This window comes from Stenotrophomonas sp. SKA14, from assembly GCF_000158575.1.
Taxonomy (GTDB): Bacteria; Pseudomonadota; Gammaproteobacteria; order Xanthomonadales; family Xanthomonadaceae; genus Stenotrophomonas; species Stenotrophomonas forensis.
In genome coordinates, this window is sequence record NZ_DS999412.1 from 4889167 (window position 1) to 4945672 (window position 56506).

Sequence of the window (56506 nt, forward strand, 5' to 3'; positions counted from 1 at the left end):
TGGCGGGGTGGGTCCGGTTGCGGGGGACGCTGCAAGTACGTCCATGTAAGCTCGGTCGCCGCATCCATGCGGCTCACGCCCCCACAACCGGACCCACCCCACCTTCGACAATTCCCCGCGGCGGACAGTAGATCCACGCCATGCGTGGATGAAACTTCCTGGAAACCGTGGATCAATCGATGGAACGCAGACGTTGGATTACTTCGCAGTCCTCCGACGCACCCAATACCCCACCCCCAGCAGCACGAACCACGCCGGGCTGGCGATCAGCGCCTGGCGGGTGTCGCCCTGCAGGCTCAGCAGCACCAGCACGCCGGCGAAGAACACCAGGCAGGCCCAGCACATGGCTACGCCGCCGGGCATCTTGAAGATCGAGGCGGCGTGGCGCTCCGGATAACGGCGGCGGTAGACCATGTAGGCCACCAGGATCAGCGACCAGACGAAGATGAACAGCACCGTCGCCAGCGTCGTCACCAGGGTGAAGGCGGTCACCAGGTTCGGAATCAGGTAGATCAGCAGGGTGCCGCCCAGCAGGCACAGGCACGAAAACAGCAGGCCGCGCGCCGGCACCGCTGCGCGCGACAGCTTCGACAGGCCGCGCGGTGCATGGCCCTCTTCGGCCAGGCCATACAGCATGCGGCTGGTGGAGAAGATGCCGCTGTTGGCAGAGGACGTGGCCGAGGTCAGCACCACGAAGTTGATCAGGCTGGCCGCGGCAGGAATGCCGGCCAGCACGAACAGCTGCACGAACGGGCTCTTGTCCGGCACCACCTGGCGCCACGGCGTGACCGCCATGATCGCGATCAGCGCCAGCACGTAGAAGATGATGATGCGCACCGGAATCGAGTTGATCGCCTTGGGCAGGTTGCGCTCCGGGTCGGCGGTTTCGGCGGCGGTGGTGCCGACCAGTTCGATGCCGACGAAGGCGAACACCGCAATCTGGAAACCGGCAAAGAAGCCGACCAGCCCCATCGGGAACATGCCGCCGTCATTCCACAGGTTCGACAGCGATGCCGTGTGTCCGCTGGGCGAGGTGAAGCCCCACGCCACCAGGCCGGCGCCGGTGATGATCAGCGCACAGATCGCCACGATCTTGATCAGCGCGAACCAGAATTCCATCTCGCCGAACAGCTTCACCGTCACCAGGTTCAGTGCCAGCAACAGCAGCACGCAGGCCAGTGCCGGTATCCATGCATCCAGCCCGGGGAACCAGAACTGCGCATAGGCGGCGATCGCGATCACATCGGCGATGGCGGTGACGATCCAGCAGAACCAGTACGTCCATCCGCAGAAGAAACCGGCCCAGGGACCGAGCAGGTCGGTGGAGAAATCGATGAAGGATTTGTACTGCAGGTTGGACAGCAACAGCTCGCCCATCGCGCGCATCACGAAGAACAGCATGGCGCCGATGATCAGGTAGACGAAGACGATGGACGGACCGGCCAGGCTGATGGTCTTGCCCGAGCCCATGAACAGGCCGGTGCCGATGGCACCGCCGATGGCGATCAGCTGCAGGTGGCGGTTGGACAGGCTGCGGCGCAGGTGCTCGGGGGGCGATGCGGGCTCGGTCATGGGCGCGGAAAGGGGCGGGCGAAGCGTTCGACGGTAGTCCTCTGCGGGCAGGAGCGCCAGCACCGGACGAGCTGATTCCGTCAATCTTGGCCGCTTTCATCACAATGTGACGAAATACCGGATTACGCCCATTCCGCCCGGCCCGGCGCCATGCTCAGATAGCCGCATCTGCCCAAGGACCGGCCCGCCCATGCCCCCTGCCCTGACCCTCCCGCTGGAGCTCCGGCCATGAGCCGGCTGCGCGTCATCATCGGCGGCACCGCGCTGGCACTGCTGGCCGCCGCCGTACCGATCGCGGTGATGGCCTACGCCACCTGGGACCGCGCGGTCACGGTCGAACAGCAGCGGCTGCACGACATCGCGCTGCGCACCCTGCGCCGCTCCGACCTGTCCTACCACGAGGCGCTGGCCGCGCTGAAGTCGGCCGAAGCCGGTACCGCCTCCGGCTGCAACGAAGAACACATCCGGCGCATGCAGACGCTGGTGATGACCACGCCGTCGGTAGACCAGATGGGCTACTTCGAAGGGGGCAAGCTGCGCTGCACCTCCTGGGGGCCGTTCCATTCGGACGTGAACCAGCCCAGGGCCGACCATGTCACCAGCGACGGCGCCGGCATCGCGGTGGACGTGCGCCCCGAAGCCAGCGGCCGTCGCCAGGTGCTGGCGATCCTGTACGGCTCCCACGACGTACTGGTCGATCCGCGCCGCTTCGTCGATGTCATCGTCGATCCGAATGTGCGCCTGGCCCTGGCCAGCCCGGACGGACGGCTGCTGGCCAAGCAGGACGGCATGGACCCGGCCCTGCTGCAGAACCTGCTGCGCAATCCCGGCGAGGGGCTGGACCAGGACACGCTGTATGCCACCGCGCGCAACGAGGAATGGCTGGCGATCGCCACCACGCCACGCACCGCGCTGGCCGCCACCTTCCGCCAGCAGGCCTGGCTGTTCGTGCCGCTGGGCCTGCTGCTGGCGGCCGCGGGTGCCGGCCTGGTGATCTGGCTTTCCCGGCGCCGGCTGTCGCTGCGCGGCGAGCTGGCCACCGCCATCCGCCGCCGCGAGCTGTACCTGCATTACCAGCCGATCATCGAGCTGGATACCGGCATCTGCGTCGGCGCCGAGGCGTTGATCCGCTGGCAGCGCCCGGACGGCACCCAGGTACGGCCGGACCTGTTCATTCCATTGGCCGAAGAGGCCGGCATGATCGCCGACGTCACCGACCTGGTGATCGAGAACGTGGTGCGCGACATGCGCGAGCTGCTGGTGGCCGACCGCAGCGCGCACATCGCGATCAACCTCGCCGCCGAGGACATCAGCAGCGGGCGTGCGTTGAAGATGATCACCCGGCACATGGCCGGTAGCGGCATCCTGCCGCAGCAGATCTGGATGGAGGCCACCGAACGTGGCTTCCTCGACCTGGACCGTGCCCGCACGATGCTGGCGCAGGCGCGCCGCGCCGGGCACAGCGTGGCCATCGATGATTTCGGCGTGGGCTTCTCCAGCCTGCAGTACCTGGAGCAGCTGCCACTGGATGCACTGAAGATCGACAAGTCATTCATCGATGCCATCGGCACCGAGAGCGCGACCAGCCCGGTCACGCCGCACATCATCGACATGGCCAAGGAGCTGGGCCTGTGGGTGGTGGCCGAGGGCGTGGAAACCGAGGCGCAGCTGGCCTACCTGCACAGCCGCCACGTCGAGTTCGGGCAGGGCTGGCTGTTCTCGCGGCCGCTGCCGCGCGACGAGTTCGTGGCGTTCCACAACAAGCGCCAGCAGCGCTACGGCGCGGCGCGCGAACACATGCAGAATCCGCGCAGTGTGCCGATCGAGCGCGAGGGGATCGAGTAGGTCGGCCAACGGCAAAGCCCCTCATGGTGGGTCGCATACAGCTATCCCGGAGTTGGCTGGGACGGTCGGGTTCGCGGGGGACGCCGTAAACCCATCCATGGGGGCTTGACCGCGGCATCCATGCCGCGGCCCCCCCCGCGAACCCGACCGCCCCGGCCTCTGACAGGTTCCGGCGGCGTCCCACCACGGAATCAACAGAGAATTCAAAGGCAAACGCGGGTCGCTGCGCTCGGTAGATCCACGCCATGCGTGGATGGCGTGGAGTAGGTAGTGCAGGCCGCTGGCCGGCACCGCGCCCTCACCGATCGCCGCCTATTCCCACGCCTTCGGCCGCGCCAGCAACCACGCTGCCGTCACCACCAGCAACAGCAACGGCAACCATCCCAGCTGGCTTGCGCCGCGCGCCTGCAGCAGCACACCGCCTGCCACGCCACCGGCGGCAATGGCCAGGTTCCAGCCGGTCACCAGCATCGACTGCGCCAGATCCGCAGCGGCACCCGCGCGGCGTGCCAGCGCGGTCTGGAACAGGGTCGCCACCGAACCGAAGGCCACGCCCCACAGGATCGTCGCCAGCAGCAGCGGGGTCGGCTGGCCTGGCCATAGCAGCAGCGCCAGCACCGGCAGGATGAAGCCGACCACTGCCGCCCAGACCAGCGCGCGCAGATGACGGTCCACGCCCCAGCCGGCAATACCGATGCCGGCAATCGCCGCGATGCCGAACGCCAGCAACAGGCGATCCAGCCACGCCCCTGCACCGGCCTCCACCGCCAACGGTTCGATATAGGTGTAGAGCACGTTGTGCGCCAGCACGTACAGCACCATCACCAGCAGCGCGCTGCGCACACCGGGCATGCGCCAGACCGTGCGCAGCGAGATGCGCTGGCCGGCCGCCGCCGCTGGCAATGCCGGCAGCGCCCAGCGCGCGTACGCCAGCAGTCCCACGCCCAGCAGGCTCATCAACGCGAACGCCCAGCGCCAGCCGATCTGCTGGCCCAGCAACGTGCCGGCGGGCACCCCCAGCGACAGCGCCAACGGTGAGCCGACCATCGCTACGGCAATCGCCCGCCCCTGCAGCGAAGGCACCACCATGCGCGCGGCGTAACCGGCCACCAGCGACCACAGCAGGCCGCCACTTACCCCGGCCAGGAAGCGTGCGGCCAGGATCAGCGTGTAGCTGCTGCTCAAGGCGGTCAGCGTATTGACCACCACGAACCCGGCAATCGCTGCCAGCAGCAACGGGCGTCGCGGCAGGCGCTGGGTCAGCGCGATCATCGGCAGCGCGGCCATCACCGAGCCCAGTGCATACACGCTCACCAGCTGGCCCACGGCCGCATCACTCACGGCCAGGCTGTCGCCCATCGGTCGCAGTACGCCGGCCGGCAGGGTCTCGGTCAACAGGGTGATGAAGCCGCCGCCAGCCAGCGCCAGCAGGCCCGCCCACGGCAGGCGTGTGGCTTCACCGGCCGGGCTGCTCGCATCGATGACATGGCCGCTCATCGGGCGCCCTCCAGATCGGCATAGACCGCATTGCGCAGCGCATCGACGAAGGCACCATCCATGCCCTCGTACAGGGTGTTGGTCAGCGCCGCCACGCTCAGCCCACGCGCCGGATCGACAAACCAGCTGTGGCCATAGGCGCCGCCCCAGCGCCAGGTGCCTTCGCACTGCGGCGTGCCGCTGGCGGCGGGATCGTGCAGCAGCGCAAAGCCCAGTCCGAAGCCCCAGCCGGCCGGTTCCGGCGGGCCCTGCTCGCCCACCTGTGGGGTGGCCATCTGCGCCGCCAGTGCAGGCGGCAACAGGCCCGACGCCCGTACATCGCGCAGCGCCTCCAGCACCGCCATCACCTCATCGGCGGTGCCAATCAGACCGGCGCCGGCAGAGGCGAATCGGCTGGCGTCGGTGGCACGCGCAAGGCTGTATTCGATGCCGATCGTACCTTCGAACGGCGCCACCACTTCGCCTTCGCGCAGGCGATGTGGCTGCGGCGCATCGCTCACATAGGGCGTGGCCAACCGCGCAGCATCGGCGGTGGCGAAGGCGGTATCGCGCAGGCCCAACGGTGCGGCCAGCAGGCGTGCGAACAGCGCCTGCAGGGTTTCACCGGTTGCGGCTTCGGCCACCGCACCGGCCACATCCACGCCCAGCGAGTACAACCACTGGCTGCCGGGTGCGAACAGCAGCGGCGCCTGCGCGATGCGGCGCACGTTCTCGGCGAGGGACACCGGACTGGCATCCATGCCATCGCTGATGCCCGCCCGCGCATACGGGCCGTCCGCATCGGCTTCCAGGAAACGGTAGCCCAGCCCGCTGCTGTGGCTGAGCAGCTGGCGCAGGCTGATCGGCGGCGTGCTGCCATCGGCCAGCGCCGGGCGGAAATTTGGCAGCCAACGCTGCACCGGGGCATCGAGGTCGAGCACGCCCTCGGCCACCAGGCGCAGGATCACCGTGGTCAGCAGCGGCTTGCTGACCGAGGCCAGCCGGAACAGCTGGTCGCGCTGCATCGGCGTGGCCGATTCGCGGTCTGCCAGGCCGCTGGCGCTGGCGTGGCGCAGCACCCCGTGCTGGCGCACCAGCACCACCGCGCCGACCAGGCGCAGCGGATGCACCTGCTGCAGCAACCGCTGCACCGACGGCAGCGTCGGTACGGGTTCAAGGGAAAGAGCGGCATTCATCGCAGTGATCCGTGGGGAGAGGCCCGCCACGTTAGGCAGCGCGCCGCCGCGCAAAAAGCCGGTTTCCGCTCCGGGCATCATGGACCGTGCAGTCCGCAATCGGCATCATGGCCGGAACTGCAAGGCCGGAACTGACCGCGACCCGCCCCGCACCACAGTGTTGCGAGGGCGGCGCCAACCGTCGCCAGCGCGCCCCTCTACCCTGCCGCTTTCATCGCCCGCACGCCCATGACCGTCCTGGACAACCTCGCCAACCTGCAGACCTTCGTGCACGCCGCCGACACCCGCAGCTTCGTCGAGACCGGGCGCCTGCAGGGCATCTCCGCCTCGGCCGCCGGCAAATGCGTTGCGCGGCTGGAACACGCCCTGGGCGTGCGGCTGTTCCATCGCAGTACGCGCAGCATCACCCTCACCGCCGAGGGCCAGCTGTTCCTGGCGCGCTGCCGGCGCATCCTCGACGAGCGCGATGCGGCGCGCACCGAGCTGGCGCAACCGCACGCCACACCGCGCGGCACGCTGCGCATCGGCCTGCCGCTGGTGGGTGACCTGACCCTGCCGCTGATGGCCGAATTCATGGCCGCCTATCCGGACATCCGCCTTGATCTCGACTTCAGCGACCGGCTGGTCGATGTCATCGAGGAAGGTTTCGATGCCGTGCTGCGGGTCGGCGAGCCCAGCGACTCGCGGATGAACGCGCGGCGCCTGGGCGTGTTTCCGCGCCGCATCGTCGCCTCGCCCGGCTACCTGCAGCAGCGTGGCATTCCACGCACGCCGGCCGAGCTGATGCAGCACACGCTGCTGCACTACCGCTTCCCCAGCACCGGCAAGCTGGAGCTGTGGCCGATCCACTGGCCCGAGGATGAAACCCCGCAGGAACTGCCGGTCCACATGGTGGCCAACACCATCGAAGCACGCGTGGCGCTGGCGCTGCGCCACGTGGGCGTGGCGTTCGTGCCGGTGCACTCGGTACGCGATGCGCTGGCCGACGGCCGGCTGGTCACCGTGCTGGACGAGCATGTGCATTCCTGCGGCATCTTCCACCTGCTGTGGCCTTCGGGCCGCCACGTGCTGCCGAAGCTGCGGGTGTTCATCGATTTTGTCAGCGCGCGCCTGGAAACCGTGCCGTAGCCGCGATCAATCCCGGCCATTCAGCCAGCCCCGCTATACTGGCGCCTCATTCCTCCCAGAGGCTCGCGACCAATGCGCCATTGATGCCGCCGTCTTCCCATCAGACGGCCTGACTCTTCCCGCCCCTGCGCGCAGGGGAGAACCCGGCATCCATGGAGGTCGCATGACCCCGCATTCCCTCACGCTCGATCGCGTGTCGTATCGATTGGCCGACGGCCGTCGGCTGTTTTCCGATCTGTCGTTTTCCTTTGAGCCGGTCGCCACCGGCCTGGTCGGTGCCAATGGCACCGGCAAGAGCGTGCTCGCCCGCCTGCTGGCCGGCCACCTGTCACCCGACAGCGGCCAGGTGCGCCGCAGCGGCCGCGTGTTCCTGCTGCCGACACCCGGCTATCCACCCGCCGGCACGGTTGGCGCGCTGGCCGGTGTCGGCGAAGCGCTGGACGCACTCGCGCGCATCGAAGCCGGCAGCGTGGACGAGACCGACTTCACCCACGTCGGTGACCGCTGGGACCTGCGCGAACGCCTGCAGCAGCAATGGCAGGCAGTGGGCCTGCCCGACGACCTCGACCCCGCCCAGCCCGCCGCGCGCCTCAGTGGAGGGCAGGCGATGCAGGTCGCGCTGTCCGGGGCGTGGGCCAGCGGTGCCGACTGGTTGATCCTCGACGAACCCAGCAACCACCTCGATGCGCGCCATCGCCATCAGCTGTACGAACAATTGCAGCAGTGGCGTGGCGGCCTGCTGGCGATCAGCCACGACCGCGAGCTGCTGGAACAGATGCAGCAGATCGTCGAACTCGATGCGCGTGGGCTGCATCGCTATGGCGGGCCGTGGCAGCACTACGCCGACGCGCGTGCGGCTGAACGCGAAGCCGCCGCCGCCCAGCTCGACCATGCGCGCGCGCAGCACCGGCAGCAGCAACGCAGCGCGCGTGAACAGCACGAACGCCAGCAACAGCGGCAGGCGCGTGGCAACCGCGATGCGAAGCAGGCCAACCAGGCACCGATCCTGCTCGGCCGGCAGAAGCAGCGCGCCGAAGCCAGCCACGGCCGCGCGCAGCAGGTGCAGGCCGATCGCCTGCAGGCCAGTGCCGATGAACTGCGCGCTGCGGCCTCTGCAGTTCACGCCGCGCCGGAACTGGCGCTGTTTGCCGGTGATGGTGAACGCGGCAGCGCGCGCCTGCTGCAGGCGCAATCGCTGGTATTGCCGCATGGCTGCAGTGCCCCGTTGCAGCTGGAGATCCGTCGCGGGCAGCGCATCGCCGTGGTCGGTGACAATGGCAGCGGCAAGTCCACGCTGCTGCGCGTGCTGGCCGGCCAGCTGCCTGCACGCCATGGCACCGTGCAACGTCACGCCCCCCTGGCGCTGCTCGACCAGCAGCTGCTGGGCTTGTCCGGCGAGCGCAGCATCCTCGATACCGTGCAGGCGGCCAATCCCGCGGCAGATCCGGGCGAACTGCGCACGCGCCTGGCTCTGCTCGGGCTGGATGCACAGCGCATCCTTCGCCCCTCCGGCAGCCTCAGTGATGGCGAACGGGTAAAGGGTGCGCTGGCCAGCGTGCTGTATGCCGAGCCTGCACCCCAGCTGTTGCTGCTGGACGAACCCGGCAACGCGCTGGACCTGGGTGCGTTGCAGGCGCTGGAAGACCTGCTGGTCGCGTGGCCCGGCGCCTTGGTGATGGTCAGCCATGACCGGCACCTGCTGCAGGCCTTACGGCCCACGCAGGTACTGCAGGTCAGCGCCGACGGCTGGCAGTGGCGCGACCGCCTGTAGATCCACGCACGGCGTATCGATATGGGTAGTGCCGGCCGCTGGCCGGCACATCACCAACCGTCAATGCGCGCTCACCGCTTCCACACCGGGAACGCCTGCGGCAGCTGTTGCCACAGCAGCGGACCGGCGCGCAGCTCCTGATCGTTCAGCAGGCACGCGTCCAGTTCCGCACGCACGGCGCGCTCATCCATGTGCACACCGATCACCACCAGCTCCTGGCGGCGGTCGCCCCACAGCGGGTGCCACAGGCGCTGCATCGCCGAATGCGCGGCCATGTCCGGGAACTCGTCGGGGCCCGGCAATGGCGCGCTCCAGCACTCCGCCTGCTGCCGCGCCCAGCCGAGGTCACTGTAGGGCAGCGGTGTCGGCGGCAGCAGCGGCGTGGTGTCCTCCTGCCCCGCACGCACGCGCTCGCGCGCGGCGTACCAGAAGCCCGCCGCCTGCGTGCGCGTCGCCGCACCCACGGTGTTCAACTCGCCCACCCAGTCCATGCGGTTGGCCAGCCAGAACCAGCCCTTGCTGCGGATCACGCCCGGCATGCCCGACTGCAGCGCGCGTGCGAAGCGCGCGGGGTGGAACGGACGCCGCGAGCGGTAGACGAAGCTGGCGATGCCGTATTCCTCGGTTTCCGGCGTGTGCTCGCCGCGCAGCTCCTTCACCCAGCCCGGTGCACGTTGCGCACGCTCCATGTCGAAACGGCCGGTGTCCAGCAGTTCGCTCAGCGGCACGTCACCGAAGCTGGACAACAGCAGCTTCGCATCGCGGTTCAGCCCGCGCAGCACGGCCAAGGTGTCCTGCAGTACCTCGTCATCCACCTGGTCGACCTTGCTGACCACGATCACGTCGGCAAACTCCACCTGCTCGCACAACAGGTCGACCACGCCGCGATCATCATCCGGTCCGGCCTGCTGGCCACGCTCGGCCAGGCGCAGGGTCGAGCCGAAATCGGCCAGGAACGCGCTGCCATCGACCACCGTCACCATCGTGTCCAGCCGCGCGATGTCGCTGAGGCTGAAGCCATGCTCGTCGCGCACCGCGAAGGTGGCGGCCACCGGCATTGGTTCACCGATGCCGGTCGATTCGATCAGCAGGTAGTCGTAGCGGCCGGCATCGGCCAGGCGCCGCACTTCCTGCAGCAGGTCATCGCGCAGCGTGCAGCAGATGCAGCCGTTGCTGAACTCCACCAGCGTCTCTTCGGTGCGGCGCAGTTCCGCCCCACCCTCGCGCACCAGCTGCGCATCGATGTTGACCTCGCTCATGTCGTTGACGATGACCGCCACGCGCAGGCCCTCGCGGTTGCGCAGGATCTGGTTGAGCAGGGTGGTCTTGCCGGCCCCGAGGAAGCCGGACAGCACGGTGACCGGAAGGCGACGGTCGGCGCGGGAAACAGTGTTCATGTCGGAGCGGGTTGGCTGCGGAACGGAAATGTTACTGTATAACACTTGTCAAGCAAGGAACCTCCCCCGATGAAGTCGCCCTCTGCCGCCCTGCTTGATGCTGGCGCGGTCGCCCTGTCCAGCCTGTGCCTGTTGCATTGCCTGGCGCTGCCCCTGCTTGCCGCCGCGCTGCCGCTGTTCGGCGTCTGGGCCAAAGCCGAGTGGGTGCACCTGCTGTTCGTGGCCATCGCCCTGCCGCTGACCGGCTATGCGCTGTGGCGGGCCGAGCGCCGTCACCCGCTGCCGATGCTGGCCTGGGCCACTGCCGGCTTGGGGCTGGGCCTGCTGCTGGCCGGTGCGCTGGCGCTGCCCTCGCACGGCTGGGAAACACCGCTGACCGTCACCGGCAGCCTGCTGCTGGCCGCAACGCATCTGTGGAACGCACGGCACCGGCACTACAACTAGAGCTTCAGCATCATCCGCAGCAGGTACATCAGCAGCGGCAGCGCGCTCACGACCGCACCGGCAATGCCGATCCACGGCCATCGCTCGCCGCGCACGCGCGATGCCACGGCAAAGCCAGCGCCCACCAGCGCCGCGCCCAGCACCGCCACGCCCATCCCCGCGGCCAGGCCATTACCACCGGCCGCCACCGCCGCCTGTGCGGCCACTGTGCCCGCACCCCAGCCGACCACCATGCCCAGCCAACTGGCCACGCCGCACCACGGTGCCTTGCCCTGCGCCATCCGAAAACCCCTCTTCTCTTGCCGAATTCCTGTACGGGCCGTGCCCGCATGCTGCCTACACTAGCCGCACCTGCCCCTGTAGGGACATCCCATGCGCACGCTCCGCCTGCTGCTGCCCGGTGCCCTCCTGCTGCTCGCCGCCTGTGGTGGTGACGCCGGGCTTCCCTTCTCCGCCGACCCGTTGCAGGGCTGTTTCGCCACCAGCGCGCGCAAGCCCGCCGACTTCCGCATCGAAAAGGAAGGCGGCCAGTACTTCGTCTCCTTCAACCGAGATGGCCAGTGGCAGCGCGAACCGAATGCCCTGCACAAGGCCAGCAGCAGCGAGATCAGCCGCTACTTCCGCGATGACGCTGCGCAGATCGACAGCGCCCTGATCCGCATGGCTGGCGGCTTCGGCATCTTCCACTTCAACAAGGGCGCCACGCTGAAAGGCAAGGCCAGCGACAGCGACTACATGGCGCTGATGCTGATCGGCGCCGGGCCGGTGTATGCGGTGAAGTGCGATTGAGCGGGAGCGCCGAGCGCGGCTCGGCACTGCAACAGCTGCGGTACCATGCCCTCCCCCGAACCGTCCCGGTACCCGCCGTGCCCCACTACACCGGCCCCCTGCTGACCCGCGACAGCGCCGACACCCTGCGCCGTGCCCATGACAAGGGCGCCGCCGATTGGCAGGGCTCGCTCGACCTTGGCCGCAGCCAGGACAGCGTGGCACTGGATGCGGACGGCTTCCACTTCCGCGGCGAGGTCTACCCGTGGCCGGGCAAGCTGAAGGACCGCACGCTGTACTACTGGGATGGCGAGGAGTTCGCGCCGATCTCGCGCTACAGCGGCTCGCTGATCAAGCTGGTGCCCACCGAGTGGGGCGCACCCACCTTCGAGATCGACGGCATCAAGATGCTGCCGACCTCCAAGTTGTCGCCGTTCGAGGACGCACGCCGCAAGGTCGAGCTGGTCGCCCCGGCCGGCAAGGTCATCCTCGATACCTGCGGCGGCCTCGGTTACTTCGCCGCCTGCGCGCTGGAGGCCGGTGTCGGCCAGATCCGCTCGTTCGAGAAGAACGCCGACGTGATGTGGCTGCGCACGCTCAATCCGTGGTCGCCGGACCCGGACTCGGCCGCCGCCGGGGGCCGCCTGCAGTTCAGCCACGGCGACGTCTCGCAGCAGATCGAACAGTTGGCCAGCAACAGCGTCGATGCGATCCTGCACGACCCGCCGCGCTTCGGCATTGCCGGCGAGCTGTACTCGCAGGTTTTCTACGACCACCTCGCCCGCGTCATCCGCAAGGGTGGGCGCCTGTTCCATTACACCGGTGCGCCGAACAAGCTGACCAGCGGCCGCGATGTCCCGCGCGAAGTGGCCAAGCGACTGGAAAAGGCCGGATTCAAGGCAGAACTGGCACTGGACGGCGTGCTGGCGGTGCGCCGCGCCTAGAGCAAAGGTTCAAGATCATTGCCGGCATGCCGATAGCGTAGAAAGCCTCTCGGAACACCAGCATGTCGAACCCACGGCCATGGAAGGCAGTATTCATCAATCTAGGCAAGGTCATCGGGGAAGTCATCAGCAAGATCGTGATTCCAACCTGCATGGTCTTCATTGCATTCGCCGCTCACCAGTTGGCATCGCGCTCCGAAGATCAGCGGCGAGCGGAACAGAAGCAGACCGGGATCGATGACAGAGCGTTCAAGAATGCAAGCATCGGCCACCAGCAGAGCCAGGCCGATAGACAGCTTGATCAGATGATCATGGCATTCATGGAAAAGCACGAAGCCCAGATCGTGTCCCGGGACGAGCAGGTATTCCTGCACCTCCTCGACCGAGCAAAGGCTTACTTCTCCGAAACGGATTTCCGGCTCGTCCAAGTGCGCATCATCTCCTTCCGAGCGAGCGCATTGAGCCTCTCCAACGAGAGCGACGTAGGCCAGGCTTCGGCCAACGTCCCCGCGCCAGCTGCCTCCCCTCCCACGGCCGAGGATTACCTGAGAGCAGGCAGAGATGCGCTGGTCAGCGGAAAGGCCAACCTTGCTTTTCAGTACTTCCAGGCCGCCACAACCGTTGATGCCTCCAACGCAGAGGCGTGGAACGCACGTGCATATGCCGGTCTACGCACATCCAATCTTGCTGATGCGAACGAGAGCATCGTCAGGGCTATTCAGCTGTCGTCGGGCGCAACCGGCAAGGTTCGCATGGATACCGTCATCAACGCAGCCAAGATCCAGTGCGTGGGCATCGGCCGTGACACGGGTATTCGCTACCTTGAGGCGCACTACGAGAAGGTACCTGGGCTGAGAGAGCGAGCCTCACAGGATGGGGAACTGCCAAAGATGTGCGCGAGCGGCACGATCGGCTGATCAAGGACACTGAAGCATTGGACTACACGCCCCATTCTCCAACCGGGTGAACGGGGCAGATCCGATGCTTCAGCGCCGGGGGCGATCTCCGTTGCGGGCAACACCCGCAGCGCTGAGCCTCACTCCGAATCCACCTTCGCCAGCGTCATCACCCACTTCGGCACCACCGGCTCCCCGGCGTAGAAGTCCTTCGGCTTTTTCTCCGCCATCGCCCAGCGGTGCAGCCAGCTCGGGCCGTAGCGTCCGTTGTAGCCTTCAGCACCGCGCGCGTAGGCCGGGTCGCGCATCGCCTCGTCCAGCGACACGAAGCGATAGCCACGCCGCTTCGTGGCCGCCACCAGTTCGGCGAACGTGGCCGCGTTGAGCTCGTTGGCGTGCATCAGCCACACCTGCGGCAATGCGTAGCCCAGCAGCGCCTGCGACTGCCTCTCGTAATAGTCCAGCTTGTTCAGCATGTACGGTACGTAGCCTTTGCGCAGCTGCGCCAGCGTCGCCTCGCGCGCCGGTGAATCGGGCTGCTCATTCATCACATTGGCATAGGCGAACGCCCAGACCCACTCACCGTTGTCGACGGTCACCGGCGCCACACGGTAGCCGTGCTGCTTGAAGAACGCGTCCATCTGCACGCGCTCGTCCGCGGTACGCCCGGCGCGCAGGTAGGGATGGCGCATCCACTGCGGCGTCTGTCCACGTTCGGCCAGCAGCGGCCGCAGCACCGTCTCGCCGCGCAGGAAATCCTGCTGGAACGCCGCCACGCCCTTGGCATTCAGATCCATGTGCGAGTATGTGTGGTTACCCAGCACGTAACCCGCGTCCAGCCAGTCGCGCAGCATCTGCACCCGCGCCGGCTGCACCTGGCCGTCCACCTCAAGCTTGGTCTCGTTGACGAAGCCCACCACCGGCACGCCCGCCTGCTGCAGCTGGGCCATCAAGGCTTCATGACGCGCCTGCAGATCCGGCGGCGCGATTTCATCCACGCGTGCCCAGGGCAGATCATCGATGGTCACCGCGATACGTCGGTCCACCTCGGCGGCGTGCACCGCCAGCGAACAGAGAAGCAACGGCACGGCGCGCAGCAACCAGCTCATACAGTTTCCTTGAACAAGTTGTAAGGGTTTTCCCGATTCTAGTGCCAGTCCGTTTCGACGACCATGAAATCCGCGTCAATCAGAGGACATCAGGATCATCATGGAAAAGACTGGCCGAACGATCGATCTTGCATGGCTGAGCGATCTGAAGCGCATCGCGGCCACCATCCGCGAGAATACGTCGTTCTTTCTTGGCGGCATTGTATTTCTCTGCGGGGCATCGGTCGCCAACTTCTGCATGCAGGAAAGAATGGCGATCAATGTCCTGTCGTCAGACTTCGTGGCATTCATACCGCTGTTCTTCGCAATCGTCATTCTTTTGATTGGGCTTATTGGCGGGTTGCTCGTGTACAACTGCGCCCTGGTCATGGAGGGCGCTGCCAGGAGCAGGAATGGAAGGCTGCTGGCCGTCGCGATCATTCCCAATCGAGGAGCCTTTTTTCGCACGCCAGTTCAAGCGTTTGTAAAGGTAAATCTATCGCAATGGCTGCTTCTGCTCTGGTCTCCCGGCCTTCTCCTCACTGCCGCGGCCATGGTGATGGAGCTCACCGAAGCGGGGGCCACAGCGCAGATGATCATCCTGCTCTTCTCGGCGCTCCTCAGCATTGCGGCACTGGCAATCTGCGGACGTTGGATACGTCGTCCCCATCGGCATCGCTTCAAGCGCCCCTCACGCCTCTCATGTCTTCCCTCAGCAATCCTGCAGGCGATGACCATGTTTCCCCTCGGACTTTGGGCCGCCCACGTTGCTGATGCTGCAGGGCATGGAACAGCCGTGGTCCTGGTGGCCGTCGCCTTCAGTACATTGGTTCTTGCGCTGGGCCAGTTCGTTGCCGTTCTCGCCATCGTCCGCAGCAGCCACCATGGCATAGTCCGACAGGCCTTCTGGGGAGGATTGCTTGCAGTCTCCCTGGCCTGCGTTTTCCCCACTACATCTGCTCCCATCACGCGCATGATCCTCAGCATGGGGAGCACAGGGATGGCCGGCTGTGTTCGCCTCGCAATTGACCCTCAAGCGAGGCCGATGGCATCGCTGATTGACCGAACGCTACAGCGCGATGCACCCGTCGTCTGGACGAAGCCCTTGGGGCGTGTCATTCCATTCGGTGAATCGTTGCAACTGAAGCTCGCTGAAGCGCCTTCCGCCGTCTATATGCTCGAGCGAAAGGATCTGCGCCAGACCCTATCGTGCAGGGAGGCAGACGACAGGATCAAATTGGATGCTGGGCACTCCAGACCTTAGCCGTCTTCCAGCGCGTCCGATGATCTGGCCCGCGCGATCGCCCGCCACAGCATGAATCCGGCCACCATCGCCATCAGCAGCAGCGCGACCAGGACCAGAGCAAGATCATCCGGACTGCGCAGCAGCAGAGCATGCTGGCGGGTGAGAATGCCGAACACCACCTCCTGCGCCTGCACCAGCGGAAGCCGCCCCTGCTCGCCCAGTTCCACCAGGCAGGTGGTCGGTGCCAGCTTGGCCACGCTGATCCACGCCATGTCGTATAGATGCAGGGCCCTCACCGCCAGCATCAGTATCACGCCGTGCAGGGCCATCACCGCCCAGTTGGCCCACCGCAGCCGGCCCGACAGGCGACCCAGCCGGTACACGCTGATCGAGATCGCCCCCAGCAGGGCCAGCACCAGGCCGGCCATGGGAATCCACTGCAACGGTTGCCACGGAGCCAGTGCGAGAGAGCGGGCCATCAGCTGTTCGGCCACCTGCATGCGCGCCACGGGATCCGGGCCACCGCAGGCATCATCCACCGGCTCCAGCAGCAAGCCCACCCGATAGTGGAAGAAGCCGGCGGCCAGTCCCACCGCCAGCAGCGCCACCACCTGCACCATCAGCAGGATCGGACCAGGGCCGGACATGCGGCAGTAACGCGCAGCAGCAGAGACCATCAGATCATCCATGACAACAAAGGATCATCGTAACCAAGCGCACTGCGGCTGTCGGCTGGCGGATGCGACAAACGCCGTTCCGGTTCAAACGCTGTTTGCCTGGTAGAGGATGGTGCCTGTTCGGCGCCGCACTCACGCTTGGTTGCGCCAGCTCACGACCCACGCGGCAGCTTCGCCGCCCACATGTTGTCCACCAGGTTCGGGTAACGCCGCCCGTTCTCTTCCGCCCGCTGCCGCGCCGCTGCCTTCTGCGCATCCGACAACGGCTGCGACGCCTGGCCCTTGGGATTGGGCTTCTTCCACGGCGGGGTCTTTTGCTGGCGCATCGCGGACGTTTACCGTTTCAGGAAGTTCAGCAGCGCCAGATTGAAGTGATCAGCGTGACTGGTGTTGCAGCCGTGCGGCGCGCCCTCCAGGATCACCACCTCGCTGCCCGCAACGGCCTGGTGCGTGCGCTCGCCCGAGCCTTCAAACGGGACGATCGCATCGCTGTCGCCGTGCAGGATCAACGTCGGCACGGTGATCTTCTTCAGGTCATTGCGGAAGTCGGTGGTCGCGAAAGACTGCATGCAACCCAGCGCCGCCGTCTGGTCGGACTGGTGGCACAGCGCGATCGCCGCCTGGCGCTGCTCTTCGGTCACCATCAACTTGCCATCGGCGCTGAAGAAGTCGCGGGTGAAGCCATCGAAGAAGCTCTCGCGGTCCTTCTCCAGGCCGCTGCGCATCTCATCGGCCTTGTCCTGGGTCAACGGGCCGTCCGGATTGTCGTCACCTTTCAGCAGGTAAGGCGGCACGGCGGCGGCGAACACCACGCTGTGCAGGCGATCCTCACCATGGTTGGCCACGTAGCGCGCCACCTCGCCACCGCCCATCGAGAAGCCGACCAGCGTGACATCGCGCAGATCGCGTTCTTCAATCAGCGCAGCCAGGTCTGCGGCCAGCGTGTCGTAGTCATAGCCGTCGGCGGGCTTCTCGGAACGCCCGAAGCCCCGGCGGTCGTAGCTGATCACCCGGTACTGGGCATCGCGCAGGATCGACACCTGCGTCTTCCAGGCATCGGCCGACAGCGGCCAGCCGTGGATCAGGATGACCGGGCGGCCATCGCCGCCGGTGTCTTCAACGTGCAGGCGGATGCGGGAGGCAGGCATGGGGGCTCCTGTGGAAGGGAAGAATTGCAGGCTAGAACCCCGCCCCTATGCCGCCCGTGAGGGAATCGCGGCGCGCTGTGACACGACGTGCACAGGCTGAAGGGACGCCCGCCCCGCCAGATTCCCGCTTCATCGGGTCCAGCGCCGGTTTCGTCGCAGCGCGGCGGCAAGGTGCGGTGGACCGTGCCAGCCTGCGCGGACCACTTCCGGGAGATTCGCCATGCTGCTGTTCACCCTGCCCCTGCTGGCCGCCGGCCTTGCCGCCGCCCCGACCACGCCCGATACCCTGCGCGAACAGATCCGCCAGGCCGACACGCAGCTGTTCGCCGCTGCGTTTGACGCCTGCGACGCCGACAAGGCCGCGTCGATGACCACCGAGGACATGGAGTTCTTCCATGACAAGGCCGGCAAGTCCGCCAGCAACCGCGACGACTTTCGCCACAGCGTGGCCGCCCTGTGCGAAAGCAACCGCGCCAACCACATGCATCTGCGGCGTGAACTGGTGGAGAGTTCGCTGCAGGTGTTTCCGCTGCACGACGAGCGGGCGCTGGAGATCGGCGACCACCGCTTCCACGAGCGCGATGCGAAGGGTGTGGAGCGTTGGACCGGCCAGGCGCGCTTCGTCCAGGTGTGGCGGCGGGTGGATGGGCGGTGGCAGGTGGAGCGGGTGATCAGCTATGACCATCGGCCGGCGGATTAGTCGGCGTGACGTCATGTAGAGCCGAGCCCACGCTCGGCTGCGGTTCGGTGGATGGATTAGCCGTCCTGACCCGCTGGTTCACAGCCCTCGCTTCTTGGCCTCAGCCACGATGTCGACCATGACCCGACGTTCCCCCAGCTGGGCGAGGAACAGCAGGTGTTCGGCGGCGTTGACCTTCTGCAGATGATCGAGGCGGCATGGCCCACCGAGTGCAAGCGCCGGGACGAAGCCATACATCTCGTCATGGTTCAGTGGGCCCAGCAGTTTCACGGCGCGGTCAAAGAGGGGGATGCCCTTGTCATCTGTCTCATTCGGATAATCGACACTCATCCCAGACAGCCACGTTGAAATCAGAGAATCTGCCTTCCCTTCCCTCATCCATCGGGATTTGTCAGTTGGAAAGAGCATTGCCCATGCACAGTTGATGGTTAGGCTACGCCCGGTCTTGGTTCCCCACAGTGTCAAGTTCCCGAAGGCGCTGCGGCCGATGACGTAGTAGTGATCCTTCCCATAGAACTCAGTTCCATAGAGCCAGGCATTAAGGGCTTCGGCGTAGTCATCCGGATCAGTTATCCAGAAGATGCCTTTTCCGTAACCAGCAAAGCCGTACGCCCGCCAGTATTCCAGTAGCTTGTCTGGGACCTTTCCCCGGTAGTGCTCCAACCTCGATTGCGATACGTGTCTTGTGTCAACCGCGGGTCCAAAGCCCTTGTCTGAGTAGAAGTACTCAAAGTGTTTGTCGAGCATCTCGATCATCTGCAGCGCTCCAATCCGCCGTTCATCTTTGTGGTGCGTCGCTCGCCCACCGGGACTTGCCTTGCCGCCGCATCCAGGTCCTGGATGCGCGTGGCCTGGTCCTTACTAGCATGGCTCCATTGACGGCCGATGGTGTGATTGACCTCTGCGTCACCGAAGTCGGCGATTTTGTCCTGGCCACCTGCCACAAGGTCGGGATTGTGCAGGGCGTTCAAGGCCTTCATCGTTGCGTCTGCATGCTCCGTTGCCAGACGCTCCGCAACTTTCGGGTCATCCACCTCGGAAGCGAGCTCGTCATACTTTTCATTCTTGATCTTTTCTCTAAAGTCTTCTCTTGCCTTCTTTGCGGCCGCCCTGTCGCGATTCTTCGGATCAAATGCCTCTCGTGCACTGAGGTAATCCTCCACACTCATATCGTTCAGCCCCTGCTCCTGCCCCTTCAACTGCCGATCCATCTCCGGGTACTTCGATGCTGGCAGCTTCTGCGGACTGAAGCACGGCAGCTGCTTCCGCGGCATGCGCCTGGGTAGCCGTGGCGTCTCCACATTCCGGTTGTCATCGGGCCTGCGGTTGCCATCGGCCTGCCGGCGCTTGCGGTGCTTCAGCGCCTTGGCCAATCCCTTGAACGCGTCCTCCACTTCCTCCATCAGGTGCAGCAGTCGCGAGCCGATGCGGGTGGCTGTTCGCCCGGCCTTGGCTGCCGCGTAACCAAACCCCGCCGCGCCCCCCAGCTCCACCGTCACCGCGGCCAGCAGGATGGAGACCACTACATCCATCATGATCTGTGCGCCGCAACGCGCCTGCAGATTCTCTTGTTCGTCCGGTGGCACCGCGTCCCACCAGGCCACGGCGAAGGCCGGTAGTTGCTGGGTGATGGCCGGATCTTCGATCAGCAGGTTGAACAGCTCCTTGGCTTCGCTGGCAGCCGCCATCACGGTGTCGCCCGCCGCACGCATCGCGGCGATCTTGCGGTCCATGGCATCGCGGTCGCCGGTCAGCAGCACGCGCGTCCATTCGCGTATCTCGCGGTCGGTCCTGTACATCAACACCGCCAAATCGACGGCAGTCTCGACCGTTCCCACCATGTAGTCCCAGGCGCCCTGCCCGGTGCCCAGCGCCTGGTTGCCGCGCTGTAGGCCCCAGCGCTTGAGTGCGCCTGCGTCGTCCCACTGCTGCCATGCCGTGGCCATGTCGCTGCGGGTCTGTGCAACGATCGCGTCCAGCGCTGACTTGAGCTTCGCGCGCGCCGCGAGGATGGGCGCATCGTCGTCATCGCTCAGGTCAGGCTGGAACAGCAGCTGGAGCGTATGCACCGGGCCAACGACGACGTCCGGGATGCGTGCGCGGCCTGCGTCATCCAACTTGCCGGTCACCACCCGGTCGTCGGGCAGCATCACCTGGTAGCCCACGCCCCTTACCGGCGTGCGGTCGAGGTCACCGTAGTGGTAGTACAGCAGGATGTCCTGCTTGCTGGGCGGCGCTACGTCAGGCTCATGCGCAGCGGTGCCTGTGGGTACGAATCCCGCTGGCGGTGCGGCGTTGCCAGATGGTTGAGACGCCGCTTGCGGCCCAGCGCCTCCGCCCGCTTCCACCGTCACCGTGCTTTGGCGCGAGGCCAGCAGACGGCAGCCGCAGGCCAGCGAATCCCCGTGGCGGGCCAACGGCTGGCCATCGATCAGGAAGGTTTCATCGCCGGTGACGATGGCGAAGAAGCCACCGTGCTTCGGGCAACTCGCTTTGTCGCCCACGCGGGCGATGGCGATGTTGTTGATGAAGGTGCTGGGCGCACCGGTCAACACTTCGCCGCCACCGGTGGTGCGGTCGCCGACCACGATCACAACCCGCTGCATGCGCGCTCCCTCGCTTGATGCTGGGGAAGGAGGCTAGTGAGCGGTTATGGGCGTCGGGCGGGAAAAGCCGGTTCTTGCAAGTAGTCCTAGAAGACCCTCCACAAACGCACACACATGGCCTCTCAGTGCTCGCATCTGAGTGCGAAGAGTCGTGCTGATTGCGACATCAGAATTGGCAACATTGAAGAGCTGCCCTTCGCGCGCACAGCACATCTTAAGTCTGATCCAGCCCTACCTCTGGAATGAAATGGCGACTTCCAGACTGGCAGCAAAGCTAAGGCTGATTAAACTCGCTTGTCAGTGGAAGTTCACCATGCGTCACCTTGGTCAGTTGCTCGCATCTAGCCCTTCCGGCATCCGCGCAAGCGATCACTAACAATTTGCTCGTGTCGGCCGATCTAGTTGCAAGAGGCTGCCTCAGACGCAGCTTTGCGCGACCTACTCACTGCATGAACGAAGGGAATCACAATGACCGATCCGCAACAATCATCCCCCAGCACTGAAGTTAACGTGGTCTTCAAATTATGGCTTCAACAGCTGGCAGACTCCTTCTCATGGGCAGAGAAGCACCCCGTAAAACTCGCTGCGGCCTCTATCGCCCTGCCAAGCCTAAGCCTTTTCTATTACCTACAAGCCGAACACATACCCCTCAGCATACTTTCCTCAGATGTAATTTCAGGATTGCCGTCGCTTTTGGTAATTATATGCGCCATCACCCTGATGTTATTTGCCCTTGCATTAATGCCACTCATGGTCATGTTCGAGGAAGCTGACACCTCGAGTGATGGAAGCCTACACGTTCTGAAACGATCATCCGAAGTAGGGTTGAATATATTTCAGTGGCTCGGGACATTGATCTTACCCGGAGCAATACTGGCAATCGCCGTGGTCCTGATGGCAAGCTACCCCGGGAACGACAAATGGGGCGTTCCAGTATCTATCGCCCTGGCCGGACTAGTGTTCTTCTTCGTAACACTCTTCTTCGATGGGAACAAGAAGAAGCGCCACTGGCTTGACCGCACGTGGTCTGCCATTACCTCAAATCTTGTCCAGATGATGTTTGCACTTTCTGTTATGAAGGGTGCAATGGAATATTTTCGTGAAATCGAAAAATATTGGGTGATTCTTGCGCTACTTCTCTTTGTGATGGTAATGGCGGCATTGGTGCAATTATTCGCCGTGAGACTCATCGAGCTGGGCAGCAAGGATGGGAAGATCGTAGCGCGAGCGTTCCACGCAAGTTTGATCATCATCACCACGATATGCATTTTCCCCACCACTGGCGGCTGGCTTGCCGGAAAGGTCATTTCTAGCAGCGGCTCAGGCGGCATGTCGTGCTCACGCCTGATTGTCACGGGAGAAAAATCAGATTTCGCCGAAGTAATCGACTGGCGCGACAAGACTCGGCCTATCACGAAGGAACTTGGCATTCGGGCCGCCACTTCCTCCATGTACTACGTGAGACTAAAAAGTGATGCCAAAGGGATTGCAACGATTCCTGTCGACCGTGTCGCCAATTTCGTAGAGTGTAGTTCAGCGAGCGAAGCTTCCAAAGCGTCATCGCCCCCGGGCGCTTGACTCGGTCAGGCTCCCCCGCCCTGCAATGGCACATCTGAAGATGTGCCATTTCATTGCACTACCTGCCAATCAATCTTTCCCGATGCTCGCTCAAGTAACGCATCTGCTCCGCGTTGAACGGCTTCGGCGCGATCTTTTGTTCCAATGCCCACTCCGCACGAATTCCATCCGGCAGCGCCTCACTGAAGATCATCACACCATCATCAGTGAAAGAAATGAGCCAGCGGTCGAATAGTCGATCGATATGCGGTGCAAGCATCAGTCCGTTGTTGCCGTCGAGGCGTTCGCGGTTATCGCTCTCGGACCAGCGCTTGATGTGACTGGCGATAAGGAAGTTTGGGTTCGTCGTTCCCGTTACACGACACATCGGTTCGATATCGCGCACGTTGCTGCGGAACTTGCCCTGGCCAACGCGCGCGTTGATCAACTGCTTCTTCTGTGTTGTTGAGAGCGTGGCATCGTTCTGAATCGAACGAATCGCACTAGAGACCGGCACATCCTCTTGCCACTGACGAAGCTCCTCGCGGTCGGTCTTCAACAGGTTAAGAAGGTCGTCCGCCATCCCCTCTGGCACGGGGCACAGATACGCCTCATTGGCCTTTCCGCTTGGCTTGATGGGTGCGTACTTGTAGGGCAGATGCTGCCCTAGCAGATCCATGTGATTGCGCACTTCAAGCGGGACTTCGACCAGCTGGTACTGCACCGGCACCATCCAGCCGTCATTGTTCCAATCGCTGTCGGCAGTCTTGAAGCTCTCGGGGCGCGCCATTTCGGCATGCGCCCCGCTCACGATAGCGAGAGCCCTGATCTGCTTGTCCGCAAAGGCGAAGATCACGTCGCCTGGCCGCGCTAAGGTCATGTTCTCGTAGAAGGCACTGCGATGGCCGTCGGTCTTTTTCTTTGGCGACCACAGAAAGCCTCCCTTTGCCGAGGCTTCAAAGGTCTTCTTCTGGTTCACCCACCAGTACGCCATCCCTGCTTCCCCCTGTCTCATCTAATTGACCCGGCCTATTGGCCTTAGAGACGGGATAGTACCTTTCGATGTCGCAATCGGCACGCTTTTGCCGAGTATAAAGAAGGCAGGGGGATGCCCTGCCTTCGCTACGCCGTAGTGCTGCGGAATGCCTTACAACTGAATCCGCGCCACGCTCTCGTCAGCGCCCTTGTCGTCCTTCTCGCCGTTCTTGATGCTCACGAACAACACGTTGTTCTTCGCATCCAGCGCCAAGCTGTTCGGGTGGGTCGGCACCTTGTAGGTGGCCACCTTCTGGTAGCTGTCACTGTTGTACGCCGTCACCGTACCCGCCTCGCGGTTGGTCACGTACAGGCGCTTGCGCGGTGCATCCAGCAGGATGCCCAGCGGACCGGCATCGGTCGGGATGCTGGCCAGTTCCTTGCCGGTGCTGCGGTCGAGCACCAGCACGCGCTGGCCCGGGTGCTTGCTGACAAGGCCGCTGCTCTTGGCCTGGTAGCCACGCAGGAATTCCGAGCCCTGGTCGGTCACGAACAGGCGCTTGCCGGCCGGGTCCAGCGCGATGTTCATCGGCTGCTCGGCAGCGATCTTGTGCTGGGCCACCACCTTGTTCGAATCGGTGCCCACCACCACCAGGTCGGCCAGCAGGTTGCTGGTGTAGACGCGCTTGTTGGCCGCATCCAACGCCAGGCCCGGCGCCTTGGCGTTGCCCAGGCCGTCGATGGTGTTGATCACCTTCAGCGTGGTGGTATCGATCACGAACAGCACGCTGCTCACGTCCGGCTGGCTGCTGTGGCCGGTCACGTACAGGCGGTTGCCGGCGCTGTCCACCACCAGCTCGCGCAGGTCGTGGGTGTAGGCGGCCTTGCCGTCCTTGCCGGTCTTCTTCTCCATCAGCTGGATGGTGCCGATGGCCTTGTTCTGCGCGGTGTCGACCACGGTCACCGACAGGTCCACGGTGTTGCCCACGTACAGACGGTTGTGGGCGTCGTCCAGCACCACGCCGAACGCCTTGCGCTCCAGCGGGATGCGGGTTTCCACGGCCAGCGTGGCGGGGTTCAAACGCAGCACCTGGGCCGGGCCGGCGTCATCGCCGAAGCCACCGGACGAGGCCACGAACACGGCGTTCTGTTTCGGGCTGTAGGCCAGTTCGTACAGGCCCTTGGCCACGGCCTGGCGCTGCACAGCGGTGCTGGCACTGGCGGCGGGGGCGTTATCGGCGAACGCGGACGGCACGCCAAGGCTGAGCGAGACGGCAAGGGCCAGGGCGGCCGAGCGGAGAGCGGAATGAGGGAACATGCGAGCATCCTTGAAAGGGCACGGGAGGGTGTCCTGGCTCGCTGGGCCGTACTGCGACGGCCCGCTCCGGCGCGGTTTGCGCGGGGTGGGCTGGCTGGGTTGCGGGGGGAATGTTAACAGGTGGGGAGCGTGGCGTGCGTCTGCGCACGTATGGCAGGCGCGCGGATTGGGCATTCAGATCGCTGCGTGGAGGCGGACGCTATGCTGTTGCCGCACCGGAATGGAAGCCACGCATGCCCCGTTTGAACGCCGCCCTGGCACTGACCCTCGTTCTGATGCTGATGGGCGCTGTGCCTGCCATGGCCATGGATACAGACCCACGTATTTCCACGGAGGTGTTTGTAGAGGCCGGGGACAACCCCACCTTCAAACTGCAGCAGGCGCCTGCGGTGGTGTATTCAACAGCACCGGTCACTGCCGCCGATACGTTGCCGCAGTTTCCCTTGCAGGTGCTGTTGGTGGCTCAGCTGGATGAGCTGGGCCACGTGTCCAACGTGATGGTGGCGCGGTCCAGCGGGCGGCGGGAGTTTGATCGTGCGGCGCTTGATGCGGTGGATGAGTGGCGCTTCGATCCGGTCGTGGTTGAGGGCGTCGCGAAGCATGCGCGGGTTCGGGTGCGTTTGATCTTTACGCCGGAGTCCGAGGCGCCCGCGGCCTGAACCACTGATCCAGTCTGTCGTAACTGGCCCTACATCGCGGCCTTGGCTGCGGGCATTTCTGTGCTTGGGGTCAAAAACGCCAAGCCCTTCAAGACCATTGCGGCGCAATCGCTTGATGGCTTAACACCCTGTGCGACAATGCCGAAAGCGTCAGGACTGGCACTCGCCGGTTCTGGAGTTTCTTGGCATTTGGCAGCTGCGCGGGTATCTCTTGGCGTGCCACCGAAAAAGGGTGGCGCGGGACTCGAAAACCCGTTTCTGTACCAGCTGTATGCGCTTTGCCAGCCGGCGTCACCTTATTGTGTGGCGTCGGCTGGCAATCCGTTCGCGTTCTATGGCGGGCGGTGCGTGGGGGTCTCCGGACCCGCCGGTCTGGTACTTACCGGTTTTCGAGCCCGCACCGTCCGCCACCTTTATTGGTGGCGCTGCTTTCTGTCCTGTACGGAGCATTGCCATGAGCGCAACGAAACTACCCGGTGTGAACACCCGCCGCGATCCGGCCAACACCGATCACGAGAAAGATTCCTCCGCCTATCCCCTTGGATTTGTCGCCAACCTGCATCGCATTGGCGCGGGCGCCGCTGCTGATGGGCAGCCCTGGCCCGAGCGCAACCTGAGCCTCGGGCGCAGCATGCAGATGGCTGATGCGGACTGCGCGCTGGGCGGCCTGCGTGTGGTTGCGGAACTGATGCTGGCGGCGGAGCGCACGCGGCAGAACGGCACTGACGAGGAATACGTGGGTGATCGGGTGATGGAGGGGTTGAAAATGGCGTGCGTGGCGTTGACAGTGATGGCGAGTGAGCGAGTGCAGGGGCGCGAGTAGCACGTGTGCATGAGCGGCCTGCTCAGATAGTTGAGGCAGGCCAACTACTGAGATTGCCGCTACGCACAGCGGGTGGGGCCAATGGGGGAGAGACGTTGTCATTCAATCCGCAATTTCAGGCATCACCAACAATCCGCGCTCTCGATCCAAAAGGGGCCATTTGCTATTTATCTAAGAGTTCGAGTCAGCTTCCCATCCGCTATTTTAGACTAAATGCGACGGGAACATAAAATTAATTATCAGTTAATTGAATACGCAGCACTAAGGGGAGACAATCACCCTAAGCTCGACGTCATTTGCACTGCATGTGGCCGCCCAGGAGTCCATCAATTGGTAAGCCTGAAGAGACTCAGCGTTCGCTGAAGAGCCTTTCGCCAACTGTCTCTTGAAACTAGAGAATGAGAATGAATTGGCAGCGACAATCCAAGCCTCCTTCCTGCAAGCGGGCGATCTTCGACGCTCCGCAATTATGGAAATTGCTTTTTCTAGTCTAGCCTTATACGCCTGATTAGATGCCGGTAGAACGACGTTTTCGCCAAGCCTCTTCAGAACTCGGAGTCGCCGAGAAATCTTATAGGTCGCGCCAGGGCTGGGCCAAGGGGATGGCAGAAGCGCCGCATTTCCAAAGGGAAGATTCGTATCTGACGTTATGAGATATTCGATATTCTTGACTGCCTGACTACCAACCTCTGCAAGCGCCCCTGCCGAGGATCGTGGCCGTACGGAGTCACCACACTTCGCATGAATATAGCAAAGAAGGCGAGGTGATGAAATTATGAAATCCGCAGCTTCCGTACCCATATCGCTGCAGATAACGATGTCAGCATCCGCAATCATCGCCTGTAGTGACCTGTACTCTAGAGACGAATACCTAGCATGGGGACCTTTTGCGAGACTGTCGATGATGTCGAATACCGAGTTCTGATCGAACTTTTCGTTCAACGTACCGACATACTCTCCCTGCTTTACCTCCCCCTTCTCCGTCAATCCAAGAGCCTGCAATTCAGGAAGAGGGAAGAAGATTCGCCTCATTGTCGTAGTCTCCAGATCAAACCCCACTAATGTCGGGAGAGAGGATCTGTAGAATTTTCCGCCCACATAGGACACTCCGCCAGCAAATAATATTTTTACTTCACAGCGATTTAAATAATCGATGAAGTCACTTTCGGGCGCCCCCATCACGGCCATAGAGATAGGATGCTTAGACGAGAATATTATTCTCTCCTCGTCGCTACTGTAGGCCATTGAAACCTTGACTCCGGCCAGCCTAAAATTCCAGGAACTGACTTCTACGTACTCAATGCCAGCAACTACTTGGCCGCGACTGCTACCCTGCACCAGATTTGCGGTACCGGCCAGCCCACTGAAATCAAAAGTCGCGGAGACGGGATCTCCACTCAGCTCGGCTGCGATAGGCAGAGCATATCCATTTATTGCAGGGCTCAGCTGGGTCACTTTGTTTGATATGACTGATGCCACTTCATCCAGCCATTCAGACAGAGTTTCCAGGCTGAACGAATGGTGCTTCTGATCGGCCACTCGCCCAGATGCCGCACTCAAGTAGTAGCTACTCTCGACGCGGTCTGTCGCGTCCACATTAACAACCTTAGTTACGGACAGCGCATAGCTAGCAGTGGCCTGCCCATTAGGCGCAGCGTTCAGGTCTGGACTTATCTGGGATACACGCTCCGGTCGACTACGCGACGTACCAACGGCCCTGGCATGAGTTTCTTTCACTCTGACGGATTTTCCCCGCGTGGAAAGACTAAGCAATCTTTGCACTTCCACAGGCTGCATCGTCTGAAGTTCGATATCATTGGCGTGATTTATCGAACGGCTGTCATAAACAGCCAATAGATCCCCTACAACCTTAGCGATTGTGACATGCAGCGAGGGCTCAAAGAATAGACAACTCTTCAAATACTTTGAGTTATCAAACTTGACAGACAGAATTACATGGAAGCCGTACAGTGAAAGGCAAAGACGGGAAAGCTCACCCTCACGCCGATATCTCCATAACAAGGTGTCCACAAAAGATTCAATCGTAAATTCACTCTCTACAGACAGGAAGCAAACCGACGCCATTGGAACTACAACGTCCTTATCAACATCGATCGATTGAATATCAAACTTTCTCTTAAAAGTGGAACCGAGGTAAGTCACATCTGGAAATACATTCAGATAGCTTTCGATGAGGCTAGCGATGTCCAAGGACCTCACGAACTTCGCCCAAGCAGCCGGGTCGGAAATATAACGATCAAACTCCTTGTAGTTCTCCCAAAGCCGCTGATTACTTCCGGTGGCACAATCGAGAACCAGTGGCCTTACTCCTTTGAACACCCTAACTACTCGACCAACTGTCTGAACTAGCTCTCGCCCACTGGCTATCGGATAAGTGAGGATACAGAGTTTAGCACTGGGCAGATCAACCCCCTCATCCAGCTTCCTTTGATGCACGATGACCTGAAATTCAAGATCTTTAATATCCTTAGGAACATCACTCAATTCACCGAGAGAGATATTGCTTTTAAAACGCTCGTGAATCGCGAGTACCGAAAGGCCTCTTGCGACCATCGTCTTCTTGAACGCAAGCACATCCTCAAAGTTCTTTGTCTTAACAATCACCTTTGCAATCGGGTTTAATTTAATGAAATCCTTAACCCTTTCAGACAGATCATGATATCCACAAGACTGGAACTCAGGATCCACAATTACTCCATCGCTCACAGCATCACGGAAGGTGTAACAGAAATTCTTATCCTGACCAACATTGAATTGAAATAGGTCATTACGATACGGAGTCGCAGTAAGAATTACTTTGTGGCATTCAAAACTACGGACCAGGGCACCCCATTTTGGCGCAGGCTCCGCATGACCTTCGTCAATAATGACAAGAGAGCATCTCGACTGAAGATCTCTCAGTCTACCCTCCTTCATTCGCAGTAGTTTTTGGAAGGTTTCCACATAAATTGAGGAATCTCCGAACTCGTCATCAATGTCTTCGACATCCCGCAACCTGCTCACCGAAATTGATCGGTCAGCAAAAAACCCCCCAGATACCTGCTCAGTAAGTTGATCGCAGACAGCCACCCGGGGACTAAGGATAAGAATTACGCCGACCTTCTGCGATTGCGCCAGAGTGGCAATCAATCCTGACTTTCCGGCGCCGGTCGGCAACACGGCTAGAAAAGACTGCCCCCCATGCGGCGCGTCGAGATATTCCTTAATCTTCTCAAAGGCTGCGCGCTGTGCATCCCTTAGTGTCGCGAGAACTCGCGACTGTTCTTCCGTGCTGAACATCCGATCTTCCTCGTGGCAAGTACTAAAAAAAAGGCGGCCATTCGGCCGCCTCTTCTGTCTAATCAAACCCCAACAGGGTTAGCCTTCTCCGGATCAATCTTGTACTGCTTGATCGCCCGGGCCACATCCTTCGCGGTCATCTTCCCCTCCTTGGCCAGCGCCGCAATCGCGGCATGCGCGATGTAGTACCGGTCAACCTCGAAGAACCGACGCAGGTTCGCACGCGTATCCGAACGGCCAAAGCCATCGGTACCCAGCACGGTGTACGACATCGGCACGAACGCACGGATCTGGTCCGCATACGCACGCACGTAGTCGGTGGCGGCAATCGCCGGGCCCTGGCGGCCTTCCAGCAGCTCGGTCACGTAGGCCTTGCGCTGCTCACCTTCCGGATGCAGGCGGTTGGCACGCTCCACGTCGAAACCATCACGACGCAGTTCGTTGAAGCTCGGGCAGCTCCAGATATCGGCGGTCACGCCGAAGTCCTTGTCCAGCAGCTCGGCGGCGGCAATGGCTTCGCGCAGGATGGTGCCCGAACCCAGCAGCTGCACGCGCAGCTCGCCCTTCTTCGGCTTGCCGGCGTCGGTCAGCAGGTACATGCCCTTGACGATGCCTTCGGCCGCGCCTTCCGGCATTTCCGGGTGGGTGTAGTTCTCGTTCATCAGGGTGACGTAGTAATACTCGTCCACCTGGTCTTCCATCATGCGCTTGGTGCCGTGCTGCAGAACCACCGTCACTTCGAAGCCGAAGGTCGGGTCGTAGCTGCGCACGTTCGGAATGCCACCGGCCACCAGATGGCTGAAGCCATCTTCGTGCTGCAGGCCTTCACCGTTCAGCGTGGTGCGGCCGGCGGTGCCACCCAGCAGGAAGCCGCGGGTACGCATGTCGGCGGCCTGCCAGGCGATGTCGCCCACGCGCTGGAAGCCGAACATCGAGTAGTAGATGTAGAACGGCAGCATCGGCACGTTGCTGACCGAGTAGCTGGTACCAGCGGCCATCCACGAGCTGATCGCGCCCGGCTCGCTGATGCCCTGCTGCAGCACCTGGCCGCTCTGGTCTTCGCGGTAGAACATCAGCTGGTCGGCGTCCACCGGCTTGTACTTCTGGCCGAACGGCGCGTAGATGCCGATCTGGCGGAACAGGCCTTCCATGCCGAAGGTACGGGCTTCGTCGGCCACGATCGGCACGATGTGCGGGCCCAGTTCCTTGTCACGCAGGGTGATGTTCAAGCTCTGCACGAAGGCCATGGTGGTGGAGTAGCTGCGCTCGCCGCTGCTCTTCAGCAGGCGGTCGTAGGCTTCCAGCTTCGGCGCCACGAAGGTCTTGTCGGCCTTGCGGCGGCGCTGCGGCAGGTAACCGCCCAGCGCGGCACGGCGTTCCTGCAGGTACTGCACTTCCGGCGAATCCGGGCCCGGGTGGTAGAACGGCACCTGGCCGTCGGCCAGCTGCGCGTCGGTCACCGGAATGTTGAAGCGGTCGCGGAAGTGGCGCACCGCTTCGTCGTCCAGCTTCTTGGTCTGGTGGGTCGGGTTCAGCGCTTCACCGGCGCTGCCCATGCCGTAACCCTTCACGGTCTTGGCCAGGATGACGGTCGGCATGCCCTTGGTGTTCACGGCCTGGTGGTAGGCGGCATACACCTTGTGCGGGTCGTGGCCACCACGGTTCAGGCGCCAGATGTCGTCGTCGCTGAGGCCGGCGACCATCGCAGCGGTCTCCGGGTACTTACCGAAGAAATGCTCGCGGGTATACGCGCCGCCGAAGGCCTTGCAGTTCTGGTATTCGCCGTCGACGGTTTCCATCATCAGCTTCTTCAGGACGCCGTCGCTGTCCTTGGCCAGCAGGACATCCCAGTAGCCGCCCCACAGCAGCTTGATCACGTTCCAGCCGCCGCCACGGAACACGCCTTCCAGTTCCTGGATGATCTTGCCGTTGCCGCGCACCGGGCCGTCCAGGCGCTGCAGGTTGCAGTTCACCACGAAGATCAGGTTGTCCAGGCCTTCACGGCCGGCCAGCGCGATGGCGCCCAGGGTTTCCGGCTCGTCGCTCTCGCCGTCGCCGATGAAGCACCACACCTTGCGGTCGGACTTCTCGATCAGGCCACGGTTTTCCAAGTAGCGCATGAACTGCGCCTGGTAGATGGCGGCCAGCGGGCCCAGGCCCATCGACACGGTCGGGGTCTGCCAGTATTCCGGCATCAGCCACGGGTGCGGGTACGAGGACAGGCCACCGCCGTCCACTTCCATGCGGAACTTGTCCAGCTGCTCTTCGCTGATGCGGCCTTCCAGGAAGGAACGCGCGTAGATGCCCGGGGCGCTGTGGCCCTGGATGAACAGCAGGTCGCCCGGGTGGTTCTCGCTGGGGGCACGCCAGAAGTGGTTGAAGCCCACGTCGTACAGGGTGGCGCCGGAGGCGAACGAGGCGATGTGGCCGCCCAGGTCACCCGGCTTGCGGTTGGCGCGCACCACGGTGGCCATCGCGTTCCAGCGGATGATCGAACGGATGCGCCATTCCAGCTCGGCATTGCCCGGGCTCTTGGCCTCGAGCTGCGGCTCGATGGTGTTGACGTACTCGGTGGTGGGAGAGAACGGCAGGTAGGCGCCCGAACGACGGGTCAGTTCCACCATGCCTTCCAGCAGCTGATGCGCGCGCTCGGAGCCCTCGACATCAATAACGGCCTTCAACGACTCGATCCACTCCTGGGTTTCCACAGGATTCGGGTCGTTGTTCAGCACCTCGTTCAACCAGTTCATTAGCGCTCCCATAACCGCACGCACGCGCGCGACTGTTGTATAGATTTCTAGACCGCAAAGTGTAGCGCACCAAGGGCTTTCGTCACTTGGCTACGCAGGCGTATGGATGCAACCGGCCAGTGTCCGCAAGGGGCTTGCAAGGGCCCGTGATGGCCCTGCGGCGGGCCTTGGCGGCTGCGCGGGCTGTCGCTTGCGGGCCGCTGCGGCCATGTGCAGGACGCAGTGTTACCGCTGCCGATGACGGTTGTAGGGCAACTCTGGAGCCACCGTAGGTGCGGCCCGGGCCGCGGTACTGAACCGGCGACAACATGTCGCAGCCGCCTCTGGACCGCTGCGGGGATCGGGCCCAGCGTGGGCCGCGAGTGATGGGCCTTGCGGCCCTGCTCCCTTCCACAGTACCGCCGGGGCGCCCTGCAAGGGGCGCCCCTTTTGCTGTGCGCGCGGCTGGCCGTGGCCCAAAACGGGATTGCTTGTGGCCGGATCGATGATTGCCGGCTTCGATATATCGATATATCGTTTGCACACTCGTTTACCGATATATCGAAATGAGCCGTACCCCCTCTCCCAGAGCCCGCTCCACCGATCCGGCGGTGCCGCGCCGCAACGGCCAGCCGCGGGTGCTCAGCCGTGGCGACCTGCGCCTGCTGGTGCTGGCCCTGATCGGCGAGCAGCCTCGCCATGGCTACGAGCTGATGCAGCTGATCAGCAACCAGTTCATGCAGGCCTACACGCCCAGCGCCGGCACCATGTACCCGCTGCTGGCCAACTTCGAGCAGGCCGGCTGGATCGAGGCCGAGGAAGTGGACGGCAAGCGGATCTTCCGCATCACCGCCGCCGGCGAGTTCGAGCTGAAGGTGCAGCGCACCCAGGTGCGGCTGGCGCAGCGACGCGCCTTCGACCGCGCCCGCGAGATCACCAAGGCCTCGCTGCCGCCGCCGCTGGCCAGCGCCCTGCGCGAGTTCAAGCGGGCGCTGGTGCACCACCACGGCCGCTGGGCCGAGGGCGAGGCGGACGAGGTGGCGGCGCTGCTGACGCGGGCTTCGGCCCTGCTGAACGGTACCGCCGGTAGCGAGGTATCACCGACTTCAACGACCCAGCCAGACTGACTCCAGCCAGGTCCTCCCCCATGCCGCGCGCCCCCGCGCGACCCTTTTACAGGTATCCCCATGACCGAACACAACAACACGCGCCTGCGCCTGGATGTGCGCTTCCGTGAACTGACCGTGCTGCGCACCGAGGAAGTCACCCCGCACATGCGCCGCGTGGTGCTGGGTGGCGACGATCTGGCCGGTTTCGATTCGCCCGGCGCCGACGACCACATCAAGCTGTTCTTCCCCAACAGCAGCGGCGAGATGGTGCTGCCGACCATGACCGCCGAAGGCCCGCGCTACCCGGAAGGCAAGGAGCATTCGCCGGCCCGCGACTACACCCCGCGCTGGTGGGACCACGAAACCGGCGAGCTGGCCATCGACTTCGTGCTGCACGACCAGGGCATTGCCGGGCCGTGGGCCGAGCAGGCGCAGGCCGGCGACGTGCTGGTGATCGGCGGCCCGCGCGGCTCGTTCGTGGTGGCCGACAGCTACGACGCCTATGTGCTGATCGGCGATGAAACCGCGCTGCCGGCCATCGCCCGCTGGCTGGACGTGCTGCCGGACGGCGCCGAGGTGCAGGCCTTTATCGAAGTGAGCGATGAAGCCGAACGCCAGGACCTGCCGCAGTACGAGAACGTGCGCATCCATTGGCTGGAGCGCAACGGCTTCCCGGCGGCCAGCAGCACGCTGCTGGAAGACATGCTGACCGACTTCGAAGCGCCGGACGGCGATGTCTTCTACTGGATCGCCACCGAATCGCGTCGCGCGCGGATGATGCGCAAGTTCATCGAAGGCCACCTGGGCGTGCCGCGCGACTGGATCCGCTCGACCGGCTACTGGAAGGCCCACCCGGACGAAACCGACGGCGATTGACCAAAAGAAGGTGGGTGCGGACCGTTGGTCCGCACACTCTTTGACGGGTAGTGCCGGCCGCTGGCCGGCAACCTCATCAACCCTCGGCAGGAACCTGCAGCTGCCGGCCAGCGGCCGGCACTACCGCGCTGGATGCCACCTGCCGCGCGATGAGTCGAGCGTGGCTCGACTCTACAGGGGGCCATCGGCGGTCGCCTGGGGGTAGTGCCGGCCGCTGGCCGGCAACCTCATGAACCCTCGGCAGGAACCTGCAGCTGCCGGTCAGCGGCCGGCACTACCGCGCTGGGCGCCACCTGACGCGTCCACCCGAAACGCCGCGCGGCCCAGATCTCCAGCGCTACCAGCAGCGCAATGACCAGCAGCGGCAACAGCAGCCCGAAGTACACGCCGGGCATCATGCCGTTGATCTGCGCCTTCACCAGCCGCAGCACGCCCCGCGTGTGCAGCAGCTCATCGACGTGCATGGTCAGCGCCTCACGCACCACCTTGGGTTCCAGGCCGAGCGTCCCTGCCTTGTCCACCAGCGTGTCTTCCACCATGCCGCGCAGCAGGCCCTCGCGTACCTTGCCGATCACCCAGCCGACGCCGCGCGCCAATGGGCCGTTGCCGAGGCGGTCGAGGCCGGGCAGCGGATGCTCGCTGAGGTAGGCCGAGGCCACGATATCGGCGACATCGCCCACCGTGCCCTGGCTGCGCAGGGCCTCGCGCATGCGCGGGTCGTCCAGCGAATCGGTGAAGCCTTCGCTCCAGCCCTCCACCAGGGTCTGCAGGTGCGGCTGGAAATGATCGAGCTGCTTGAACAGCGCGCGGTGCGCGCCGGCGGTGAAGCCGAGCTGCAGGCCGAGGAAGGCGGTGGCCAGCGGCAGCAGCACCACATAGCTGGCCAGCAGCCAGTGATGCCAGCGCGTGCGCCGCTGCAGCCAACCACGGCGGTGCAGCCAGCGCCAGCCGAGGATGCCCAGCGCCAGGCCGAGCAGTGTGCCGAGCACACTGCCGCCCAGCAGATCGAGCAGGCTCAGGCCCGTCCAGAATTCGTTCAACCAGTACTGCGCGTCCTGCATGGGTCTTCCTTCCGTGGGTGAAACAACAGCCTATTGTAGAGCTGAGCCCACGCTCGGCGGCTCCGCCTTCGGTAGGTGCGGACCGTTGGTCCGCACAAGCGGGCCAGCAATGCGACAATCGCGCTCCTTTCCTGCAGCAACGAGGCCCACATGGCCAAACTGACCCTGGCCAGCGTGGATGCGCTGCGTACCCGCTTCGCCGATGACGCCGCCTGCGATGCCGCGCTGGCTGCCTTCGCCGACACCGCCGCCCTGCGTGCGCCGCTGCGTGAGCTGGTGGAAGCGCAGCACCGCTACCTGCAGGCCGAATTCGAAGTGGGGCAGGTGGCCGACGTGCTGCGCCGCGACCAGAAGTACGCACCGGTCGGCCGGCCGTCGATCAACATCGTGCAGCTGCGCAAGCAGCAGGCCGCGACCAAGCAGGCGGCGTTGATCGCACGCCAGGTGGTGGCGCAGGCCGCGCAGACCTTCGTGCGCGTGAGCGGGCTGGCGGTGAAGGCCAAGCAGAGCCCGAGCGAGGCGTGTGCGGCGTGGTTGGGCGCGCTGCGCTGAGGGATCGTGCGGACCAACGGTCCGCACCCACCCAATGCAGGTTGGCACCTACCGGGTAGTGCCGGCCGCTGGCCGGCAACCCCATCGGCATCGGGTTCCTCGCGTGCAGCCGGCCAGCGGCCGGCTCTACCGGAACCCAAAAAAGAAGGCCCGCTTTCCAGCGGGCCTTCTGCCTTCTCACGACGAGTGAGTTGGGTGCATCAAGCGGCCGGCTTTTCGCCGGTGGCTTCGGTGGTGATGCGGATCTTCACTTCATCGCTGACGTTCGGGGCGTAGGCGCCGACGCCGAAATCGCTGCGCTTCAGCGTGGTGGTGGCATCGAAGCCGGCGGCCGGAACCTTGGCCATCGGGTGCTCGCCGCCGCCATTGACGGTGACGTCCAGGGTGACCGGCTTGGTGATGCCCTTGATGGTCAGGTCGCCGGTGACGGTCAGCTTGTTGGTGCCGGCCGCTTCCACCTTGGTGCTCTTGAAGGTGGCATCGGCGAACTTGGCGGCGTCGAAGAAGTCGGCGCTCTTCAGGTGCTCGTCGAATTTGGCGGTGAAGCTGTTCAGGCCGCTCAGCGGCAGCTTCACTTCCACGGTGGACTTGGTCACGTCTTCGGCGTTGTACACCAGGGTGCCTTCAACATTGCCGAAGTGTGCGCTCGGGTGGGAGAAGCCGAAGTGGCTCCACTGCGCCAGCACGTCGGTGTGGCTCGGGTCCAGCTTGTAGGTGCCCGAGGCGATCTTGATCGCTTCGGCAGCCGGGGCGGCAGCGGCAGCATCGGCGGCCGGAGCAGCCGGGGCAGCGGCCTGTTCGGTGGTGGCCGGGGCAGCAGCATCAGCAGCCGGGGCAGCGGTGTCGGCCGGCTTGGAGCAGGCGGCGATGGCCAGGGTCAGGGCCAGCGGCAGCAGCAGTTTACGGGTGGCGCTCATCTGAGGAACTCTCCGGATCGTAGGGTGGGTGCAACAGGGGCCGCCAAGGTGACGGCCCGAAACCGATACAGCGACTTACGCGATGCGCGCCGCTTCGTCGAACGACAGGCGCGGCAGACGCGGGAACAGGCCCGCCGGGTCACCGTAACCCAGGTTGACCAGGAAATTCGACTTGATCGAAGTACCGGCGAAGAAGGCTTCGTCCACCTTGGCCGCATCGAAGCCGGACATCGGGCCGGCATCCAGGCCCAGCGCGCGCGCGGCCAGGATCAGGTAGGCGCCCTGCAGGCTGCCGTTGCGGATGGCGGCTTCGTGACGGCCTTCCTGCGGGCCGTCGAACCAGGACTTGGCATCGGCGTGCGGGAACAGGTAAGGCAGCTTTTCGTGGAAGTCCAGGTCGAAGCCGATGATGACGGTGACCGGGGCGGCCATGGTCTTGTCATGGTTGCCTTCGGACAGGGCCGGGGCCAGCTTGGCCTTGGCTTCCTTCGAGGTGACGAAGACGAAGCGGGCCGGCGTGGTGTTGGCCGCGGTCGGGCCCCACTTCACCAGGTCGTACAGTTCCTGCAGCAGGCTGGCCGGAACCGGCTTGTCGAGGAAAGCGTTCTGGGTACGGGCAGTGCGGAACAGCTGATCGAGGGCAGCAGCGTCGAGCGCGTGGGACATCGGTGGATCTCCAGGGCGGCGAAGGGAAGTCAGTGCCCGCGGGCGGCGCGGGGCGAATCGACGAGCCGCAGTGTAGAGTGTCGCGACTGTTGCAACACCCAGCAGGGCTGAAACGAATTAATGCCAATGGTGAAACGATCGAGCGCACCCTGGACGGTCACTGACGGCCGCGCGGGCAATGTCCGCCAGGCGGTCGCGCTGGCCTCGGCACTGCGCCAAGGCACCCATCGGCCGCTGGTGCTGCAGCCACGCGCGCCGTGGCGCTGGCTGTCGCCGCGGCGGTTGCCCGGCGATGTGAACGGCTATGGCGAGGCCTTCGCGACACTGACCGCCGAGGCGCCGGCGCTGGCGATCGGCTGTGGCCGCCAGGCCGCTGGCGCCCTGCGCGTGCTGCGTGCGCGCGGCAGCCAGGTGGTGCAGATCCTCGATCCGCGCATCAGTGCCCGTCATTGGGATGTGGTGGTGGTGCCCGAACACGACACCCTGCGCGGCAGCAACGTGCTGACCCTGCTCGGCAGCCTCAACCCGGTGGACGATGACTGGCTGGCGTGGGGACGCGCCGCGTTCGCCGGCTTCAGTACCCTGCCCGGCCCGCGCACTGCATTGCTGGTGGGTGGGCCAACACCGCTGGCGCCGTGGGACGAACCCGCGATGGTCGGCGTGTTCCGCGCCCTGGCCGAGCAGATCCGCAGCGAGGGAGGCAGCCTGCTGGCCACCACGTCGCGACGCACGCCACCCGCCTTGGCCGAGATCCTGCGTGCGACCTTCGCCGACCTGCCCCATGTGATCTGGGGCGATGGCGGCGACGGAGTGAATCCGTATGGCGGCCTGCTCGGCTGGGCCAACCGCGTGGTGGTCTCGCCGGATTCGGTGAACCTGCTCTCTGAAGCCTGCGCCACGCGCATGCCGGTGCGGGTGGCACTGGCCGATACCGCGCAGGGACGGCTGGCGCGCTTCCAGCAGCAGCTGCGCGAACGCGGCCGGTTGCAGGAACGCTGGCTGGACTGGCACTACGACCGCATCGAACCACTGCGCGAAACCGCGCGGATCGCGGCCGAGGTGAAGCAGCGCCTGGCATCAAGGTAGTGCCGGCCGCTGGCCGGCAGCGCGGCAAGCATTACCGAAGACTCTGCAGTTGCCGGCCAGCGGCCGGCACTACCCGATCGCCCAGCGCTTTTTGAACATCTCGATGTGCCTGCACGGTTAGAGTCCGGTGTCCCCCCTTGGACTGAACGCCTTCATGCGCACCCTGCTCCTGCTGCCGCTGGCCCTGCTCGCCGCGTGCTCCACGTCGCCCACCGAGCTGGACCCGATCTCCTACCAATGCCAGCAGCAGCTGGACGCGTACCGCGAACAACCGGCGCTGCGCGATCCCAAAGGCCAGCGCCCGCCGTTGCCGGTGGCCCCGATCAGCGACGCCTGCGACAAGGAACTCAAGCGCAAGGGCGTGGACCGCCCGCTGCGCTGACCGGCGTATGATCGGCACGCGGCCCTGACCGCCGTTGAAGGTACTGACATGGATCGTTTCTATCGCCTGCCGCGCGCCGCGCTGCTGACCGCCAGCCTGCTGGCAACCGCAGCGGCCTGGGCCAACAGCACCGAGTGCCGCGAGCGCTACCCCAGCATGGCCGCACAGGCCGCCATGCTGGACGTGGCCTGGACTACCGCCGAACGCCTGGATGCACTGCCCGATGTGGATGTGGTGGTGGCCGCGCGCGGTGGCCAGGACCTGAGCCGCTACGGCCTGCGCCACAGCCACCTGGCCTTCCTGCTGCGCGAGGACGACGGCCGCTGGCGCGCGATGCACCTGCTCAACCGCTGCAAGACCGACAGCTCGCAGCTGTACCACGAGGGCCTGGGCAACTTCGTCGGCGAGAGCGGTGGCCATACTGATCTGCGCATCGGCGTGCCGTCCGCGCCGCTGCGCGCGGCACTGCGGGCGATGCTGGTATCGCCCTCGATCCAGCCAAAGGCGCTGCACGAGACGAAATACAACGTGGTCGCCTATCCGTTCGCCACCGACTACCAGAACTCCAACCAGTGGGTGCTGGAAGTGCTGGCCGCGGCGATGGCGCAGAGCGAAGGTGCACCGGCCATCGTCAAGCGCGAACAGGCGCAGCAGTGGCTGCGCCAGCAGAAGTACCAACCCAGCGTGCTGCACATCGGCCTGGGCAAGCGCGTGGGTGCGCGCCTGTTCGTGGCCAACGCCACCACCACCGATCACCCGGCCGGCGAACGCATCTCCGGCAACTACTCGGTGGTGACGGTGGAATCGGTGTTCGACTTCCTGCACCAGCGCAGCCAGCTGCAGCAGGAACTGGTGATTCCCCATGTGCCGGTGGCCGGTGCGGCCGCGGCCACCCCGTGAATTTCATCCCCTTTTTCTGGCGACCAGGAGGTCCCATGTTCCGTTGCCTGCGCGTTCCTGCCTCTGCCCTGCTGCTTTCCGCATTGCTGGTGCCCACCGTCCAGGCGGGCGCTGCGCCGCAGTTGAACAGCAGCCAGGCCAGCGTGATCGTGACCTCGTTCGTGGTGCTGTCGCTGCCGATGGCGGCCTCGATGGGCCTGTCGGAACTGTCCAAGGCGCCCTTCAAGGCCAGCGAGCGCAACGGCAAGGCCACCCGCACCAAGGCGGTACCGTTGCCGCCGATGGAAGTGAAGAAGGTGGAGACCACGCCGGAGGGCGAGCGCCAGGTGCAGCTGCAGGTGCCGGACAAGGCCGACCATACGGCCACCCTGCGCTGGACCGTGCAGCCAGAGGGCGAAAACCCGACGGCCGCCTTCGTGGTGGGCCAGCAGGTGCATTTCGACCCCACCGAGGCCGGCGCCGGCTGGAACGTGAAGAGCGCACAGGGCCAGACCCTGGCGTACGTGCCGACCGCGTATGCCGCTGGCGATGTGATGAGCGAAGCGCTGTAAAACTGAACGACCGGTTTTGGATTTGCCGCGGGCCGGGCGGATAATGGGCGATCCCCCCCCCCCCTGGTTCCCCTGGCTCGCCATGTCCGTGCGTCCTGCCCCTGTGTTTGCCCCGCTGACCCCGCGCGCCCTGGTGCTGGCGGTGCTGGCGATGGGCGCGGTGGTGCTGCTGTCCAACGTACTGGTGCAGTACCCGATCAATGACTGGCTGACCTGGGGCGCCTTCAGTTATCCGGTCGCGTTCCTGGTCAGCAACCTGATCAATCGCCGCTTCGGCCCGGGCCCGGCCCGCCGCGTGGCGTGGATCGGTTTCCTGGTGGCGGTGCTTCTGTCGATCTGGGTGGCCACGCCGCGCATCGCCATTGCTTCGTGCTCGGCGTTCATCGTGGCACAGCTGCTGGACATCACCGTGTTCGATCGCCTGCGCCGCGGCAGCTGGTGGCGCGCACCGATGGTAGCCACCACCTGCAGTGCCACCGTGGATACCACCATTTTCTGGTCGATCGCGTTTGCCGGTTCCACCCTGCCGTGGGTGAGCTGGGCCGCCGGCGACCTGGCGGTGAAGCTGGCGATCGGCGTGTGCTTGCTGGCCCCGTTCCGCGCGCTGCTGTGGAAGATGGCGCCGCTGCGCGCCACCAGCTGACCGCACTTCTCTGGTGGGTGCCAACCTTGGTTGGCACTTTGCATTCGTGCCAACCAAGGTTGGCATCTACCAACAGCGGGTCATCGCCGGGCCGTTGCTCTGGTAGGTGCCAACCTTGGTTGGCACGCTGTTGCCGGGGTCATGAACGCTGGTGGATTGTGCCAACCAAGGTTGGCACCCACCAGAAGCGGGGTATCGGCGAGGCCATTGATCCGGTGGGAGAAATGATTCGGTGGGTGCCAACCTTGGTTGGCACGCTGTTGCCGGGGTCATGGAACCTGATGGCCTGTGCCAACCAAGGTCGGCACACACCAGAAGCGGGCCATTGCCCAGCCATCGCTGCCTGTCAGGCGAACGGCAGCTTCGCTTCAACGCACGCCGAAGTGATCGCCGCGCAGGCCTCTTCAATGGCCGGGGTGGTCGGTGCCAGCCGTGGGCGTCGATCCAGCGTGCAGGCCAGGCCAACCTCCAGCAACGTTGCGTGCGCGGTGTGCAGCGCCTGCGCGGTGGCATCGGGCAGGAAACCGGCGGCGCCCAGCGCGTCGATCAACGACGGCGTGTCGCGCGGCTCGAGCAGCGCCGGCACCTGCGCACTGCGCGCCAGCACGCCGGTCTGCAGCAGGAACTCCAGGTCCACCACGCCACCGGCGCCCTGCTTCAGGTCCAGTCGCGCGGCATCGCTGCGGTCCAGTTCGGTACGCATGCGCCCACGCATCTTCAGCACGTCGGCATACAGCACACCGGCATCACGTTCGCGACCCAACGTCTGCGCACGCACCTGCTCGAAGTCGGCCAGCAGGCTGGCATCGCCGGCCACGCCACGCGCGCGCACCAGTGCCTGGTGTTCCCATGTCCATGCGCGTTCGCGCTGGTAGTCGGTGTAACTGGCCAACGAAGACACCAGCGAACCCTTGCCGCCATCCGGGCGCAGGCGCACGTCGATGTCGTACAGGCGGCCGGCGGCGGTGACCGCGCCAAGCAGCGCCATCACCTTTTGTGCCAGGCGCGCATACCAGCGCCCCGGCTCCAGCGGGCGCGCGCCATCGCTGGCGTCCACCCCGGCCGGGTTGTCGTGCAGGAACACCAGATCCAGATCGGAACCGAAGCCCAGCTCGAGGCCGCCAAGGCTGCCATAGCCGATGATCGCGAAGCGCCCACCGGGAATCTCGCCGTGCGCGGCGCGCATGTCCGCCTCGGCCATCGCCAGCACGGTGACCACCACCGCCTGTGCCAGCTCGGCCAGTTGCCGCGTGCTGTCCACCGCGCCCTGGCGGCCATCCAGCGTGGCCATCGCCATGCGGAAGCTGAGCGCCAGCCGCGTCTCGTTGAGCCAGCGCAACGCCGATTCGGGGTCTTCCACCGCCAGCACCTGCTGGCACTCGGCCAGCATGCCGGCGGCATCGGGCATCGGCCCGGACACGCGCACGTCCAGCAGCTCATCCAGCAGCAGCGGATAGGCGGCCAGCCGCTCGGCCAGCAGCGCACTGCGCGCCAGCACATCGACCAGCCGCGCCAACGCGCTGGGCTGTTCGTCCAGCAGCGCCAGATAACTGGTCCGGCGCAGCACCGCCTGCAGCAGGCCGAGCACGCGCTTGAGCGCGGCATCGGGCTGCGGCGAGCGTGTGGCCGCATGCAGCAGCGCCGGCAGCACGCGGTCCAGGCGCGCACGCGCGGCATCGGACAACGACTTCACACCGGTGCCCTGGGCGAAATCGCGCAGCGACTGGTCGGCGCCGTTGGCATCGAGGAAACCGGCTTCGGCCAGCAGCGGCGCATTGCTGCCGTCGGGCAGGCTGCGCCAGTAGTTGGCCAACGCATCCGGAGCGGCCTGGCCCTTGCGCGGTGCCAACAGCGCGGCGAATTCAGTACTGACCCGCTGCTGCTGTGCGGCCAGTGCCGCGCGCAGCACTTCCCAGTCCGGGTAGCCCAGGCCGACGGCGATGCGCTCGCGGTCCAGCGCGTCATTGGGCAGCACATGGGTCTGTGCGTCGCGCAGCATCTGCAGGCGGTTTTCCAGCCTGCGCAGGAACAGATAGGCCTCGCGCAGCGCGCTGCCATCCTCGGGCGCGATCTGCCCGGCCGCCACCAGTGCCTCCAGCGCCACCAGCAGGCGGCGCTCGCGCAGCGCCGGTTCACGGCCGCCGCGGATCAGCTGCAGTGCCTGGCACAGGAACTCGATCTCGCGGATGCCACCGGCACCGCGCTTGATGTCCTCGTGCAGTTCGCGGCGCGCGACTTCGGCGGTGATCGCTGCCTTCATCTCGCGCAGGCCGTCGAGCGCGGTGAAATCCAGGTAGCGGCGGTATACGAACGGGCGCAGGGTCTGCAGCCACGCTTCGCCGGCCTCGATGTCGCCGGCCACGGCACGCGCCTTCAGCCACGCATAACGTTCCCAGTCGCGGCCCTCGCGCTGGAAATACTGGTCCATCGCCGCGAACGACAGCGCAACGCGGCCAGCGCTGCCGAACGGGCGCAGGCGCAGGTCGACGCGGTGGCTGAAACCATCGACGGTGGTTTCGTCCAGCAGTTTGGCCAGGCGCTGGCCGAGCCGGGCGAAGTACTCCTCGGCGGCCAGCGCGCGCGGGCCGTCGGATTCGCCCCCCTGCGGGTAGGCGTAGACCAGGTCGATGTCGGAACTGAAGTTGAGCTCGCCACCGCCAAGCTTGCCGAGCCCGAACACCACCAGCTGCATGGGCTGGCCCTGGTCATCGCAGATGACCCCGTGGCGTTGCGCGAACTCCTGCTGCAGCGCGTCCAGCGCTAGCCGCAGGCAGTCCTCGGCCAGGGTGGTGGCGCCGGCCAGGGTCTGTGCCACGTCGTCCAGCCCAGCCAAGTCGCGCCAGATCAGCCGCGTCGACATCGCCGTGCGCCAGCGCCGCAGCTGTGAAGGCCAGTCGCTGGGCTGCAGCGGGTCGAGCACCGGTGCGGGAATCGGCGGGCAAGCGGGCGCAGCCAGCTGCGCCAGCAGGGCCGGCTGCCGCACCAGCGTATCGAGGGCAAAGTCGCTGGCCACCGCCAGCCGGGTCAGCAGCGGCTGCAGGTCGGGCGGGATCGGCTCGGGCAGGACCTGGGCCAGGCGCGCCAGGGCACGGTCGACAAGGGGCTGCAGGGTAGCGGGCAGTTCAGCGGGGGCGAGGGTCATGGCCCGATTGTATCGACCCGGCCGGGGCGCAACGGACCCGGTAGTGCCGGCCGCTGGCCGGCAGGGGTGCGGAGGTTGCCGGCCAGCGGCCGGCACTACCGATAATGGAGGCCGCGTATTCATAATGGACAGCAGGCAATAAAAAAGCCCGCTTGCAGCGAACTGCCAGCGGGCTCTGCTCCCTCCCCCACGTCGGGATGCAGGGCCATCGTGCGGGCTGCGAAAGCACTTTGCACGCTGCACTGCAAAACAAAACCGGCCGGTATGGGTGCCCCCGGCGGGGAAAAGCCATTCCACGAAGGTAGAACCCCCCGTACGGATGAGGATGGCCGATAATCGGGTTTCCCCCCAGAAACACTGTCGTCATGTCTGTTGATCGCATCGCCAACGCGCGTCTCCGTGACCGCGTGGTCTCCGCCGAGACCGCAGCCGCGCTGATCCAGCCCGGTGAAACCGTGGCCATGAGCGGCTTTACCGGCTCCGGGTATCCCAAGGCCGTTCCCGTCGAACTGGCGCGCCGCATCGAAGCGGTGCATGCCCAGGGCAATCCCTTCCAGATCAAGCTGATGACCGGCGCCTCCACCGCGCCGGAACTCGATGGCGCGCTGGCCAAGGCCGATGGCATCGCCATGCGCATGCCGTTCCAGAGCGACCCGGATGCGCGCAACCGCATCAACGAGGGCAAGCTGGATTACATCGACATCCACCTCAGCCACGTCGCCCAGCACGTGTGGTTCGGCTTCTACGGCGAGATCGATACCGCCGTGATCGAAGTGTCGGCCATCCGCGAGGACGGCTCGCTGGTGCCCTCCACCTCGGTCGGCAACAACAAGACCTGGCTGGACCTGGCCAAGAAGGTGATCGTCGAGGTCAACGAATGGCAACCGGCCGGCGTCGACGGCATGCATGACATCTACTACGGCACCGCGCTGCCGCCGCACCGCAAGCCGATTCCGCTGGTGAACGCCAACGACCGCATCGGTGACACCGCGCTGCGCTGCGACCCGGACAAGATCGTGGCGGTGGTGCGCACCAACGGCCCGGACCGCAACAGCCCGTTCAGCCCGATCGATGCGACCAGCGAGCAGATCGCCTCGCACCTGATCGAGTTCCTCAAGCACGAAGTGAAGAAGGGCCGCCTGCCGCCGAACCTGCTGCCACTGCAGTCGGGCGTGGGCAACATCCCCAACGCGGTGCTGGCCGGCCTGGCCAAGAGTGGTTTCCGCGACCTGGCCGCGTTCACCGAGGTGATCCAGGACGGCATGCTCGACCTGCTGCGCGACGGCGTGCTGAGCTACGCCTCGTGCACCGGCTTCGCACTGAGCCCGCAGGCCAACGAGACGTTCAAGGAGCACATCGATTTCTACCGCGAGCGCATCATCATGCGCACGCAGGAGATCTCCAACCATCCGGAGCTGGTGCGCCGCCTCGGCTGCATCGGCATGAACGGCATGATCGAAGTGGACATCTACGGCAACGTCAATTCGACGCACGTGATGGGCACGCGCATCATGAACGGCATCGGCGGTTCGGGTGACTTTGCCCGCAACGGCTTCCTGTCCGCCTTCCTGAGCCCGTCCACCGCCAAGAACGGCACCATTTCGGCGATCGTGCCGATGGCCAGCCACGTCGACCACACCGAGCACGACGTGTCGGTGATCGTGACCGAGCAGGGCCTGGCCGACCTGCGTGGCCTGACCCCGCGCAAGCGCGCGCAGGTGCTGATCGACAACTGCGCGCACCCGGATTTCCGCCCGCAGCTGCAGGACTACTTCGACCGTGCCAGCCGCGAGAGCTACGGCAAGCACACCCCGCACCTGCTACCGGAAGCGCTGTCGTGGCACCAGCGCTGGCTGGATACCGGCACCATGAAGGGCTGAGACCCGGGGACCCTGGTAGAGCCGGCCGCTGGCCGGCTCCCCCCGTTGCCGGCCAGCGGCCGGCACTACCCTCAAACGGCGCGCAGCGCCGCCAGCGATTCGGCTTGCAGCCGCTCGTAAATCTCGAACTCGTCGTTCACCGCCACGCCCAGCGCCTGCTCGAAGGCCTCGCGGTTGGCGTGCGCGGCATAGGCGCGCTGTTCTTCACCGCCCAGGTTCGACTGGAAAATGCCCGCGGCGCTGACCGGCAGGAAATCCTCGTAGACGATCGGGTCGGCGGTAGCCAGGCCGGTGGCCACCAGCACTTCGGCCGGCAGATCGGCCACGCGTTCCGGCGCGGCGCGGCCGGCGTCGGTCAGCTGGTAGCGGTAATAGCCAAGGCCTTCCTGGCGCAGGGTGTCGTGGTCATCCGGGAAGCTGGCAAACACCGCCTGCAGGCGCTGGCCGTAGTCGCCACCGGTACTGCCTTCGCCACCGGCATCGCGTGCCTGCGACAGCAGCTGGTCGTACAGCGCGCGGCCCTTCGGGGTCAGCGCAAGCCCGCGCTGTTCGATCTCGCCGAAGCGCGCGGTATGCGTGCCGGCATCGCCGCCTTCGCTGTCCGGGAAATGCACCGCTTCTTCCAGTGCCTTGAAGCTGGTCTGGCGCAGCAGGATCGGGCAGGCACGGCGCGGCGGGCCTTCGATTACCGCCTTGGCCGCCATGCCGTGCCCGATCATCGCCGCCTGCGCCGCGTCGATATCCAGCGTGCGCGGGGTCAGGTGGTTGATGTGCGGGCCACGGAAACTGACCACATCGGCCACCAGCCGGTGTGCCTTGTTGAGGGCGTGGTAGGTCGGCAGATCGACGGTGGCGTCGCCATGCCAGCGGAAGGTTTCCAGCGCTTCTTCGACAAAACGTTCGGCATCTTCCTGCGACAGGCCACCGTCACGCTCGGCCTGGTCGATCAGCGCCAGCGCGCCCTCGGTGAAGATGCGGCGGCGCTCGAGGATGCGCGCGGACTCGGCACGCAGCGCTTCGTCTTCGATCAGTTCCAGGCGCAGCAGCGAGGTGAACACGCGGAACGGATTCTGCGCCAGCGCGGCACCGGTCAGCGGCCGGAACGCGGTGGAGTGCACCGGCACGCCGGCCACCGACAGGTCGTAGTAGCCGACCGGGAACATGCCCATCACCGCGAACAGGCGGCGCAGCGTGGCCAGTTCCTGCACGGTGCCGACGCGGATCGCGCCATGGCGCTCCTCGTCCAGGCGCGCGCGCTCGTCGTTGCGCTGCAGCTGCGCGGCCAGCGCCGGGTCCTGCTCCAGCACCTGTGCGTTGATCCGCTCCACCAGTTCCACCAGCGTGCCGTACAGCGGCACTTCGGTGCGGTACATGCGGGACATGGCCTGGGCGAACAGGCGGCGGATCACATCAGGCGAAACGAAAGAGGCGCTCATCAGTCACTCGATTACGGGAACGGGGAACAGCTCGAAGCCGTATTGTCGCCGGAGCGCGCGGCGGCGGCGATATGCAGAGCAACATGAAAGAAATCGGTAGTGCCGGCCGCTGGCCAGCAACCTCTGGATGCCTGGAGTATGGGAATTGCCGGCCAGCGGCCGGCACTACCGCTTCAGCTGGCGCTTCAGGGTGGCATCGAGGGTGATCGGCCGGTCCCAGTGCTGGTAGCTGGCCACGATGGCGTGGCGCACCGCTCGGTAATGCAGGTTGTCCGGCGCGCGCGGCATGCGCTTGACCACCGCCTCCCAGCCGCCCTCCGGGTTCTGGCTGAAGGCGCGCACGCTGTCGCGGCAGGTCTGGCCGCTGGCCTTGGCCCAGAAACAGGCGAAATAGATATCCCCGGCCTGCCAGCCGTGGGTGGTGAACAGTGCGCTGATGTAGCCGCGCGGCACGCCGGCATAGCGCGATACTTCGTCGAGGAAGGCGTCGGGATAGCGTTCGGCGTAATGGTTGATGTCCTGCAGCTGGGCATCCACCCAACTGTCACCGGTTTCCACGGTGTAGGCCGCCGAGCGCTCGGCGGTCTGCTGGGCCAGCGCGGTGGCCGGCGCCAGCAGCAGGGACAGCATCAGTGCGCGCAGTCGGACGTTCATGCCCCGATTCTGCCGCAGCCGCCCGGCCCTGTCAGGCCGCCGCAGCCGCCTTGGCCTCGATCGCCGCCAGCGCGGCCGGCCAATCATGGGCGGTATCGGCAGTGACCATGCGCGGTTCGTCGTCGGCCACGCCGTGCTGGGTCTCGTGGGCCCAGGTCACCGCATACGGGGTATGCACGCCCCAACCGCCAAGGGTCACCACCGGTTCGATGTCCGAGCGCAGCGAGTTGCCGACCATCACGAAGCGCTGCATCGGCAGGTCGAACTCGGCCAGCACGCGCGCGTAGGTTTCCGGGTCCTTCTCCGAGACGATCTCGATGCGCGGGAACAGCTCGCGCAGGTTGGCCACCTTGATCTTGGCTTCCTGATGGAACAGATCGCCCTTGGTGATCAGCACCACCGGGTACTGTTCGGCAATGGCCGCCACCGATGCGCGCACGCCGTCGATCAGCTCGACCGGGTGGCGCAGGGTGTCATGGCCGATGTCCAGCATGCGCTGGATGTCCTTGGCGTCGATGCGCTGGCCGGTGATGTCGATGGCCGCTTCGATCATCGACAGCACCATGCCCTTCACGCCATAGCCGAACACGGCCAGGTTGCGCTGCTGCACTTCCAGCAGGTGGCGGGCGGTCTGGGTGTCGTGCACGTCGACATAGCGCGACAGCAGGTCCAGGTAATCCTGCTCGGCCTTGCGGTAGTAGTCCTCGCTCTTCCACAGCGTGTCGTCACCGTCAAAACCAACCAGGCCGATGGCGCGCGACGGCGCAGGCGTGGGGGTATTCATCCGCCAAGGATACAGGGGCCCGGTGAACGGGAAAAACCCGGGCGGCCGTAGCCGCCCGGGTCCCCATGCACCGGTTTTCCCGAATCAGGTGTGGATCAGCGGCCCTGCGCCGCGCCGGCACCTGCACCGGCCTGCTGGGCGGCCACGTAGGCCTTGTACTCATCGGCGCTCAACTCGCCGTCCTTGTTGGTATCGGCCTGGTCGAACACCTGGGCGAGGCCGGCGTTCACCTGTGCCTCGGTCTTGCTGATGGTGCCGTTGCCATCGGTATCGATGCTGGCCCAGGTCTGGCCACCGCCATTGGCCTGTGCCGAGGCCGCTGCGGCCGCGTTGGTGGCCTGGTCAGCCGCCTGCCCGGCCTGTGCCGCCGCCTGCTGGGCCTGCGCGGCTTCGTTCTGCGCCTGCGCGGCCTGCTGCTTGGCCGACTGGGCCATCGCCGGGATGGCCAGCACGCTGCCGGCGGCGACGATCAGGGCGATCAGGGGCTTGCGGTTGCGAATAGTCATCAGGGGTGTCTCCTACCGATTGGGTGGTGTTGCGCGGCGTGTTGTCTCCGCACGGCACCTACCCTGCCACCGCGTTTCTGAATCGATTTTGCGGTGCGACCTGCGTGCACACGCACGATTAACCACCGGCCCGCGCGCATGCATTAGCACGCTGGTTAGGGCGGAGTGAGCGGCGCATAAGCTGCGCATTCAGCGCAGCAGGATTTAACCGGCAGGCAACAAAAAACCTGCGTCAGTCGACGGTTTTTTCCAATGACCGCGAACTGAACATCACCCATCCCAAGGCTACACCGGCCAGCGCACCGGCGATTTCCAGCACCACGCGGCTGCCCAGTTCGTTCGGATCGTGGATGGTGGACAGGAACAGGCGCGCATACAGCGGCGACTCCAGCCGCACGATGCCCATGTAGAACAGCTTCCATGCATCGATGCCGGTGGAGATCACCACCGAGATGACGCATGCCCAACCGATCGCATGGCCCACCGACCAGTGCAGCAGCCGGCACAGGCGCGACCACAGGAAGTACACCAGCAGGCCGACCAGCAGGGCGATGGCGCCGGCTTCCAGGGTGCCGAGCAGGCCGAAGTGCAGGGGAAGGTTCATCGGGTGGGCAGCGGTGGAAAGGCGGCCAGTGTAAGGGTATCGGCAGGGCGGCGCCCTGCAGATGCCCCTACCGCACCGGGACGTCGTACGCGGTGCCGGGGTCCGGTTCGGGCTGCAGCGTGTAGTGCCACCACTCCTGCGGATAATTCACGAAACCGCGCCGTGCCATCGCGCGGACAAGTCGCTGTCGATTCGCCTGCTGCGCCTCGCTCAACCCGCTCGCCTGCGTATGCGCACGCGGGCCGAAGAAATCGAAATCCGTCCCCATGTCCAACGGCGTGCAGGTACCGCTGCGGCAATCCAGCAGACCGAGGTCGACGGTGGCACCGCGGCTGTGGCCGGAACGCTCGGCGATGTAGCCGTCGGCCAGCAGGCGCAGCTTGTCCAGGTCCGGGTACTGCAATGCCTTGCGCGAAAGCTCGCGCGGGTCGTTCACCCAGGCCATGAAGGCCTGCACCGAACGCACCGGCCGATAGCAGTCGTAGATCCGCAGGCCCCATCCATCTGCGCGCAGATCCTGCTCCACCCGGGCCAGTGCCTTCGCCACTGGCGCCAGCAGATAGCAGGAAGGCGCCTCGTAGCCGGGAACGCGCGCGCCGGTGAAGTTGTTGGCGCCGGCGTAGCGGATATCCATGTCGATGTGTGGCGACAGCGTGCGGATCTCCACCAGTCCGGCGCTGGCTGCATCTGTGGCCGCTGAAACGCGCGGCGACTCAGCGCCGCTGGCGGTCGCCGCCAGCGCAATCGCCAGTACGAGTGAAATGCAGGTCCTGGAAGTCATAGCTGAAGTCGATGTCCGGATCGATGGCGCGCAGGTCCAGTGTCGGCGACAGGCCTTCGCCCGGCTGCAGCCACGCCTGCGCTTCGTCGCCCAGCGTATCCCAGCGCAGCAGCCAGCGCCCCTGCAGCTGCAGCTGCAGCACCGTGGCCTGCAGCCTGGGCGACTTGTCCACGCTGAAACGCAGGCCGTCCTTGCCCGGGCACAGCGAGGCCGGGCCCAGCCACGGGTCGGTGTAGCGGCCTTGCCAGCGTGGCAGCTCGGAAGCCGATGCCTGCCGTGCATCCGAAGTCGTCGGCCGCTGATGGCCGGTTGCCGCCCGCGTGGCCTGGTCAGCCTTCAGCTCGGCCAGGTAGGCCATCGCCGGACGCGCTTCATCGGGTGCGGTGAAGCGCTTCAGCATGGCCTGCATCAGCGCGGTACGCGCATCCTCGCCCTCGCCGTTGATCAGCATCACCACACCCACTTTGCGGTCGGGCAGCAGCGCCAGCGACGAATACATGCCCGACAGCGTGCCGGTGTGCGCCACCTTCCACTGACCGTCCATGTCCGACACCCGCCAGCCGTATCCGTAGCCGTAGAAGTGCGCGTTGTCCCAGCGCCGCTGGCGTTCGCCCAGCGGCATCGGCATGTGCAGGGCCCACAGCGTGCGCCGCTGTTCACTACCCAGCCAGTCCGGCGCCAGCGCGGGGTCCAGCAGCACCTGCATCCAGCGCGTCATGTCGCGCAGCGAGCAGCGGATGCCACCGGCAGCCATGGAGGGCAGGTCAGGGCTGATAGCTCCATCGGCGTTCACCACCTCGTTGCGATCGCCACGCCAGGCATGCGGCTGCGCCACGTTGCCCACGCGTTTCACCGACCACTCCCCCACCTGGCAGCGTGCCATGCCCAGTGGCTCGAACACCTGCTCGCGCATCAGCTGGTCATAGGGTTTGCCACCGGCCGCAGCGGCTACTTCGCCGGCCACCACGTACATCAGGTTGTCGTAGGCGTAATGGCTGCGGAAGCTGCTGACCGGCTTCAAATGCGCCAGCCCGGCGATGATGTCGGCGCGGGTGAAGGAGTTCGGCTCCGGCCACAGCATCAGGTCGCCCGCACCCAGGCCGAGACCGCTGTTGTGGATCAGCAGGTCGCGCACCTGCATCTGCTGGCCCACCCATGCGTCATGCATGCGGAATTGCGGCAGGTAGCGCTGCACTGGGTCATCCCAGCGCAGCCTGCCCTGCTGCACCAGCCGCGCCAGCAGCGCGGCGGTCATCGCCTTGCTGTTGGAGGCGATCTTGAACAGCGTGTCCTCGTCGAGGCGGCCACCGTCGCCGCGCTTGCCTTCGGCATGGCGATAGACCACCTGTCCGTTCTCGACCACCGCCATCGCCAGCCCCGGCAGATGTTCGGCGCGGACCACTGCGGCGACGTCGGCATCGAGGGATGCGGTGTCGGCCGGCTGCGCTGTGGCAGCCGGAAACACTGCCAAGGCGGCCATACAGAGGCCGCGCCGGGCGTGCTCGATGGGCGTCAGTACGCCCATGTCACGGTCAGCTGCGCATAGCGCGGCGACTGGAACCCGGTACCGTAGCCAAACAGCGGGTTCGGCGTGCCGATGCTGTCCTGCGGTTCGTAGTCCTGGTCCACGGTCACCACGCGCTGCTGGTTGAGCACGTTGTACACCGCCAGCTTCAGGCGCAGGTCGGTGGGGATCGGCACCTTGTAGGACACGCTCACGTCCAGATCGTAGGTCCACGGCGTACGCCCATCACCACCACGCGGGGAATGCACGAACACCCGTTCGGATGGCACCGTGGCCTGGCAGTTGGACACGCACACGTAATAGCTGTGGAAGTCGGTCGCATCGAACGGGTTGCCTGCGCCAAAGCGGGTGATCGGGCTGCCCGACTGCACGCCCAGGGTCGCGGCCACGCTCAGGTTCTCGGTCAGCGCGTAGCTGCCGCGGAACTTGAACTGGTGGCGGCGATCATTGGCCAGGTAGCCATAGCCGCCGTAGTTGACCCACGGATTGTCGAAGTTCTCGGTGCGCCCGGCATCGGCGAAATCGGTATCGGAATTTACGGGACCTTCGGCGTTGCCGCGGCCGTAGGCCAGCGTGTAGGACGCGTTGAAGCCCCACTTGCCATCCCAGGCACGATCGACCTGCAGCTCCAGCGCCTTGTAGTCGCGCTTGGGCTTCACCCAGCCGCGCTGGCCGACATAGTTGCCGTTGTCGTCATACAGCGCCCAGCCTTCCTTCGACGTATCGATGCTGATCCAGCCATCATTGCGGCCGTCACAATCGGTATCGCCCCACACGGTGTTTGTGCGCCCCGGGTTGCCCATGATCCACACGCTATCAATCGCACCGCACTGGCCGGTGGCGGTGATGTTCATGTCATCGATGGCGTTGTGCAGGCGCCGGTAGGTCACGCTTGCGCCGATCGACCAGGCTTCGTTGATCATCTGCTGGAAGCCCAGGATCGCTTCGTCCTGGTAGACCGGATCCATGTCGCGGTTCACTTCGGCGCGCAGGTCCGGCACGCTGCCGTCGCCCTGCGAGTTGTCCACCGGTCCGATCTGTGCGCCCAGCACCGGCACGTTGTTGGCCGCGCCGCTGTAGCCCAGGAACTCATACCAGGTGCGTTCGTCGAGGAAGCCACCGGCCTGCTTGATGTTGATGACGTTGGCCACCGGCAGGAAGTAGCGGCCGAGGTTGCCGAACACCTTGGTGGTGCCATCGCCACGCACGTCCCACGAGAAGCCCAGGCGGGGCGCCAGCATGTTGTCGATCTTGATGTAACTGCTGCCGTCGCCGCCCTTGTTGTCGAAGGCTTCCATGCGCAGGCCGAGGTTGAGCAGCAGGTTCGGCGTCACCTGCCAGTTGTCTTCCAGGTAGTACGCGGAGTTGATCGTTTCGAACGCGCCTTCAACTTCATAGCGGCGGGTACGCGCCACCAGTCCACTGGCCGGCACCACGCCGCCATTCAGCGAACTGCCCGGCGTGCGCGCGTAGATGTCGTAGCGCAGGCCGCCCGGGCCGGGATAGGCGCGGCTGTAGTCGGACGTGTTCTCCTCGCGGTCCAGCCCGAAGCGAAGCAGATGGTTGCCCAGTGTCCATTCGAAATCGGCGCGTGCCGCCTTGCGCGTATCCAGCGCGGATTCGAGTTGGGAACTGCTGGTGCAGCTGCGATCACCCTGCAGCGCGGTGGGTACGCCCTGGCTGGCGGTACGATTGTCGAAAACCCGGTTGCAGTTCTCGTCCATCAGCGAGCTCTGCACGCGGTTGCGCTTGTTCTCGCCGTACATCAGCTTCATGGTCAGGTCGTTGTTCACCTGCCAACTGTAGGTACCCGACCAGTTGCGGCCACCCACGGTGTTCATGATCTGGTTGGCACGTTCACCCACGGTGCTGCCACGCTCGTAGTCATAGGCGTAGACGTCGGTGAGCGTCTTGTTGCGATCGGAGAAGCCGAACAGCGAGAACATCTGGTTGTCGGTGATGCGCCAGTCGAGCTTGCCGCCCCAGAACGGATCATCGGCCTTGCCCTGGTTGAGGCGGGTTCCGGCGTCGTTGGTCGATGTCGGGCGATAGTCACGGGCTTCGTACATGCCGAAGAAGAACAACCGGTCCTGCACCAGCGCACCGGAGGCGAACACGTTCAGCGCGCTGCGGCTGTAGTCGTCGCGGCTGGCGGTGATGTAGCGGCTGCCGCTGCCGTCGTAGCGGTCGCGCGCCTGCGACTGCCACGCTCGCGGCTCGAACACCAGTTCGGCGCCGGCCTTGAAGTCGTTGCTGCCCGAGCGCGTCACCGCGTTGATGACACCACCAGTACTGCGCCCGAACTCCACCGAGTAGCCGCCGGTCTTGACCTGGAACTCCTGGTAGAACGAGAACGGCACGGAGGAGAAGCCAACCCGGTTGTAGAAGTCGGTGACGTTCAGCCCGTTGATGTACACGGTGTTCTCGGCCACCGACGAACCCCCGAAGGAGATACCCTGGCCACCCAGAGAGCCCTTGCCCTTCACCGCACCCGGCGCCAGCAGAGCGACGGCGGTGATGTCACGGTCCACCGGCAGGCGCGACAACTCCTCGCGGGTAATGTTGGTGGCCGACTCGGTGGACTTCACGTCCACCATCGACACCACCTGCGGAGCACGAACTTCGACCGTGCCCAGCGTGCTGACCGCACCCAGCGGCACGTTCACCGTAGTCGCACTGCCCAGGCTGACGGTGACCTGGCCAACACGGCTGGCCGCTCCTCCCGGCAAGCTCACTTCCATCTCGTAGGTGCCGACCGGCAGCAGCGGTATGCGATAGCTGCCATTGGCTTCGGCCTGTACCGAACGGACGAAGCCTGTGGCCGGATTGCGTACGGTCACCGTGGCACCGGCCGGTACCTGGCCGGCATCGCTGCTCAAGCGGCCAACCACCGAACCATCCTGTGCGAATGCGCTGGGCGCGATCACGCCCAGGCACGCCCCGAGCGCGACGTACAACGCCGCCCGTGTGATGCTGTAAGCCTTCATCCCCTGCTCTCTCCTGCAAGAATTGAATGGTGTGGAGTGTGATGTGTCGCGCTAGCGTTGCCTGGCTGGCAGTACCCGCCACTGGAAGTCGTAGCTCCATTGGTCGAAGTACAGGTTGCCGCCTGCCCACTCGGCCTCGCCGCGCTGCGAGTCGACCGTTTCCGAGCGGTAGTGCTGTTTGGCCGGCACCAAGGGCTGGCCGAAATCGTCGTTGAAGGCGACGCGGTAGCCGTCGAGGCCACCCAGGTAGAAGTCGCGCAGGGCCGGCACGTCGCTGGCCAATGCGCCGGTGGTCACGTCCATCGGCAGCCAGCCATACGGCGCCAGGTAGACCTGCCCCCAGTCGTGCAGATTGTTGTAGCCACTGCCATCGCCGGAGAACACCATGCCCGACTGCCAGCGCGCAGGAATGCCGTTCATGCGCAGCAGTGCGATCAACAGCAATGTCTGCTGGCCGCAGTCGGCATGTCCGGCACGCAACGCATAATCGCTGAGGTTGCTGATCGTGGCGTATTCGCGTGCGCCGGCCCACGGAATGCGATCCACGGCAGCGAACAGCTTGCGCACCACTTCATACGGCCGCGTCTCACCCTGCAGCACCTGGTCGGAGAACAGCTTCAATGCGGGAGTGAAGCGGACATGCGGCGGCTGCTGGGACAGGTAGGGTTGCAGCGCCGGATCTCCCGGTGTCGGTTGCACCTTGGCCGGATCAATCGCGGTATGCCGGGCGAAGATCGTGACCGCGTAGCTGACCTCGAAGCGGGTCGGCTTGCCGGCTACGGCCTTGGCTTCCAGGTAGGCGGTGCGCTGCAGCGTGCTTGCCGGTGCCACGCGTGCCTTGCCCGGCGTACTGCCCAGCCACTGCACCTGCTCCTGCTGGCCGGGTATCTCGCGCGGATAGGGAATCCATGCGCGCACGAGCTCGCCGGCCGGCACCGCATCGGCCTTCACGGTGAGCGACTGGGTGAATTCGATGCGCTGCGGCAGCACCGAGGCCTTGCCGCCCTGTTCGGCCGCAGCCAGCACGCGCGCGTGGTGGGCGTTGAGCACTTCGTTCGGGCCCGGCGCCGGCATCGGTGCATCCGCGCGGCGGCGTGCACGCGCTTCATCGCTGAGCAGGAACAGGTTCGACGGTGCGCGCTTGAAGTACCAGCGCGTGCCATCGATATCGAGGTGCTCGATCAGGCCGAGTTGATCCCAG

General features: G+C 65.0%; 49 protein-coding genes (1 of these 49 cut by a window edge). 21 read left to right on the forward strand and 28 right to left on the reverse strand.

What is annotated here, in order from left to right; all coding sequences use genetic code 11:
* Positions 1-198: 198 nt before the first annotated feature.
* Positions 199-1572 carry a D-serine/D-alanine/glycine transporter gene (gene cycA, locus SSKA14_RS22380; protein ID WP_040009051.1) on the reverse strand — a complete coding sequence of 458 codons (1374 nt, stop codon included), beginning with the start codon at positions 1570-1572 and terminating at the stop codon, positions 199-201.
* Between the two features lie 228 nt (positions 1573-1800).
* Here cycA and SSKA14_RS22385 point away from each other — a divergent pair, with 228 nt between their 5' ends.
* A complete protein-coding gene (locus SSKA14_RS22385; protein ID WP_008266614.1) occupies positions 1801-3417 on the forward strand; it encodes an EAL domain-containing protein in 1617 nt (538 codons plus the stop codon).
* Positions 3418-3729: 312 nt separating this feature from the next.
* On the opposite strand, the gene SSKA14_RS22390 is transcribed toward SSKA14_RS22385, so the two are convergent.
* Entirely contained in the window at positions 3730-4914 is a 1185-nt protein-coding gene (locus SSKA14_RS22390) for an MFS transporter (protein WP_008264446.1), read from the reverse strand.
* Positions 4911-6089 carry a serine hydrolase domain-containing protein gene (locus tag SSKA14_RS22395; RefSeq protein WP_008267452.1) on the reverse strand — a complete coding sequence of 393 codons (1179 nt, stop codon included), beginning with the start codon at positions 6087-6089 and terminating at the stop codon, positions 4911-4913. The genes SSKA14_RS22390 and SSKA14_RS22395 overlap by 4 nt, the downstream gene beginning before the upstream one ends.
* 228 nt (positions 6090-6317) lie before the next feature.
* Between SSKA14_RS22395 and SSKA14_RS22400 the strand changes: the two genes are divergently transcribed.
* Positions 6318-7217 (forward strand): LysR family transcriptional regulator, encoded by a 900-nt coding sequence (locus SSKA14_RS22400; RefSeq protein WP_008268258.1) that lies wholly within the window; start codon positions 6318-6320, stop codon positions 7215-7217.
* Between the two features lie 163 nt (positions 7218-7380).
* Positions 7381-8988, forward strand: a complete 1608-nt coding sequence (locus SSKA14_RS22405; RefSeq protein ID WP_008268274.1) for an ATP-binding cassette domain-containing protein — start codon at positions 7381-7383, stop codon at positions 8986-8988.
* Between the two features lie 71 nt (positions 8989-9059).
* Here the strand turns inward: SSKA14_RS22405 and SSKA14_RS22410 are convergent, their stop codons facing one another.
* Entirely contained in the window at positions 9060-10385 is a 1326-nt protein-coding gene (locus SSKA14_RS22410) for a GTP-binding protein (protein WP_008265295.1), read from the reverse strand.
* Between the two features lie 69 nt (positions 10386-10454).
* Here SSKA14_RS22410 and SSKA14_RS22415 point away from each other — a divergent pair, with 69 nt between their 5' ends.
* On the forward strand, positions 10455-10829 hold the full coding sequence (locus tag SSKA14_RS22415; protein ID WP_008267652.1) for a MerC domain-containing protein: 375 nt from the start codon (positions 10455-10457) through the stop codon (positions 10827-10829).
* Here SSKA14_RS22415 and SSKA14_RS22420 read toward each other — a convergent pair.
* Positions 10826-11110: a hypothetical protein gene (locus SSKA14_RS22420; protein WP_006437851.1), complete on the reverse strand. Its 285-nt coding sequence runs from the start codon at positions 11108-11110 to the stop codon at positions 10826-10828. The genes SSKA14_RS22415 and SSKA14_RS22420 overlap by 4 nt on opposite strands.
* Before the next feature lie 91 nt (positions 11111-11201).
* Here SSKA14_RS22420 and SSKA14_RS22425 point away from each other — a divergent pair, with 91 nt between their 5' ends.
* From SSKA14_RS22425 to SSKA14_RS22435, 3 genes are all read left to right on the forward strand, one after another.
* A complete protein-coding gene (locus tag SSKA14_RS22425; protein ID WP_008264743.1) occupies positions 11202-11618 on the forward strand; it encodes a hypothetical protein in 417 nt (138 codons plus the stop codon).
* Between the two features lie 77 nt (positions 11619-11695).
* A complete protein-coding gene (locus SSKA14_RS22430; RefSeq protein ID WP_008264811.1) occupies positions 11696-12541 on the forward strand; it encodes an MnmC family methyltransferase in 846 nt (281 codons plus the stop codon).
* A gap of 62 nt (positions 12542-12603) precedes the next feature.
* The gene (locus tag SSKA14_RS22435) at positions 12604-13458 is read left to right on the forward strand and encodes a tetratricopeptide repeat protein (protein WP_008268062.1); all 855 of its coding nucleotides are present in this window, start codon (positions 12604-12606) and stop codon (positions 13456-13458) included.
* 119 nt (positions 13459-13577) lie between these two features.
* Here the strand turns inward: SSKA14_RS22435 and SSKA14_RS22440 are convergent, their stop codons facing one another.
* On the reverse strand, positions 13578-14546 hold the full coding sequence (locus tag SSKA14_RS22440; RefSeq protein ID WP_008267927.1) for a polysaccharide deacetylase family protein: 969 nt from the start codon (positions 14544-14546) through the stop codon (positions 13578-13580).
* A 100-nt stretch (positions 14547-14646) separates the two neighbouring features.
* Here SSKA14_RS22440 and SSKA14_RS22445 point away from each other — a divergent pair, with 100 nt between their 5' ends.
* Positions 14647-15789 carry a hypothetical protein gene (locus tag SSKA14_RS22445; protein WP_040009059.1) on the forward strand — a complete coding sequence of 381 codons (1143 nt, stop codon included), beginning with the start codon at positions 14647-14649 and terminating at the stop codon, positions 15787-15789.
* Here the strand turns inward: SSKA14_RS22445 and SSKA14_RS22450 are convergent.
* From SSKA14_RS22450 to SSKA14_RS22455, 3 genes are all read right to left on the reverse strand, one after another.
* Positions 15786-16448, reverse strand: coding sequence for a hypothetical protein (locus SSKA14_RS22450; protein ID WP_198283619.1), 663 nt, complete (start codon positions 16446-16448; stop codon positions 15786-15788). The genes SSKA14_RS22445 and SSKA14_RS22450 overlap by 4 nt on opposite strands.
* A 152-nt stretch (positions 16449-16600) precedes the next feature.
* Positions 16601-16774, reverse strand: a complete 174-nt coding sequence (locus SSKA14_RS24035; RefSeq protein WP_008266798.1) for a hypothetical protein — start codon at positions 16772-16774, stop codon at positions 16601-16603.
* 9 nt (positions 16775-16783) lie between these two features.
* The gene (locus SSKA14_RS22455) at positions 16784-17596 is read right to left on the reverse strand and encodes an alpha/beta hydrolase (RefSeq protein ID WP_008268599.1); all 813 of its coding nucleotides are present in this window, start codon (positions 17594-17596) and stop codon (positions 16784-16786) included.
* Positions 17597-17816: 220 nt separating this feature from the next.
* On the opposite strand from SSKA14_RS22455, the gene SSKA14_RS22460 reads away from it, so the two are divergent.
* The gene (locus SSKA14_RS22460; RefSeq protein ID WP_008268716.1) at positions 17817-18296 is read left to right on the forward strand and encodes a nuclear transport factor 2 family protein; all 480 of its coding nucleotides are present in this window, start codon (positions 17817-17819) and stop codon (positions 18294-18296) included.
* A 78-nt stretch (positions 18297-18374) separates the two neighbouring features.
* Here SSKA14_RS22460 and SSKA14_RS22465 read toward each other — a convergent pair whose 3' ends face one another.
* Together SSKA14_RS22465 and SSKA14_RS23160 are read right to left on the reverse strand one after the other, a co-directional pair.
* Positions 18375-19052, reverse strand: coding sequence for a GAD-like domain-containing protein (locus SSKA14_RS22465; protein ID WP_040009062.1), 678 nt, complete (start codon positions 19050-19052; stop codon positions 18375-18377).
* Complete coding sequence (locus tag SSKA14_RS23160) at positions 19049-20902, reverse strand: PAAR domain-containing protein (protein ID WP_008267524.1); 1854 nt, start codon at positions 20900-20902, stop codon at positions 19049-19051. Before SSKA14_RS23160 ends, SSKA14_RS22465 begins: the two co-directional genes overlap by 4 nt.
* Before the next feature lie 468 nt (positions 20903-21370).
* Here SSKA14_RS23160 and SSKA14_RS22475 point away from each other — a divergent pair, with 468 nt between their 5' ends.
* Positions 21371-22480: a hypothetical protein gene (locus tag SSKA14_RS22475; protein WP_157636007.1), complete on the forward strand. Its 1110-nt coding sequence runs from the start codon at positions 21371-21373 to the stop codon at positions 22478-22480.
* Positions 22481-22538: 58 nt separating this feature from the next.
* Here the strand turns inward: SSKA14_RS22475 and SSKA14_RS22480 are convergent, their stop codons facing one another.
* Positions 22539-23438, reverse strand: coding sequence for an HNH endonuclease (locus SSKA14_RS22480; protein WP_157636009.1), 900 nt, complete (start codon positions 23436-23438; stop codon positions 22539-22541).
* 168 nt (positions 23439-23606) lie between these two features.
* Positions 23607-24752: a YncE family protein gene (locus SSKA14_RS22485; protein WP_040009068.1), complete on the reverse strand. Its 1146-nt coding sequence runs from the start codon at positions 24750-24752 to the stop codon at positions 23607-23609.
* A 233-nt stretch (positions 24753-24985) separates the two neighbouring features.
* On the opposite strand from SSKA14_RS22485, the gene SSKA14_RS22490 reads away from it, so the two are divergent.
* Both SSKA14_RS22490 and SSKA14_RS22495 read left to right on the forward strand, forming a co-directional pair.
* Positions 24986-25411, forward strand: coding sequence for an energy transducer TonB (locus SSKA14_RS22490; RefSeq protein ID WP_040009070.1), 426 nt, complete (start codon positions 24986-24988; stop codon positions 25409-25411).
* A gap of 454 nt (positions 25412-25865) precedes the next feature.
* The gene (locus SSKA14_RS22495) at positions 25866-26234 is read left to right on the forward strand and encodes a hypothetical protein (protein WP_040009073.1); all 369 of its coding nucleotides are present in this window, start codon (positions 25866-25868) and stop codon (positions 26232-26234) included.
* A gap of 261 nt (positions 26235-26495) precedes the next feature.
* On the opposite strand, the gene SSKA14_RS23640 is transcribed toward SSKA14_RS22495, so the two are convergent.
* Positions 26496-29534 (reverse strand): DEAD/DEAH box helicase family protein, encoded by a 3039-nt coding sequence (locus tag SSKA14_RS23640; RefSeq protein WP_008268174.1) that lies wholly within the window; start codon positions 29532-29534, stop codon positions 26496-26498.
* A 62-nt stretch (positions 29535-29596) separates the two neighbouring features.
* Positions 29597-32284 (reverse strand): pyruvate dehydrogenase (acetyl-transferring), homodimeric type, encoded by a 2688-nt coding sequence (aceE, locus tag SSKA14_RS22500; RefSeq protein ID WP_008266026.1) that lies wholly within the window; start codon positions 32282-32284, stop codon positions 29597-29599.
* Positions 32285-32829: 545 nt separating this feature from the next.
* Between aceE and SSKA14_RS22505 the strand changes: the two genes are divergently transcribed.
* Positions 32830-33390, forward strand: coding sequence for a PadR family transcriptional regulator (locus tag SSKA14_RS22505; RefSeq protein WP_040009076.1), 561 nt, complete (start codon positions 32830-32832; stop codon positions 33388-33390).
* Positions 33391-33450: 60 nt separating this feature from the next.
* Positions 33451-34248, forward strand: coding sequence for a siderophore-interacting protein (locus SSKA14_RS22510; RefSeq protein WP_008268806.1), 798 nt, complete (start codon positions 33451-33453; stop codon positions 34246-34248).
* Between the two features lie 227 nt (positions 34249-34475).
* Here the strand turns inward: SSKA14_RS22510 and SSKA14_RS22515 are convergent, their stop codons facing one another.
* A complete protein-coding gene (locus tag SSKA14_RS22515; protein WP_008268272.1) occupies positions 34476-35309 on the reverse strand; it encodes a hypothetical protein in 834 nt (277 codons plus the stop codon).
* A 150-nt stretch (positions 35310-35459) separates the two neighbouring features.
* Here SSKA14_RS22515 and SSKA14_RS22520 point away from each other — a divergent pair, with 150 nt between their 5' ends.
* Positions 35460-35861, forward strand: coding sequence for a hypothetical protein (locus SSKA14_RS22520; RefSeq protein ID WP_008265571.1), 402 nt, complete (start codon positions 35460-35462; stop codon positions 35859-35861).
* A 200-nt stretch (positions 35862-36061) separates the two neighbouring features.
* Here SSKA14_RS22520 and SSKA14_RS22525 read toward each other — a convergent pair whose 3' ends face one another.
* Positions 36062-36778 carry a YceI family protein gene (locus SSKA14_RS22525; protein WP_008267283.1) on the reverse strand — a complete coding sequence of 239 codons (717 nt, stop codon included), beginning with the start codon at positions 36776-36778 and terminating at the stop codon, positions 36062-36064.
* A gap of 75 nt (positions 36779-36853) precedes the next feature.
* Positions 36854-37444: a malonic semialdehyde reductase gene (locus SSKA14_RS22530; protein WP_008268385.1), complete on the reverse strand. Its 591-nt coding sequence runs from the start codon at positions 37442-37444 to the stop codon at positions 36854-36856.
* Between the two features lie 126 nt (positions 37445-37570).
* Between SSKA14_RS22530 and SSKA14_RS22535 the strand changes: the two genes are divergently transcribed.
* The 5 genes from SSKA14_RS22535 (at position 37571) to SSKA14_RS22555 (ending at position 41006) form a co-directional block, all read left to right on the forward strand.
* Positions 37571-38530 carry a mitochondrial fission ELM1 family protein gene (locus tag SSKA14_RS22535; protein WP_040009079.1) on the forward strand — a complete coding sequence of 320 codons (960 nt, stop codon included), beginning with the start codon at positions 37571-37573 and terminating at the stop codon, positions 38528-38530.
* Positions 38531-38684: 154 nt separating this feature from the next.
* The gene (locus tag SSKA14_RS22540; protein WP_008266793.1) at positions 38685-38912 is read left to right on the forward strand and encodes a hypothetical protein; all 228 of its coding nucleotides are present in this window, start codon (positions 38685-38687) and stop codon (positions 38910-38912) included.
* Positions 38913-38960: 48 nt separating this feature from the next.
* Positions 38961-39812: a DUF2145 domain-containing protein gene (locus tag SSKA14_RS22545; protein ID WP_008267187.1), complete on the forward strand. Its 852-nt coding sequence runs from the start codon at positions 38961-38963 to the stop codon at positions 39810-39812.
* Between the two features lie 35 nt (positions 39813-39847).
* A complete protein-coding gene (locus SSKA14_RS22550) occupies positions 39848-40363 on the forward strand; it encodes a hypothetical protein (RefSeq protein ID WP_008267321.1) in 516 nt (171 codons plus the stop codon).
* Between the two features lie 82 nt (positions 40364-40445).
* Complete coding sequence (locus tag SSKA14_RS22555; protein ID WP_040009082.1) at positions 40446-41006, forward strand: queuosine precursor transporter; 561 nt, start codon at positions 40446-40448, stop codon at positions 41004-41006.
* Between the two features lie 346 nt (positions 41007-41352).
* On the opposite strand, the gene glnE is transcribed toward SSKA14_RS22555, so the two are convergent.
* Positions 41353-44148: a bifunctional [glutamate--ammonia ligase]-adenylyl-L-tyrosine phosphorylase/[glutamate--ammonia-ligase] adenylyltransferase gene (glnE, locus tag SSKA14_RS22560; protein WP_008265785.1), complete on the reverse strand. Its 2796-nt coding sequence runs from the start codon at positions 44146-44148 to the stop codon at positions 41353-41355.
* Positions 44149-44513: 365 nt separating this feature from the next.
* Between glnE and SSKA14_RS22565 the strand changes: the two genes are divergently transcribed.
* On the forward strand, positions 44514-46028 hold the full coding sequence (locus tag SSKA14_RS22565) for an acetyl-CoA hydrolase/transferase family protein (RefSeq protein ID WP_008266494.1): 1515 nt from the start codon (positions 44514-44516) through the stop codon (positions 46026-46028).
* Positions 46029-46099: 71 nt separating this feature from the next.
* On the opposite strand, the gene SSKA14_RS22570 is transcribed toward SSKA14_RS22565, so the two are convergent.
* From SSKA14_RS22570 to SSKA14_RS22610, 9 genes are all read right to left on the reverse strand, one after another.
* Positions 46100-47464 (reverse strand): VOC family protein, encoded by a 1365-nt coding sequence (locus SSKA14_RS22570; RefSeq protein ID WP_008268202.1) that lies wholly within the window; start codon positions 47462-47464, stop codon positions 46100-46102.
* Between the two features lie 165 nt (positions 47465-47629).
* Positions 47630-48118 carry a hypothetical protein gene (locus SSKA14_RS22575; RefSeq protein ID WP_008264572.1) on the reverse strand — a complete coding sequence of 163 codons (489 nt, stop codon included), beginning with the start codon at positions 48116-48118 and terminating at the stop codon, positions 47630-47632.
* A 31-nt stretch (positions 48119-48149) separates the two neighbouring features.
* Positions 48150-48902 carry an HAD family hydrolase gene (locus SSKA14_RS22580; protein ID WP_008264489.1) on the reverse strand — a complete coding sequence of 251 codons (753 nt, stop codon included), beginning with the start codon at positions 48900-48902 and terminating at the stop codon, positions 48150-48152.
* A gap of 95 nt (positions 48903-48997) precedes the next feature.
* Positions 48998-49408, reverse strand: coding sequence for an EF-hand domain-containing protein (locus SSKA14_RS22585; RefSeq protein WP_008268692.1), 411 nt, complete (start codon positions 49406-49408; stop codon positions 48998-49000).
* Between the two features lie 232 nt (positions 49409-49640).
* Positions 49641-50012 (reverse strand): hypothetical protein, encoded by a 372-nt coding sequence (locus tag SSKA14_RS22590; RefSeq protein WP_004153927.1) that lies wholly within the window; start codon positions 50010-50012, stop codon positions 49641-49643.
* A gap of 67 nt (positions 50013-50079) precedes the next feature.
* Entirely contained in the window at positions 50080-50793 is a 714-nt protein-coding gene (locus SSKA14_RS22595) for a M15 family metallopeptidase (protein ID WP_040009085.1), read from the reverse strand.
* Positions 50726-52273, reverse strand: coding sequence for a serine hydrolase domain-containing protein (locus SSKA14_RS22600; RefSeq protein ID WP_040009087.1), 1548 nt, complete (start codon positions 52271-52273; stop codon positions 50726-50728). Before SSKA14_RS22600 ends, SSKA14_RS22595 begins: the two co-directional genes overlap by 68 nt.
* 32 nt (positions 52274-52305) lie before the next feature.
* The gene (locus SSKA14_RS22605; RefSeq protein ID WP_008266361.1) at positions 52306-55305 is read right to left on the reverse strand and encodes a TonB-dependent receptor; all 3000 of its coding nucleotides are present in this window, start codon (positions 55303-55305) and stop codon (positions 52306-52308) included.
* Positions 55306-55356: 51 nt separating this feature from the next.
* On the reverse strand, positions 55357-56506 hold the 3' portion of the coding sequence (locus SSKA14_RS22610; RefSeq protein WP_008268028.1) for a transglutaminase domain-containing protein. 341 nt of this gene lie beyond the right edge of the window; 1150 of the gene's 1491 nt are visible here — the last part of the coding sequence; the start codon falls outside the window, past its right edge; it ends in the stop codon at positions 55357-55359.

Coding starts and splice junctions, on each gene's coding strand:
- SSKA14_RS22575 (WP_008264572.1), bottom strand. CDS start 48,118: ATGAACGTCCGACTGCGCGCACTGATGCTGTCCCTGCTGCTGGCGCCG.
- SSKA14_RS22475 (WP_157636007.1), top strand. CDS start 21,371: ATGACCGATCCGCAACAATCATCCCCCAGCACTGAAGTTAACGTGGTC.
- SSKA14_RS22445 (WP_040009059.1), top strand. CDS start 14,647: ATGGAAAAGACTGGCCGAACGATCGATCTTGCATGGCTGAGCGATCTG.
- SSKA14_RS22550 (WP_008267321.1), top strand. CDS start 39,848: ATGTTCCGTTGCCTGCGCGTTCCTGCCTCTGCCCTGCTGCTTTCCGCA.
- SSKA14_RS22455 (WP_008268599.1), bottom strand. CDS start 17,596: ATGCCTGCCTCCCGCATCCGCCTGCACGTTGAAGACACCGGCGGCGAT.
- SSKA14_RS22555 (WP_040009082.1), top strand. CDS start 40,446: ATGTCCGTGCGTCCTGCCCCTGTGTTTGCCCCGCTGACCCCGCGCGCC.
- aceE (WP_008266026.1), bottom strand. CDS start 32,284: ATGAACTGGTTGAACGAGGTGCTGAACAACGACCCGAATCCTGTGGAA.
- glnE (WP_008265785.1), bottom strand. CDS start 44,148: ATGACCCTCGCCCCCGCTGAACTGCCCGCTACCCTGCAGCCCCTTGTC.
- SSKA14_RS22585 (WP_008268692.1), bottom strand. CDS start 49,408: ATGACTATTCGCAACCGCAAGCCCCTGATCGCCCTGATCGTCGCCGCC.
- SSKA14_RS22540 (WP_008266793.1), top strand. CDS start 38,685: ATGCGCACCCTGCTCCTGCTGCCGCTGGCCCTGCTCGCCGCGTGCTCC.
- SSKA14_RS22530 (WP_008268385.1), bottom strand. CDS start 37,444: ATGTCCCACGCGCTCGACGCTGCTGCCCTCGATCAGCTGTTCCGCACT.
- SSKA14_RS22600 (WP_040009087.1), bottom strand. CDS start 52,273: ATGGCCGCCTTGGCAGTGTTTCCGGCTGCCACAGCGCAGCCGGCCGAC.
- SSKA14_RS23160 (WP_008267524.1), bottom strand. CDS start 20,902: ATGCAGCGGGTTGTGATCGTGGTCGGCGACCGCACCACCGGTGGCGGC.
- SSKA14_RS22420 (WP_006437851.1), bottom strand. CDS start 11,110: ATGGCGCAGGGCAAGGCACCGTGGTGCGGCGTGGCCAGTTGGCTGGGC.
- SSKA14_RS22505 (WP_040009076.1), top strand. CDS start 32,830: ATGAGCCGTACCCCCTCTCCCAGAGCCCGCTCCACCGATCCGGCGGTG.
- SSKA14_RS22510 (WP_008268806.1), top strand. CDS start 33,451: ATGACCGAACACAACAACACGCGCCTGCGCCTGGATGTGCGCTTCCGT.
- SSKA14_RS22595 (WP_040009085.1), bottom strand. CDS start 50,793: ATGACTTCCAGGACCTGCATTTCACTCGTACTGGCGATTGCGCTGGCG.
- SSKA14_RS22465 (WP_040009062.1), bottom strand. CDS start 19,052: ATGATCGAGATGCTCGACAAACACTTTGAGTACTTCTACTCAGACAAG.
- SSKA14_RS22535 (WP_040009079.1), top strand. CDS start 37,571: ATGGTGAAACGATCGAGCGCACCCTGGACGGTCACTGACGGCCGCGCG.
- SSKA14_RS22415 (WP_008267652.1), top strand. CDS start 10,455: ATGAAGTCGCCCTCTGCCGCCCTGCTTGATGCTGGCGCGGTCGCCCTG.
- SSKA14_RS22545 (WP_008267187.1), top strand. CDS start 38,961: ATGGATCGTTTCTATCGCCTGCCGCGCGCCGCGCTGCTGACCGCCAGC.
- SSKA14_RS22525 (WP_008267283.1), bottom strand. CDS start 36,778: ATGAGCGCCACCCGTAAACTGCTGCTGCCGCTGGCCCTGACCCTGGCC.
- SSKA14_RS22495 (WP_040009073.1), top strand. CDS start 25,866: ATGAGCGCAACGAAACTACCCGGTGTGAACACCCGCCGCGATCCGGCC.
- SSKA14_RS22590 (WP_004153927.1), bottom strand. CDS start 50,012: ATGAACCTTCCCCTGCACTTCGGCCTGCTCGGCACCCTGGAAGCCGGC.
- SSKA14_RS22515 (WP_008268272.1), bottom strand. CDS start 35,309: ATGCAGGACGCGCAGTACTGGTTGAACGAATTCTGGACGGGCCTGAGC.
- SSKA14_RS22570 (WP_008268202.1), bottom strand. CDS start 47,464: ATGAGCGCCTCTTTCGTTTCGCCTGATGTGATCCGCCGCCTGTTCGCC.
- SSKA14_RS22490 (WP_040009070.1), top strand. CDS start 24,986: ATGCCCCGTTTGAACGCCGCCCTGGCACTGACCCTCGTTCTGATGCTG.
- SSKA14_RS22565 (WP_008266494.1), top strand. CDS start 44,514: ATGTCTGTTGATCGCATCGCCAACGCGCGTCTCCGTGACCGCGTGGTC.
- SSKA14_RS22485 (WP_040009068.1), bottom strand. CDS start 24,752: ATGTTCCCTCATTCCGCTCTCCGCTCGGCCGCCCTGGCCCTTGCCGTC.
- SSKA14_RS23640 (WP_008268174.1), bottom strand. CDS start 29,534: ATGTTCAGCACGGAAGAACAGTCGCGAGTTCTCGCGACACTAAGGGAT.
- SSKA14_RS22390 (WP_008264446.1), bottom strand. CDS start 4,914: ATGAGCGGCCATGTCATCGATGCGAGCAGCCCGGCCGGTGAAGCCACA.
- SSKA14_RS24035 (WP_008266798.1), bottom strand. CDS start 16,774: ATGCGCCAGCAAAAGACCCCGCCGTGGAAGAAGCCCAATCCCAAGGGC.
- SSKA14_RS22410 (WP_008265295.1), bottom strand. CDS start 10,385: ATGAACACTGTTTCCCGCGCCGACCGTCGCCTTCCGGTCACCGTGCTG.
- SSKA14_RS22450 (WP_198283619.1), bottom strand. CDS start 16,448: ATGGTCTCTGCTGCTGCGCGTTACTGCCGCATGTCCGGCCCTGGTCCG.
- SSKA14_RS22405 (WP_008268274.1), top strand. CDS start 7,381: ATGACCCCGCATTCCCTCACGCTCGATCGCGTGTCGTATCGATTGGCC.
- SSKA14_RS22520 (WP_008265571.1), top strand. CDS start 35,460: ATGGCCAAACTGACCCTGGCCAGCGTGGATGCGCTGCGTACCCGCTTC.
- SSKA14_RS22400 (WP_008268258.1), top strand. CDS start 6,318: ATGACCGTCCTGGACAACCTCGCCAACCTGCAGACCTTCGTGCACGCC.
- SSKA14_RS22440 (WP_008267927.1), bottom strand. CDS start 14,546: ATGAGCTGGTTGCTGCGCGCCGTGCCGTTGCTTCTCTGTTCGCTGGCG.
- SSKA14_RS22385 (WP_008266614.1), top strand. CDS start 1,801: ATGAGCCGGCTGCGCGTCATCATCGGCGGCACCGCGCTGGCACTGCTG.
- SSKA14_RS22605 (WP_008266361.1), bottom strand. CDS start 55,305: ATGAAGGCTTACAGCATCACACGGGCGGCGTTGTACGTCGCGCTCGGG.
- SSKA14_RS22460 (WP_008268716.1), top strand. CDS start 17,817: ATGCTGCTGTTCACCCTGCCCCTGCTGGCCGCCGGCCTTGCCGCCGCC.
- SSKA14_RS22425 (WP_008264743.1), top strand. CDS start 11,202: ATGCGCACGCTCCGCCTGCTGCTGCCCGGTGCCCTCCTGCTGCTCGCC.
- SSKA14_RS22395 (WP_008267452.1), bottom strand. CDS start 6,089: ATGAATGCCGCTCTTTCCCTTGAACCCGTACCGACGCTGCCGTCGGTG.
- cycA (WP_040009051.1), bottom strand. CDS start 1,572: ATGACCGAGCCCGCATCGCCCCCCGAGCACCTGCGCCGCAGCCTGTCC.
- SSKA14_RS22435 (WP_008268062.1), top strand. CDS start 12,604: ATGTCGAACCCACGGCCATGGAAGGCAGTATTCATCAATCTAGGCAAG.
- SSKA14_RS22580 (WP_008264489.1), bottom strand. CDS start 48,902: ATGAATACCCCCACGCCTGCGCCGTCGCGCGCCATCGGCCTGGTTGGT.